This is a genomic window from Streptomyces sp. NPDC048600, from assembly GCF_055587025.1.
Map to the genome: position 1 here is coordinate 79,473 of NZ_JBVJGZ010000024.1, position 56,702 is coordinate 136,174.

The following is a 56,702-nucleotide window of genomic DNA, read 5'->3' on the forward strand; positions in this document are numbered from 1 at the left end:
CCGTCGAGATCAGCCTCAGCCCCCTCGAAACGACCGACGGACTCCTCGTCTCCGCCGCCGTCCGCGACGTCAGCGACCGCAAAGCCGCCGAACAGCACATCAACCACCTGGCCGCCCTGGTCGAGTCCTCCCAGGATGCGATCCTCGCGAAGACCCTCGACGGCCGCATCACGTACTGGAACGCGGCCGCGCAGCGGCTGTACGGCTACAGCGCCGAGGAAGCCATCGGCCGAAGTGTGTCCATGCTCGCCCTGCCGGACCGCGGGCACGAGATCACCGTGCTCCTGGACCGCCTCGCCCGCGGCGAGAAGATCGAGCACTTCGAGACCCTCAGGGTGACCCGCAGCGGCCGCCTGCTGGACGTGGACGTCACCCTGTGGCCCACCAGGGCCGCCGACGGCACGGTCGAGGGCGCCTGTGCCATCGTGCGCGACATCAGCGACCGCAAACGCGCGGAAGCCGAACTCCAGGCCCTCTACGAGCAGCAGCGCCACATAGCCCTGACCCTGCAGCGCAGCCTCATGGGCACCCCGCCGGCGATTCCGGGCCTGGCCACCGCGAGCCGCTATCTGCCGGCCACCCAGGGCGCGGGCGTGGGAGGTGACTGGTTCGACCTCATCCCGCTGGGGGCGGGCCGGGTCGGCATCCTCATCGGGGACGTGATGGGGCGCGGCCTGGACGCCGCCGCCGTGATGGGCCAGTTGCGGGCCGCCGCGCACGCCCTGGCCAAGACCGGCATGGAGCCACGGCAGTTGATGCAGGCCCTCGACGCGATCGTCGCCGATCTGGACCTGCCCGACCAGCTGGTCACCTGCTGCTACCTCGTCCTCGCCCCGGACACGGGCGAGGTGACCTTCTGCTCGGCCGGTCATCTGCCGGCTCTGCTGGCGGACCGGGACGGCGCGGTGCGGGCGCTCCAGGCCCCGGTCAGCGCTCCGCTCGGCGTCGGCGGCATCCTCCATCAGCAGGCCCGTGTGGCCGTCCCGCCCGGGGCGACGCTCGTGCTCTACACGGACGGCCTGATCGAGACACCGGGCAGCGACATCGAGCACCGTCTCGCCGCGCTGGTCGGCACCCTCGACGACTCGTTCGCCGCCACCGACAGCCTGGAGGACACCGCCGACCACGTCCTCGCCGCGCTGCTGCCCGACGCCGACGGCCACAACGACGACGTCACCCTGCTCCTGGCCCGCCTCCCCTCGGCTCCGCTGGCCGCCGCGACGACGCATCTCCCGGCCGTCGCCGCCGCCGTCGGCGAGGCCCGCGCCTTCCTGACGAAGACCCTCACCGACTGGGACTGCGCCCACCTCGTCGACGACGCCCGGCTCCTGGTCTCCGAGGTCCTCACCAACGCCATCCAGCACGCACAGGGCCCCCTCAACCTTCATCTGCGCCGCAACGCCACGGAGTTCACCGTCGAGATCAGCGACCGCAGCCCCCAGCTCCCCCAGCCCCGCCCCGCCTCCCTCGACGACGAGTCCGGACGCGGCCTGCTCCTCGTCGACGCCCTCGCCGACGGCTGGGGGGTACGGCCCAACGACGACGGGAAGACGACCTGGTTCACCTTCCAGGTAGGCGACGGGGAGATCTGACGGAACTCGACTGCCCACTGGAACAGGCGTCCGGGTGCCCGCCATTGACGTCACGTCACCCTGCTGGTTGAGTGGCTCATCCACTGAGCCACTGGAGGGACGACGTGGAGACACTGCCCCGCGCCACGCTGGTCGACGCCCTGGAGGGCCGCCTTCGCGAGGACATCCTCAACGGGAGCCATCCGACAGGGACCTACCTCCCACCGGAGCGTGAGCTCGCCGACGGCTACGGCGTCACCCGCACCACCCTGAAGCACGCGTTCGGCCGTCTCGTCCAGGCCGGGCTGCTGGAGACCCGGCACGGCGTGGGCACCCGGGTGCGGGACTATCTGCGGCTGGGCGGGGCGGATCTGCTGCCCATGCTGGTGCGGCACAGTTCCGACTGGGTCGGCGAGATCTTCGAAGTACGGCGTGGGATAGGCGCGTTGATAGCCGAGCGCGCCGCCACGCGAGTGTCGGACGGCCGGCAGGTCGAGCTGAGGGCCCTGTTGGCCGCCGTGGGCGAGGCGGCCGGCAGCGACGCCGTGCAGCTGGCGGACGTGGAGGTGCACCGCGCCCTGGCCCGGGCCACCGGCAACCGGGTCTATGTACTGCTGACCAACACCCTGTTCAACGCCTATCTGCCGGTCCGCGCCTCGCTGGCGGGCCCGTTCACCGACGCCGGGGCCGCCCGTGACCGTCTCGCACCCGTCGTCGAGTCGGTCTGCGCAGGGAACGCGGCCGGGGCGCGCGAGGCCGCCGAGAAGTACCTGACGGACACCGAGAGGATCATGCTGGACGGCCTGCGATGAGCGGCCCCGGCACCCGCACCCGAGCCGCGGCCACCACCCGGGGCACCTCTTTCCGGGAGACCATGTCGGGCACGCTGTGCCTGCACGAGGACAGGGGCCGCACCCGTGGAGTACGTCTGCAACTGACCGTGACGGCACGACAGATGCTGCGCGCCACCCGTACGACCGAGGCTCGGGCCGTGGGCCGCGTCCGGATCGCCGGACTCACCGGCGGCGCGGCGGTCGAGGGGGAGCTGGAGATCTCCCCGCTGGCCCGGCGGCGGATCCGCTACCGGCTCGCCTTCACCGTCGACGGCCGACGCCTCACCCTGGACGGCTGGAAGTCCGTGACCCCGCGGCGGCCCGTGGCGTCGATGACCGTACTGCCGTACACGCTGTACGAGGACGGAAGTCCGGTCGGCAGTGGTGTGCTGCGCTTCCGTCTCGCCACGCAGGGGCTGCCGTTCCTGGCGAGCTGGCGCTTCCCGCGGCAGGAGAACTCGGCCGGTCTGCTCGCGCCGCGCTGGCGGGGCGAAGCGGGCCGTACCGAGGTCTGGTACACGACACTCACCGACCAAGCGACCGGCACCGGGGTGTGGCTCCATCACGAACTCGTCGCGCCGGCCGACGGATCCGAGCCGTACGCGCACGGCTGGGCCGCCGTGTTCCCCGAGGACGGCCCCGTACGCCATGTCCGCTTCGGCCCCGCCCCGTGGACCGGCGACCGCGACGGTTTCCGCGCGGACGGTGTCACGGCCGCCCCTGGCCGCCTCACCGGCTCGGCGGAGGACGGCGCCTGGCAGTGGAAGCTCGACGAACGGCCCCTGGACGAACCGCTGTTCACGTTCCCGCGCTGGTCCTGGACCCGGCCCTGGCTGCCCGCAGCGCAGATCCTGCCCGCCGCCTCGGCCCGCTACGACGGCACGTTCACGCACGACGGCACGACCCTCCCGCTCGATGCCGCTCCCGGCGCGTCCGCCCGGATCTACGGTCACGGCAACGCCCGCCGCTGGGCATGGCTGCACGCCGACCTCGGGGACGGCGAGGTGCTGGAGATCGTCGCCGCCGTCTCCCGGCGACCCGGCCTGCGCAGGCTCCCCCCGCTGGTCTTCCTGCGGCTGCGCCGCCACGGCCGCACCTGGCCGCGCCGCCCGGAGCGGACCGCGGTCGGCTGGGCGGGCTGCGGACGCTTCCGCGCCGAACTGGGCCTGCCCGTCTGGACGGTCACCGGCCGCAGCGGACTGCGCCGGATCACCGTGACGGTCACCCAGCCCGAGGACCGCACCCTCGCGCTCGACTACCGCGACCCGGACGGCGACCCCGCCGTGTGCCGCAACAGCGAACGCGCCGACGCACAGGTGCTCCTGGAACGGTGGTGGCCGGGTGGCTGGCGCACCGAGGCACGGTGGACTCTCGACGGCACCGCCCACGCGGAAGTGGGCACCCGGTGAGCGCCGCCGTAACCGGTCTGGTGGCCGCCCTGATCGGCGACGACGGCTCCACCGAGTGGGCCGCGCGCGTCCCCGGCCGCCTGGAGACGGTACTCGCCTCGCTGCCGGCCGGGCCCCGGTCGGCGTTCCGGGCGGCGGCGCACGCAGTGGACGCCTACGCACGGGCCCGCACCGGACGCGGCATGGCCGCACTCACCCCCGCCGAACGCGCGGCGGTGCTCGCCCGGCTGGCGGCCCGGCCAGCCCTGCTGCCGCTGCTGGAGACGGTGAAGGTGCCGGTGCTGCTCGCGGCCGGAACCGAGCGGATGCTCGGGGGCAGTCCCCCGGCTCCCGCCCCCGTCCGCCCGGACCCGCCGCTCGACTGCACCCCCGCCGAGGCCTGGCCCGCGCGCACGACCGCCGACGCCGTCGTGATCGGCTCGGGCGCCGGTGGTGCCATGGCCGCCCGGACCCTGGCGCGGGCCGGACTCGACGTCGTCGTCCTCGAGGAGGGCCACCACCACGGCACCGACAGCTTCCGCCGTCGCGCACCGCTGGAGCGGTTCACCGAGCTGTACCGGGACGGCGGGGCGACCGTGGCCCTCGGCCGGGTGCCCGTGCTGCTGCCGACCGGCCGGGCCGTCGGCGGCACTACACTGGTCAACTCCGGTACCTGCTACCGCACTCCGGAGCGTGTCCTGGCCCGCTGGAGCGCCGAGTTCGGCTTCGCGCCCGCCGACGGCCTCGCCGTCCACCTCGACGAGGCCGAACGCACGCTCGGCGTGGCCCGTCAGCCCCTGGACGTGCTCGGCGCCAACGGCAGGCTCGCGCTGGCCGGTGCCCGCGCCCTCGGCTGGACCGCCGCGCCGCTGCGCCGCAACGCCCCCGGTTGCCGGGGCTCCTGCGCGTGCGTGGTCGGCTGCCCCACCGGCGCCAAGCAGAGCGTCCAGCTGTCCGTCCTGCCCGACGCCTGCGCGGCGGGGGCCCGGATCGTCACCGGGGCGAGGGTGGAACGCGTGCTCGTCGACGGCGACCGCCCGGGTGGCCCACGCGCGGCGGGGGTGCGGGTGCGCCGCGACGGCGGTCACCTCGAGATCCTCGCGCCGCTGGTCGTCGTGGCCGCCGGTGCCCTTCAGTCGCCGCCGCTGCTGCGCCGCTCCGGCCTGGGCGGCCATCCCCGGCTCGGCCGCAATCTCAGCGTCCATCCCGCCACGACCCTCGCCGGCCGCTTCGCCGAGCCGGTCACCGCCTGGGAGGGGGTACTCCAGAGCGTGGGCGTGGAGGAGCACCACGAACGCGACGGAGTGCTCATCGAGGCCACCGCCACGCCGCCCGGCATGGGCACGTTCGTCCTGCCGGGTCTGGGCGCGGGCCTGCGCCGTGAACTGGACGACGCCCACCGGCTCGCCACGCTCGGCGCGATGATCGCCGACCGTCCCTCCGGCCGCGTACTCGGCGGCGGTCGCACGCTGATCCGCTACGACCTCCACCGCCGCGACGCCGGACGGCTGCTGCACGCCGTGCGCGCGATGGGCGAACTGCTCCTCGCCGCCGGAGCCGAGGAGGTGCTGACGGGCATCCCCGCCACACCCCGGGTACGCACGCTCGGGGAGCTCGACGACCTGCTCGCCCGCACCGAGGCGCACCAGCTTCATGTCTCGGCGTACCACCCCACGGGGACCGTCGCGGCGGGCGCGGACCCGCGGCGCTGTCCGGCGGACGCCCGTGGCCGCCTGCGTGGTGTGCACGGAGTCCTGATCGCCGACGCCTCGGTGCTGCCGTCCTGCCCCGAGGTCAACCCGCAACTGAGCATCATGGCCGCCGCGCTGGCCGTCACGGACCTGCACCTCGGCGACTGAGGCACCGCCCCGGCCGCCGAAGGACGGCCGGGGCGGGCAACGCACGCGGACCTCAGCAGATCCGCGGCAGTTGCTCCCCGATCGGCAGGTCGACCACCCGGGTTCCACCGAGCCCGGTCCTGGCCACGACCATGCCCGGGTGCGCCTCGACGGCCTCGCCGACGACCGCGGCGTCCCGGCCCAGCGGGTGGGCGCGCATCGCGTCGAGGACGGCGTCGGCGTGCTCGCGCGGAACGAAGGCGACCAGCTTGCCCTCGTTGGCGATGTACAGGGGGTCCAGGCCGAGGATGGCGCAGGCGTTGGCCACCTCCGGCGGCACGGGCACCTCCCGTTCCCGGACGACGACCCCCGTGCCGGAGGCGGCCGCGATCTCGTTGAGCGAGGCCGCGAGGCCGCCGCGGGTGGGATCGCGCAGCACGTGCAGGTCCGGCGTGACCGCGAGCATGGTCTCGACGAGGCCGCCGAGCGGCGCGCAGTCGCTCTCGATCTCCACGCCGAACTCCAGGCCCTCGCGGACGCTCATGACCGCCACGCCGTGGACGCCGACGGCGCCGCTGACGATCACGACGTCGCCGGGGACGACCCGCTGCGGGCGCAGGTCCACGCCCGCGGGAACGACCCCGATGCCGGCCGTGTTGATGTAGACGCCGTCCCCGTGTCCGGACTCGACGACCTTGGTGTCGCCGGTCGCCACCTCCACCCCGGCGTTGCGCGCGGCCGCGCCCAGCGCCTCGGCGACCCGGGTGACGGTCTCCAGCTCGACGCCCTCCTCCAGGATGAATCCGCAGGAGAGATAGGCCGCTCGGGCGCCGCTCATGGCGAGGTCGTTCACGGTGCCGTTGACCGCCAGGTCACCGATGCTGCCGCCGGGGAAGAACAGCGGCCGTACGACGTAGGAGTCCGTGGAGAACGCGAGCCGGGCGCCGCCCAGGGAGAGGACCGCGGCGTCGCCCATCTGGGAGAGCGTCTCGCCGCCGTAGGCGGGGGCGAAGATCTGCTGGACCAGTTCGGCGGAGAGTGCGCCGCCGCCGCCGTGGCCCATGACGACCCGGGGCCGGTCGCGCACCGGCGCCGGGCAGGACCACGCCTCGATGTCCAGGGAGGCGAGGGGGAGTTCGCTGCGGTCAGACAACGGGGCTCGCCTCCCGGGCCGTGGTGGGCAGGTCCAGCCGCCGGTAGAGGTAGTACGCCGCGCAGGCGCCCTCGCTGGAGACCATCGTGGCGCCCAGCGGGGTACGCGGGGTGCACAGGGTGCCGAAGGCAGCGCACTCGTGCGGCTTGAGCAGTCCCTGGAGGACCTCGCCGCTGCGGCAGTCGGCGGGTTCCTCGGTCCGGATGCCGTCGACTCGGAAGCGGTGCTCGGCGTCGTGGTCGCGGTACTTCGGCGCCAGTCGCCAGCCACTGTCGGGGATCACTCCGATGCCCCGCCAGGCGCGGTCGGTGACCTCGAAGACGTCCTCCAGCATGGCGCGGGCGGCGGGGTTGCCGTCGGGGCGGACGGCTCGGGCGTAGGCGTTGTCGACGGAGTGCTCGCCGCGTTCCAGCTGCCGTACGGTGCGGCGTACGCCTTCGAGGATGTCCAGGGGTTCGAAGCCGGTGACGACGATGGGCACCCGGAAGCGTTCGGCCAGTTCGGGGTACTCCCCCATGCCCATCACGCTGCACACGTGCCCGGCGGCGAGGAAGCCCTGGACCCGGCAGGTGGGCGAGGACATGATCGCCTCGATGGCGGGCGGCACCCTGACGTGGGACACCAGCATGCTGAAGTTCCTGATGCCCTCCTTGCGTGCCTGATGGACCGTCATGGCGTTGGGCGGAGCGGTGGTCTCGAAGCCGATGCCGAAGAACACCACTTCGCGGTGCGGGTTCTGGCGGGCGATCCGCAGGGCGTCGAGCGGCGAGTACACGACCCGGACGTCGCCGCCCTCGCTACGCACCTGGAACAGGTCCCGGCCGGTGCCGGGAACGCGCAGCATGTCACCGAAGGAGCAGAAGATCACCCCGGGCCGGGAGGCGATCTCCAGGGCCTTGTCGATGACCTCCAGCGGGGTCACGCACACCGGGCAGCCGGGTCCGTGGATCAACTCGATCTGGTCCGGCAGGAGTTGGTCGAGGCCGTGCCGGATGATGCTGTGCGTCTGCCCTCCGCACACCTCCATCAGCGCCCAGGGCCGGGTGACGGTGGCATGGATGTCGTCGAGCAGCCGCCGGGCCAGCTCCGGGTCCTGGAACTCGTCGAGGTACTTCACTTGCCCTGCACCTCCTCCACCGGCTCGACGCCCGCCTCGGCCGCCGCCATCTCCCAGGCGTCGCCGAACTCCTCCTGCAGCATGCCGAGTTCGGCGAAGAGTTCGAGTGTCTGCTTCGCCGACTCCTCGTCCAGCCGCTGCAGGGCGAACCCGACGTGCACGATGGCGTACTCGCCGACCTGGAGGTCCGGCAGATACTCCAGGCACACCTCCTTGACGACTCCGCCGAAGTCGACGGTGGCCATCCGGGTGCCGTCCCGTTCCTCGATGTCCAGCACTCTGCCGGGTACCGCCAGGCACATGGGCCTCTCCTCTCTGTGGTCGCGGGTTGCTCAGTCGTCGGTCGTCGTGCGGGCGGCCACCATCAGCTGGCCGAGCGCGAGGCCGCCGTCGCCCGGCGGCACCAGGCGGTGCCGCAGGACCGTGAAGCCGTCCTCGCGCAGGGCGGCCGAACAGGCGCAGGACAGCACGGTGTTGGCGAACACCCCGCCGGTCAGGGCCACGGTGTCCAGCCCGTGCCGCTCCCGCGCCAGCCGGCACATCCGGTGCACCAGCGCGGCGACCCCCCGGTGGAAGCGGGCGGCGATCACGTCCGCTCCGGCACCCGCCCGCAGGTCGGCGACGACCGCCGCCATCAGGGGCGCCGGGTCGGCCCGCAGCGGCTCGCCCTCCCGGACGTCGAAGGGGTACGCGGTGGTGTCGGCGTCCGGTGCGCGCAGTGCCGCCGCCTCCAGTTCGACGGCGGCCTGCGCCTCGTAGCCCGCCAGGTGGCACACCCCGGCGAGCGAGGACACGGCGTCGAACAGACGGCCCATGCTGGAGGTGGGGACGCAGTTCAGGTCACGCTCCAACTGCCGCTCCAGAAGCCGCAGTTCGTCGGGCCGGCAGGCCGTCGTGCACGCGAGGTCGCCGGACCAGGGCAGACCTGCCGCGCGCAGATGGGCCAGGGCGATCCGGTACGGCCTGCGCACCGCGCTGTCGCCGCCGGGCAGGGGAACGTAGCCGAGATGCCCGAACCGCCGGAAGCCGTCGTAGTCCGCGAGCAGGAACTCCCCGCCCCACACGGCCCCGTCGTCGCCGTGCCCGGTGCCGTCGAAGGCGACACCGATCACCGGCCGGGTGCCGTCGAGCCCGTGCTCGGCCATCGCGGAGGCGATGTGGGCGTGGTGGTGCTGGACGCGTGCGACGGTCCGCCCGGCCGCGTTGCGCTCGGCCCACCGCGCGGAGCGGTACCCGGGATGCCGGTCGGCGACCAGGCCCGTCGGCCGTACGCCGGTGATGAACTCCATTTGCTGCACGGCGCCTTCGAAGGCCTGCTGGGTCTCCAGGCCGTCCATGTCGCCGATGTGCGCCGACAGCCAGGCCATGCGCCCGTCCCCCAGGCAGAAGGTGTTCTTCAGATCGCCGCCGACGGCGAGGGCGGGACGCACGGGCAGCGGGAGCGCCACGGGCAGCGGGGCGTAGCCGCGCGAGCGGCGGAGCACCAGGGGCTGTCCGTCGCAGACCCGGACCACGGAGTCGTCGCACGGGACATGGATCGGCCGGTCGTGCGTCAGCCAGGCGTCGGCCAGGTGCGCCAGTCGCTCCAGGGCGTCGGCGTCGTCGGTGACGATCGGCTCGCCGGAGAGGTTTCCGCTGGTCATGACGAGCAGCCGGGGGCCGTCCGGGTCCCCGGGCAGACCGAGCAGCAGATGGTGGACCGGGGTGTACGGCAGCATCACGCCGAGATCGGGGCTGCCGGGCGCGACGGCCCCCGCGGGCCTCACCGCCCCATCCGGGCCCGGAGGTTCGGTGCGGTGCCTCAGCAGCACGACGGGGCGGGCGGCGCCTTCGAGCAGGGCGCGCTCCTCGGGGCCCAGCCGGACGAGGTGGCCGATCTCGGCGGCGCTCCTGGCCATGACGGCGAACGGTTTGTCGCCCCGGGCCTTGCGCCGCCGCAGGAGGGTGACGGCGGCCTCGTCCGTGGCGTCGCAGGCGAGGTGGTAGCCGCCGAGCCCCTTCACGGCGAGGATCGCACCGCGCGCGAGCAGGGCACGAGCCTCGGTGATCACGTCCGCCCCGTGCTGCTCGCCGTCGGCGGTGACCAGCCTGAGCCGGGGCCCGCAGGCCGGGCAGGCCACCGGCTGGGCGTGGAAGCGCCGGTCGGCCGGGTCGCCGTACTCGCGGGCGCAGTCGGGGCACATCGGGAAGCGGGCCATCGTGGTGCTGGCCCGGTCGTAGGGCACCCCGGTCACGATCGTGAAGCGCGGCCCGCAGTGGGTGCAGTTGACGAACGGGTGGCGATGGCGCCGGTCGGCCGGGTCGGCCAGCTCGGCGAGACAGTCGGCGCAGGTCGCCGTGTCGGGCGAGACCAGGGTGCGGGCCGGGCCACCGGCGCGGGAGGCGAGGATGGTGAAGGCTCCCGAGCCGGTGGCGGGCATCTCCTGGTGCCGGACGGACTCCACCCGGGCGAGCGGCGGTGCCTGGAGCACGATCCGGTCGCAGAAGCGGGCCACGGCCTCGGCGCTGCCCTCGACCTCGGCGACGACGCCCTCGGGTGTGTTGGTGACATGCCCGGTCAGGGCGAGTTCGGTGGCCAGTCCGTAGACGTACGGCCGGAAGCCCACGCCCTGCACCACACCCCGTACGACGACCCGGCGGCGGTGCGGCTGGTCCTGCGGGCCCGCGGCCGGCCGGGCCGGTGCGCTCACGAGCGGGCCGGAGCGGGGGCGAGCGCGTCGGCCGCGCCGGGGTGCGTATGGGTGTGCGTGTGACCGTGCTGCGGGCTTCGGGCCATGACCGGGGTGTGCGGGGGGCCGTCCTGTGCGGCGGCGAGCGCCCGGTCGAGCAGTACGCCGCCGCCCCGGCCCCGGCGCGCCGAGGTGAGGACGATCTCCACGCCCGGGTTGACCTGCTCCACGTTCGCGCGGAAGGCGTCCTCGTCGAACTCGACGGCCTCGGCGATGTCGGTCTTCGTCACCACCACCAGATGGGCGAGGCCGAACGCGGTGGGGTACTTGAGGGGCTTGTCCTCGCCCTCGGTCACGGAGGCGAGGACGACGCGGAGGGTCTCGCCCAGGTCGTAGGAGGCGGGGCAGACCAGGTTGCCGACGTTCTCCACGAACAGCAGCCGGGTGCCGAGGGGCAGCCAGCCGTCCAGGTGCCCGGCGAGCATGGCCGCCTCCAGATGGCACAGTCCGTCGGTGAGGACCTGCTTGACCGGGACGCCGGAACGGGCGAGCCGTGCCGCGTCGTTCTCGGTGGCGAGGTCGGCGGTGAGCGCGGCGACGGCGACGGCGCGCTCCCGGGCCAGGACCAACTCGCGTTCCAGCAGGGCGGTCTTGCCGCTGCCGGGGCTGGAGAGCAGGTTGACGACCGTGGTGCCCCGGTCGGCGAGATGGGAGCGCAGGAGTCCGGCGCTGGCGTCGTTCTTGGCGAGCACGGCCTGTTGCAGGTCGAGGACACGGCACATGGTTCAGCACTCCTCGGGGATCGGTTCGCGCGCGGGCGCGGGGTCGCCGCTCTCCCATCGCACGTCGGTGATCTGGAGCTCCCGGCCCGCGAGCAGTTCGACGGCCGACCCGTCGCAGCCCGGGCAGTTCAGCCGGGGCGGCATGCCGACGGCCCACTCGCGCGCGCAGGGCGTGCAGCGGGCCCGGCCGGGCACCTCCTCGGTGACCAGTTCGGCGCCCTCCAGCAGGGTTCCGGCGCAGGCGAGTTCGAAGCAGAAGGTGAGGGAGTCGGGCACGACACCGGCGAGTTCGCCCACCTTCAGCCGTACCGATCGCACGGCGGTGACTTCGGTGTGCTGTGCGGCGGCCGTCTCCACCTGGTCGATCACGGCCAGCGCGATGGACATCTCGTGCATAGGGTCTCGTCCTCCCAGGGCCGGCCCTCATTCAAGGCGAGGGCCCCTGGCGCGACGGCCCGGCACGCCGTGCCCGCGGCGGCGGGTACGCCGTTCGCCGCAAGGGCGGCGGCGTACCGGGCTGCGCGTCACATGCGCTGGATGCGGAGGTAGCGCCGGATGTCGGGAACGAACTGCGAGACGACGGCGGCGACGGCGGCCAGGGCCGCACCGGCGGCGATGATCTTCTTCATGCCTTGTCTCCTCCTGTGGAAGTGTCGGCGGCGGGGACGCGTGCCAGGCCGGCGGGGTCGTCCCGGAGCAGTTCCCCGACGAGCCGGGCGGCCTCGGGGACGGCGTCGGAGACCGGCTTGCTCAGGCCGATGCCCTCCTCGACCGTGGCCGGTTCGCATCCGACGATCAGGACGCGCCGGGGGCGCTGTCCCCCGGTACCGGCGCAGAGCGTGTCCAGCAGTGCCAGTACCGCGTCGGGGGTCATGCGGTGGCCGTCGATCGCGGGGGCGGTGTCGCCGCCGTCCGGGCCGTCGTACTCGATGACGTAGAGGGTGCCGGGGGTCCCGCCGCGCTCGGTGGCGTCGAGCAGGACGAGGGTGTCGTAGCCGTCCAGCAGCTGGTAGGCGAGGTGCACCCCTCGTACGCCGACGTCGACGACCTCGACGTGGTCCGGCAGGTCGCGGGCGGCGAGGAGACGCGCGGTCTCCACTCCGAAGCCGTCGTCGCCGAGGAAGGTGTTGCCGATGCCGGCGACGAGGGTTCTGGGTCGGTTCATGCGTCGCCCTCCAGCGGAACGAGTTCGTCGGGCTGGAAGTACAGGTAGCGGCCCTGCTCGCGCCGGATGTCGACGCCGGGGTCGCCGTCGACGGTGACCGCGAGGTGCACCGCGCCGTCGACGTCGTGCAGCACCGCCTCCACGGTGGCGGCGCGGCCCTGGAGGAACAGGTCCTGGGCGTCCGTGTGCCGCAGGCCCGGCCGCAGTTCGACGCGGCTGCCCGCCCCGAGGGACCGGCCGCCGACGACGACCCGGTCCCGCGCCGGGTCGAACCCGGCGTCGCTCGCCGGGTCCCACCAGGGGGTGTCGGGGCGCTGGACGCCGTGCTCGTCGGGGAACCCGTCCCCGGTCTCGCCGGTGATCTCCCGCAGTCCGCGTACCGCGCCGTGCAGGCGTTCCAGTACCTCCGCGGGCATCGAGTCCGCGAGGTCGATGACCGCGGCCGCGCGGGCGTCCGTGCCGCGGGCCTCGCGTTTCTCCTCGTCGGTGAGGGCGGCGGTGCGCAGCGCGAGGATCTCGTCGATCTCGGTGGCGTCGTAGAGCGCGCCGGGGCTCTCCGGGGCGATGGCGGGGTGGTCCTCCAGGATGATCGGCGAGGAGAGCACCAGGTCGCCGCGTCCGGGCTCGCCCGCGAGGACGGGCCAGGTGTGCAGGTTGCGGCATGCGGCGACCGCGCCCCTGGCCCACTCGGGCGGGTCGGTCATCGACAGGAACGAACCGGCGCTGAGGGCCATGAGGAGGTGGGTGGCGACCAGGGAGTGCGGCAGGGCGGCCTCCCGGCCGTCGCCCCGCTCCCCGCTCGGGGTCCAGTCGCTGGTGTTCTCGACGACCGCGGTCAGCCGCACCGTGCGGTAGGGGCCGTCGAGTTCGCGTGCGGACAGTGTGAGCCTGCCGCTGACCGCCTCGCTCCGGCGCAGCAGTCGGCCGACGGTGTGCCCGGCGGCGTCCAGCACCGGTTCGGTGTCCTCCCGCGCGGGGAGCGTGAAGGGGCGGGTGACACCGTCGCCGGGCAGTCCGGCGACGGGCACGACGACCTCGACGCGTTCCTCGGCTCCCTCGTCCCAGGGCATCAGCACCCGGTCGTCCAGACGGAGTTCGGGAACGGTGGCGAAACCGCCGTCGGGGAGGGCCTGTTGGACGGTGCGCCGGCGGGCGCGCAGGAAGCGGACCTCGACGGAGAGGGTCGCGCCCTGCTTCGGTTCCATCAGGCACTCGGTGTGCTGGAAGTCGTGTTCGTCGTGCTCGGCGCCCCAGGCGGGCGGTACGAGCACCCCGAACTGCCAGCGCAGCCGGTTCTTCGCGGCCGAGGCGCGGTAGGGGTAGAGGACATAGCCCTCGAAGAGGACGGCGTCGGCCACCTGCCGGGCGAGGGCGAGGCGTTCCTCGGTCTCGGGTGCGAAGGCGGGCGCGGTCACGGGTGGGTCCTTCCGGTGGTGCCGGTGAGGGCGCGCAGCGGGTCGTTCGCGGGTACGCCCGCGGCGGCGCCGTCGTCGAGGAGGGCCCGCAGGGTGGCGTCCCAGGAGGGCAGCGCGTGCCGGGAGCGGTAGGCGAGCAGGGCGTCCATGGTGGCGCGCGGCAGCCGGATCCAGCCGCAGCCGGGGAAGTGCTGCTCGACCATCTCCCGCCAGGTCGCGACGGGCATCCGGCAGGTCGCCTCGCGGTCCCAGGGGACGGGTTCCACCCGGAAGCCGCCGGTGCCGGTGAACGCCGTGCCGGAGAACAGCATCAGCAGCGGGACCTCGCCGTCGGAGAGGGCGTCCAGGTAGCGGGTCGCGGCGATGTCCAGGTCGTAGGTGCAGGGGACGACGAGGTCGGCCTCGGTCTCCCCGGTGAACGCGGTCACCATCAGGGGGACTTGGGCGAACTGCACCGGCTGGAGCGTGCTGCCCCAGCGGGAGCGCTCGCCGAACAGGTCGGTGAGTCCTTCGGCCTCGTCGGCGGCGTAGCCGCGGCGGGCGGGTTCGATGCGCAGCTGGCAGCGCAGCGCGAGGGCGTGCACGGGGGTGTCGCCGGAGGCGGTGACGCGCAGCCGGAAGACGAGGGTGGGTCCGGCGGCGTACCGGTCGGCGCGGACGCCGGTGCAGGCGAAGGAGAACTCGGTCATGCCCGCTCCGCCTCCTTCAGGGGCCGTGCCCGGCGCCGGACCTCGGTGAAGCAGGCGTCCAGCGCGGCCCGCGCCTCCGCGCCGCCGTCGAAGCCCTGCCACAGCAGGCGCATCCGGCCGACGAGTTCGTAGCAGACGTCGATGGGGACGAGGTGGCACTCGCAGCTGTCGCCGGTCCGGCGCAGCAGGAGTGCCTCCACGTCGGGTTCGAGGAGCGCGGCGAGCCGGGTGCCGCCGAGGACCTCGTCGAAGGCGGCGGGTTCAAGTTCGCTCTCGGTGGCGCCCGCGGGGCTCGGGTAGAGCGCGACGAGCCGGTCGAGGGCGGCGTTGCGGAAGAAGAAGGCCACGCCGACCGGGATCTGCAGGGTCTCCCAGGCCCGGGGGTCGAGGCGGTGGCCGGGGTCGGTGAGGTAGCGGGCCGGGACCGCGCGGAAGCGGCCCGCGGCGGAGCCCGGCTGTTCCATGAGCACCGCGCAGGGCGCGCAGGCGCAGGCGAGCGCGCGCTGTTCGGTGTCGACCAGGTGGCGGTGGTCCTCGGGCACCTCGGTGGCGCAGAGTTCGCACACCTCGGGGCGTGGCGGGCGTTCGGTGACGAATCTGCGCAGCCCTGCGGCGGGCGCGCTCATCGGGCCACCGTGGGTGCCACGCCGATCTGGAGGAGCGTGGGCCCGGCGGGCGCGGTCTCGATGTCGACGACCGTGACCTCCGGGGCGAAGCAGGCGAGGGCCGCCTCGGCGGCCTCCCGGGCACCGTCCCCGCCGGAGCCGCAGCCACAGCCGCCGCCCGCCTCGGCCCGCAGCGTCAGCCGGCCGGTGTCCTGGTCGAACCCCAGCACCTCCAGGTCCTGGCCCCGCAGGCTGTCCAGGGCGCGGCGGATACGGGTGTCGCGGTCCTCGGGGTGCAGATCGTGCAGGACGAGAAGGCTCGCGACGAGTTCGTCCCCGAGGAGCCGTGCGGCCGGGTCGCCGGGGCTCGCGGCCAGCAGCTGGAGGATGCGGGCGAGTCCGGAGCCGTAGAAGTCCATGAGGGACCGGACGAGTTCCTCGGCGGCGGTGGCGCCGGCCGGGTCGCCGTCGTCGGTGAGCCGGTCGAGGATCTCCTCGACGCGGCGGCCGGTCTCCTGCGCGGTCACGGCCCGCGGTACCGTCGGCGCGCTCATCCGCCCAGTCCGCTCAGGCCGGTGGGCACGTGCAGGGTCTTCACGGTCTTCCCGCCGCCGACGTACATGTGGACTCCGCAGGGCAGACAGGGGTCGAAGCTGCGGACGGCGCGCATGATGTCGATGCCCTTGAAGTTCTCCGGGGAGTTCTCCTCGAAGATCGGGGTGTTCTGCACCGCGTCCTCGTACGGTCCGGGGGTGCCGTAGCTGTCGCGGACGCTGGCGTTCCACGGAGTGGGCGGGTACGGGTGGTAGTTGGCGATCTTTCCGTCGCGGATCACCATGTGGTGGGAGAGGACGCCGCGGACGGCCTCGGTGAAGCCGCAGCCGATGCTCTCGTCCGGGACCTCGAACTTCTCCCAGGTCTGGGTGCGTCCGGCGCGGACCTCCTCGAGTCCCTTCTCCGCGCAGTGCAGGGCGACGGCGGCGGCGTACGCCTGGAAGTAGGTGCGGGCGCGGTTGCGTTCCAGCGCGTTGGACCACTGCGGGATCTTCCACTCGAAGGTGGTCTCCGGCTTGGTCATCGTGCGGGGCAGGTTGATGACCACGCTGTGGCCGGTGGCCTTGACGTAGCCGATGTCGACGAGTCCCGACAGGGCGGTGGACCACAGCCGGGCGATGGGGCCGCCGCCGGTGTCCAGGGCGAGGTGGTCCTTGCCGTCGAACCAGCGCGGGGACATCACCCAGCTGTACTTGTCGTCGAAGTTCCGCTTCTGCGGGGCGGGGATGGTGTGCTGGTTCCACGGGTGGCGCGGGTCGACGGGGTTGCCGAGCGGGTCGTGGGTGACGAACTGCTCCTGGCCCTCCCAGTCCTCGTAGTAGGAGCTGCCCAGCAGGATGCGGATGCCGAGGTTGATCTGGGTGAGGTCGTTCGTCACCAGCTTGCCGTCGACGACGACACCGGGCGTGACGAACATGCGCCGGCCCCAGTCCGTCATGTTGGCGTAGGTGAAGTCGCAGTACTCGGGGTCGTTGAGCGCTCCCCAGCAGCCGAGCATGACGCGGCGGCGGCCGACCTCCTCGTAACCGGGCAGGGCCTCGTAGAAGAAGTCGAACAGGTCGTCGTGCAGGGGCACGACCCGCTTCATGAACTCCACGTACCGCATCAGGCGGCTCATGTAGTCGGTGAACAGCTGCACGGAGGCGACCGTGCCGACACCGCCCGGGTAGAGCGTGGAGGGGTGCACATGGCGCCCCTCCATCAGGCAGAACATCTCCCGTGTGTAGCGGCTGACTTGGAGCGCCTCGCGGTAGAACTCGCCTTCCAGCGGGTTCAGCGAGCGCATGATGTCGGCGATCGTGCGGTAGCCGTGCTCGGCGGCGTGCGGAGCCTCGGTGCGCTCGGCGAGTTCGAGGACGCCGGGGTTGGTCTCCTTGACCATCTTCTCGCAGTAGTCGACCCCGACCAGGTTCTCCTGGAAGATGTTGTGGTCGAACATGTACTCCGCGGACTCGCCGAGGTTGAGGATCCACTCACCGAGGTGCGGGGGCTTCACGCCGTACGCCATGTTCTGCGCGTACACCGAGCAGGTGGCGTGGTTGTCGCCGCAGATGCCGCAGATGCGGCTGGTGATGAAGTGGGCGTCGCGAGGGTCCTTGCCGCGCATGAAGACGCTGTAGCCACGGAAGACCGACGAGGTGCTGTAGCACTCGGCGACCTTCTTCTGCTTGAAGTCGATCTTCGTGTGGATGCCCAGGCTGCCGACGATCCGGGTGATCGGATCCCAGGACATCTCCACCAGACCGGTACCGTCTCCGGCCGCCTTCGTCCTTGCCATGGTCGTTGCCGTGCCCTTCGTTGCGCGGGGGGTGCGGGTGTGGGGGTGCACGAAGCAGAGCGGGTCACTCGTGGCCGGCCGCGTGGGTCACGCGGCCGTCAGCCGTGGGAGGTCGTCACCAGGGCGGCCGGTAGCCGGTGCTGATCTTCTCCCCGGTGCGGCGCCACTTGGGCTCCTTGTCCACCGTCCGTGCCGTGATGGTCCGCAGCCTGCGGATCACGGAGCCGTAGACGGAGCTGCCGGTGCTGGACAGCTTGGCGCCGGGGGGCTCGTCCATGAACGGCATGAACTTGTCGGGGAAGCCGGGCATGGTGCAGGCGATGCAGATGCCGCCGACGTTGGGGCAGCCGCCGATGCCGTTCATCCAGCCGCGCTTGGGCACGTTGCACTTCACCACCGGGCCCCAGCAGCCGATCTTCACCAGGCACTTCGGCGAGTCGTACGTCTCCGCAAACTGGCCCTGCTCGTAGTAGCCGGCCCGGTCGCAGCCCTCGTGCACCGTGGCCCCGAACAGCCAGGCCGGGCGCAGCTTGTCGTCCAGCGGGATCATCGGGGCGGCGCCGGTCGCCTGGTAGAGCAGGTAGGTGAGGGTCTCGGCGAAGTTGTCGGGCTGGATCGGGCAGCCGGGCACGCAGACGATCGGGATGCCCGCCTTGGACTTCCAGTCCCAGCCGAGGTAGTCGGGGACGCCCATCGCGCCGGTCGGGTTGCCGGCCATCGCGTGGATGCCGCCGTACGTGGCGCAGGTGCCGATGGCCACGACGGCCAGGGCCTTGGGGGCGAGGCGGTCGATCCACTCGCTGGTCGTGATGGGCTGGCCGGTCTCGGGGTTGTCGCCGAAGCCGCACCAGTAGCCCTCGGGCTTGATCGCCTCGTTGGGGATGGACCCCTCGACGACCAGTACGAACGGGTCGATCTCGCCCCGTTCGCCCTTGAAGAACCACTCGATGAACGTGTCCGCGCCACCGACCGGACCGCACTCGAAGTCGATGAGCGGCCAGTGCACCTGGATCTTCGGCAGTCCGGGCAGCACACCGAGGACGATCTCCTCGATGCTCGGCTGCATGGCCGCCGTCAGCGCGACCGAGTCGCCGTCGCAGCTCAGGCCCGCGTTGATCCAGAGGATGTGGATCGTGGGCGTCTCGTCGGCGGGCGCGCCGGTGGTGTCCGTTGCGGATGCCGTGCCCTGCGTCGCCTCAGTCATGGGACCGCCTCCTGGGGAGGTAAGGGATGAAGGCCTTCTTTTCGGGCCTTCGCCTCTCTTCGTATCAGCCGTTCGGCTGCTCTGAGACATCGGAGAGCGCCGTTCCAGTGACGGGGGTCACACAGGGGACGGAGCCGTTCGGCGCAACCGGAGGACCGGCCGGATGTCCGGGAGGGTCCGCGAGATGCGCGGGGGTGGCCCGGGGCCGTTCCTTGCGGACGAACGCCCGGCGCAGCGCGTGGTACGGCGCGGCGGGGTCCTCGAAGGTGCGTCGCATCCGGTCCAGCTCCCGCTCACGGAACACCGCCAGCGGGGTGGCCGACTCCTGCCGGTCGAGTGCCGCCTTCTTCGCCAGGACGCGGGCCGCCGTCGCCGGGTGGGAGGCGAGCCGCGCCGCCAGGGTGCCGGCCTCCGGCGCGAAGTCGCCGGGCCCGCAGTCGAGCACCCGGTCCGCGAGACCGAGGTCCAGGGCACCGGCCGCGCTCACGGGCAGCGCCTCCCGCATCAGCCGTTCGGCCGCGGCGGCACCGACCCTGCGGGGCAGGGTGTACGTCCAGTACTCGGAGCCGTACAGCCCCATCAGGCGGTAGTGGGGGTTCAGCACGGCCCCGGCGCGGCACCACACCTCGTCGGCCGCCAGGGCGAGCATCACCCCGCCCGCCGCCGCGTTGCCCCCGACGGCGGCGACCACCAGCCGGTCCGTGGTGGTCAGGACCGCTTCGACGAGGTCGTCGATGGCGTTGATGTTCGCCCAGGACTCGGCGGCGGGATCGGCGGCGGCCTCGATGACGCCGAGGTGGATGCCGTTGGAGAAGAAGTCCCGCTCCCCGCCCAGCACCAGCACGGAGGTGGGGCGGGCGCGGGCCGCGCGGTAGGCGGCCAGGAGCCGTCGGCACTGATCGGTGCTCATCGCCCCGCCCGGGAAGGCGAAGGACAGGAAGCCCGCGTCGCCCTCCTCCCGGTAGCGGATGTCGCTCCAGGTGCCGTCGCGTCCGTCGGGCAGCGGCGGCAGGGGTAGGTCGGGCAGGGGCGGGAGCCGGTCGCCGAGGGCCCGCGCGGCGGGGAGTCTGAAGGTGGGCGGCCCGCCGGGCAGCCGTCGCGGGCGCAGTTCGGGGATCCATACGGCGCCGTCGGCGGTGGCGCGGCACACCGCCCCCGTCCGGGTGGCCAGCAGCTCGCCCGGCCGGCCGCGCAGCGCCCGCTCGGGATGGCCGCCGTGGAGGTACCACTCGCCGCCGAGCAGTTCGTCCAGCACGCCCGGCTGCGAATCGGCCGCGCGCAGTTTACGGACGACGGCCTCGGTGGAGTCCGCGTCCCAGTCGATGCGCCGGACGCTCTGGTCGAGATACGGCCTGACCCGCGGGGCCGCGCCCGCCAGGCCCTCGTGGTCCTGCCGGACCGGGACATGGGTGCCGCCCGCGAAGCGCTCCACGGCGAACAGCACGGCGGCGAGCGCCGCGTCGGCGACCTCACCGCGGTACAGGTCGCTCTTGGCCACGGGCGGGACCGGGCACGCCACCGAGGCCCACACGTCACCCGCGTCCATCTCGGCCTCGGCCTGGAGAACCGTCACCCCCCAGTGCCCGGCGCCCTCGTGGATCGCCCAGTCCAGGGAGGACGGGCCCCGGTCGCCCACCGGCCCCGGATGCACCACGAGGCAGGTGTACGCCGACCACACCTCCTCCGGGATCACCGTCTTCAGCATCGGCGCGACGACGAGCTCGGGGTCGTGCCGCCGCACGGTGTCCGTCAGTGGGACGTCGGGAAGGGCGAGTTCCACGGCCACCCTGTGGCCGCGGTCGCGCAGTTCGGCGTGGACACGCTGGGTGAGGCTGTTGAACGCGCTGGCCACGAGCAGGATGCGCACGGCTGCCTCCGGGCTGGTGGACGGCGGCCGGGCTTCGACCGCCGACCGCGATCCTGGGGCAGAACGGCCGTTCGCGCCCGGAACCGGACGGCAGGGTCATCCGAAAGCGGGGCCGGATCCGCCGACCGGCCTCACGGAGCGCCCGTGATGCGCTTCCATAGGGAGCGGGTGGCGCCGAAACCGGTCTCGTGCGTCCAGACATGCGTGCACCCGCTGCACTGGAGGTGCAGCAGACTGCCCGTGTTGGAGAGCAGATAACGCCAGTGCCGGGAGCAGCTGCGCCGCTGGGCGCAGTCCCCGCAGCCCTGGTGGTCGTCGCAGTTCGGGCAGGCGACCCAGGCCCGGCGGCCGATGTCCGCCTGCGGGTCAAGGGGCAGCATGGCCGCCCCCTCGGCGGGGCAGCACTCCGGCCTCGACGAGTTCGTCGTACACACGCTGCTGGTCCGCGTCGAGCCCGGAGTACAGCAGGGCGTACGCCTCTTCCTCACCGCGCAGCGCGGCGCCCGGGTCCCACTCGGGGCCGAGGGCGTCCAGGACGTGCGCGCGCCGGTGCATTTCGTGGGCCGTGAGGTCTACGGCGAACTCGACGGCAGCGGGGTCATGGGAGGACATGCCGTCGAAATTAGGTAACCCTTTCTCGCCGGGGCAAGAGCGGGTGGGAGAAGTCACAGCGGAGCGGCGGGCGGGCGAGGGGCGTCGCGGGCCTCAGGCGCCGGGCGGGCGAGGGGCGTCGTGGCGGTCAGGCGCCGGGCGGGCGAAGGGCGGAAATGACCAGGTCGACGGCCTGTCCGGCCCAGCCGTGGTGGCCGCCGCGGCCACCCAGGTAGTCGGCGTAGAAGGGGCCGAGCAGGGCGGAGACGGCCGCCTCCAGGTCGGCGTCCGCGCGGATCTCGCCACGGTCCCGGGCGCCCTCGAGGATCTCCCGCAGCAGGGCCCTGCGGGGCAGGACCGTGCGCTCGCGCAGCAGGGCGAGCAGGTCGGGGGTGTGGGCCTCCTCGGCCAGGCAGGTGCCGATCAGGGCCATGCCGCGCACCCGGCGGACCGTCTCGGCGAAGTCCTCCAGAACGGCCACCAGGTCGGTGCGCGTGTCGCCGCTCGCGGGCGGGGCGTGCACCATGCGCATGGCTTCCAGGGCGGCGGTGACCAGGTCCGCCTTGGTCTTCCAGCGCAGATGGATGGTCGACTTGCTGACCTGCGCGGCCGCGGCCACCTGGCTCAGGCTCATCCGGGTGTATCCGTGGGAGGCCAGGAGTTCGAGCGCGGCCTGGAGGATCGCCGCGTCCTTCTCCGCGGAACGGGGGCGTCCCGCGCTCCTGGCGGTGTTCGTCTCGCGCATTGCTGAAGGATAGAGCGATGCCGCACCGAGCGGTTCGGTACGGGTTCACGGTCCGGTACGGGCTCGCCGGTCCGGCGCACCCCACCGGTCGTGCCCCCGCCCGGTGCGGGCTCAGGCGTCCGTGCGGGCGCCCTGGATGTGGAAGTTGAACTGGTCGTGGCCGAGCGCGCCGTAGAGGCGCAGCCAGACCGGCAGCAGCATCTCGGTGCCGCGCGCGGTGCTGATGTCACCGAGGTCGATGATGTCGGCCTCGGGCCAGCCGAACTCGGCCAGCAGTTCGGTGACGTGCTTCTTGGCGCCCGCGTCGTCGCCGGAGACGAAGACGTTGTGCGGGCCGGCCACCCGGGACGGCTCCACCATGATCGCGGCGTTCATGGTGTTGAGCGTTTTGACGACCTTCGTCCCGGGGAGGGCGCGCTGGATCTGCTCGCCGAGACTGTCGGTGTTCACCGGGTCGAGGAACGGCGGAAAGCCCTGGGAGAAGTCCAGCGGGTTGGCGAGGTCCAGCAGGACCTTGCCCGCCAGGTTGTCACTGCCCGCGGCTTCGAGCGCCCGGAGCGAGCCGGTGCCGGAAGTGGTGTTGAGCACCGCCTCGCCGAAGGCCGCCGCCTGCGCGAAGTCCAGCAGCCGCACCCGCTCGTGCTCGGTCAGCCACTGGGCGAAGGGCGGGTTGCCGAAGGCGTCGGAGTCGGTCCGGGCGAGGGTGGCCCCGGTGTCCCGGGTGCCGACGACCACCTCGTGCCCCAGCGAGTCGAGCTTGGCGGCGAGGGTCCGGCCGACGCTTCCGGTGCCGAGTACTGCGTAACGCATGGGAATCCCTTTCGGAGAGTGGGGCGCCCGCGCGGGTCCGGGCGGGGCGCCTTCACTTGAGTAAAACTAAACCGAGTGGTTCGGTATTTCAAGAAGGCCGTGCGAGTTCACCGGGACGGCAGGCGGGCCCTGGCGTCCGTCGGCGCCGGCGGTCAGCCGTGGGCCGGCGCGCCCTCGGCCGACATCCGCTCCAGCCGGTGACGGCCGGCGGCGACCTGGGTCAGGGCCTCGCGCAGGCGGCCGAGCTCGGACTCGCGCTGGGCGCGTTCGGCCGCGCTGTCCTCCGCGGCCCGGCTGATCAGCTGTTCCTCCTCGTCGATCAGCGCGCTCACCGAGGCCAGCACCACGGCCCGTACGTCGTCGAACGCCGCGTTCACCTGGTCGGTCAGCCGTGGCAACGCGTCGGCGGGGAGGTCTCGCGGAGGGCTTCTCGCAGCAGATCGACGTGAGCCGGGTGCCGTACACCGCCCCTCCTGCTGACCCTGGGGTCGCCGCCGGCGCTACCGCACGCCGTGTTCCCCCGGCCGACGCCCCGTCCCGAGGCGGGGACGCCCGGGCCGCGCGGGCAGCGTCCGCCGGGGGTGAAGCGCTGGGTGAACATCGCCGACCCCGGCGACCCGGTCGCCATCCCGCCGGGCCTCGATCGCGCGTTCCACGACGTCGACCTCGACATCACCACGACGATCCACGGGGCGTTCGGCTTCCACCACGCCGAGAACTACATCCGGTGCGCTGCGACGGCCGAGCAGCTCGCGCCGCTCCTCACCCGGGCGGCGATCCCCGGCCGCCGCGCGGTGAGAAACGAACCTGTGGAGCTCGCACCGGGTGCCGCGTCTACGGCGGACTGACGGGACCGGCTTCGCACCCTCCCACCCCCTTGACACACGCGTGTCCGAATTCCACACTCTCTCCAACCGCTCGATGTTAACGCAAACACACAGTCGGCTCATGAGCACGACACGGCGGTCACCGTCGTTCCGGCCCACCGGCGCAGGGGGACGGTGGGCCGGAACGCGACGGCTCCGCGCTCCCGGCCGACCGGCGGAACCGCTCGTCACCTCCCCGTAAACAGGAGTCCGTACGCGCCCCGCCCGCACGGGTACGTCCGGGCTGCCGCGAGCGCATGGCCTCGTCAGCCATGTCCGAACAGCAAGAGGTAATCGATCATGTCTCGCAGAAGAACGCGGGCGTCAGCGGTTCTCGCCGCAATGACCGCCCTCCTCCTGACCCTGGCCGCTGCCCTCGGCACGGCGCACGCGGCCCCCGCGAGCATCACCAACGCCGCCCCGTTCACGGACACCGCGGGCGATCCCGTGCACGCGCATGGCGGCGGGGTCGTGAAGGTCGGCCAGTACTACTACTGGTTCGGCGAGAACCGCAACGCCGACAACACCTTCCGCTACGTCTCCGCATACCGGTCGACGGACCTCAAGAACTGGGAGTTCCGCAACCACGTCCTCACCCAGGCCACCGACCCCGAACTCCAGTCGGCCAACATCGAGCGGCCCAAGGTCATGTACAACGCCGCCACCGGCAAGTTCGTCATGTGGATGCACAAGGAGAACGCCAGTGACTACGGCGAGGCCCGTGCCGCCGTCGCTGTGTCGGACACAGTCGACGGCGACTACACCTGGCGCGGCAGCTTCCGCCCGCTCGGCCACATGTCCCGGGACATCACCACGTTCGTCGACACCGACGGCACCGGCTACATGATCTCCGCGGCCAACGAGAACGCCGACCTGCACGTCTACCGCCTCACCGCCGACCACACCGGCATCGACGTCCAGGTGCAGAAGCTGTGGTCCGGACAGTGGCGCGAGGCCCCGGCCCTGTTCAAGCGGGGCGGCGTCTACTTCCTGCTGACGTCCGGCGCCACCGGCTGGGCCCCCAACCAGCAGAAGTACGCCACCGCCACCAGCATCACCGGCACCTGGAGCGACCTGAAGAACGTCGGCGACTCCACCGCGTACCGCAGCCAGACCGCCTACGTCCTGCCGGTCCAGGGCACCAAGGGCACCGGCTATCTGTACATGGGCGACCGCTGGGGCAACTCCATGGGCCGCATGGTCAACGACTCGCAGTACGTGTGGCTGCCGCTGCAGTTCCCTTCCAGGACGACGCTGTCGATGGAGTACTCGCCGCAGATCACCATCGACACGGCCACCGGCTCGGTGACCGGCATGAATGCGGCCTGGGAGACACTCACGGCCCGCAACAGCGGCAAGTGCGCCGATGTGGCCGACTTCGACGCGGGCGACGGCGCCGGGCTGGTCCAGTGGGGCTGCGGCACCGGGGTGAACCAGCACTACTGGTTCAAGGAGGTGGGCACCACGGGCTACTTCCAGATCATGGCGCGACACAGCGGCAAGTGCCTCACCGTGGCCGACGCGTCCACCGCGGACGGCGCCCGGGTCGTCCAGCAGACCTGCAGCAGCGCGACCTCGCAGCAGTGGAAGCCCGAGGCGTCCGAGGCCACGGGCCATGTGAAGCTCGTCGCCCGGCACAGCGGCAAGTGCCTGGACGTGGCGAACTGGGCGGTGACCGACGGGGCGGTCGTGGACCAGTGGACCTGCGACGGCGGTCAGAACCAGCAGTGGCGGCGCACAGCCGTCTGACAGCGGGCGGCCCCGCCCGATCGCCCCTCCACCGGTGTGGTGGAGGGGCGATCCCCTGTGCGGCTTCGGAGGCGTCCACCGCGGTCGATGTCGGCGGTCAGCCCGGGATGCCGGCGGCGGGCCAGTTCTCCCGCACCGTGCGCACGGCCTTGGCCAGCTGTGTCTCGGCCGGGAAGGTGGGCGTGCCCTCGACCGTGGGCAGGCGCGAGGCCATCGCCGTGTCGAGCGTGCCGTTCTCCGCCATCACGTCCATCAGCACCGGCCGGGCGTAGTCCGCGAGCCGGAGGTTCTGGCCCTCGGGGCTCGCCAGGTACTCCTCCCACAGCCGGGCCGCGGCGGGGTGCGGTGCGTGTTTGTTGATGGCCTGGGCGTAGTACTGGGAGAAGCTGCCGTCGAAGGGGATGGACACCCGCCAGTCCACCTTGGTCCCGCGCAGCTGGTCGACGTGCTCCAGGTTGAGGAAGTCCCATTCGATGCTGATGGGTGTCTCGCCCGCGGCGATCGCCTTCGGGTTGGGGTTGTTCGGGTTGAAGTTGCCCACCTCGCGCAGTCGGGCGAAGAAGTCGATGCCCGGCTGGATGTCGTCGAAGGAACCGCCGTTCGCGAGCGCGGCCGCGTACACGGCGGCGAAGGCCGAACCGGCCGTGTCCGGCCTGCCGTTGAGCGCCACCATGCCCCGGTACTCGGGTTCCAGGAGGTCACGGAAGGACACCGGGCACGTCCGCACGCGGTTGGCGTCGCAGCCGATGGCCACATAGCCGCCGTAGCTGTTCGTCCAGCGGGCCTCCGGGTCCTTCTGGTTGTCGGCGATCTGGCCGAAGCCGCTGACCCGGTAGGGCGCCAGCAGGTCCTGGCGGGCGGCCGACTGCGCGAAGGAGTCGCCGAGGTCGAGCACATCGGGCGCGGACTCCTTGCCGCGCAGCCGCTTGATGTCGTCGATCTCCTGCTGGCTCGACCCGTAGGGATTGGAGTTGCGGACCTCGATGCCGTACTTCCTGGAGAAGCCGTCCATCAGCGCGCCGTAGTTGGCCCAGTGCCGCAGCAGGGTCGTGGTGTTCAGCCGGCCCTCCGCCTTGGCCGCCTTGATCAGTGCCTCCATGCCTCCGGCGTCCGCCGCGGAGGTGGCGGAGGACGGCGGAGCCGGTTCGTCGGAGCCGTCCGAGGAGCAGGAGAGCGCTGTGAGGGCGAGGCAGCCGGCGATCGCGGCTGCGCGGAGCCGACGGAAAGCGGTCACAACGCCTCCAGAAGGCCGCCGTCCTCGGGGTGTGGTCGGGGTGGATCTCAGGGTACTCGCGGACCCTGCGTTCCGCCGGGGAGAGCGGGGCCGCGGCGGACGGGCCCGGCCGGCCGCTCCCCGGGCGGGCCGGGCCCGGCTCACAGTTCGGCGTCGTCCCACTGACTCAGCAGCAGCTCGCCGAGATCCTCCCCGGGATCGGCGGGGCCGTGCAGAGCCTGCGAGGTCCAGAGCGTCTTGCCCCGGCCCGTGTAGCGCGTGCCCCACTGCTCGGCGTAGCGGGCGACGAGGAACAGCCCGCGGCCGCCCTCGTCGGTGTCCTTGGCCCGGCGGATGTGCGGCGAGGTGCTGCTGCCGTCGGACACCTCGCAGATGAGGGTGCGGCCGCGGAGCATGCGCACATGGATCGGGTCGCCGCCGTAGCGCACCGCGTTGGTGATCAGCTCGCTCAGCATCAGCTCGGTGGCGAAGGAGATCTCGTCGAGGCCCCACTCGGACAGCTTGCGCGCACAGGCGTTGCGGACCGGTCCCACGGCCGCGGGGTCCCGGGCCACGTCCCACTCGGCGACATCGGCCGCGTCCATGCGCCGGGCCCGCGCGACCAGGAGCGCCACGTCGTCGGAGGGCTTGGCGGGCAGCAGTGACTTCATCACCGTCGCACAGACGTCGTCGGGGTCGCGGGGCGGTCCGGACAGGGCCGCGCGCAGGGCGTCCAGGCCCTCGTCCAGGTCACGGTCGCGGTCCTCGATCAGGCCGTCGGTGTAGAGGGTGAGGGAGGTGCCTTCGGGCAGGGTCAGCTCGGCGGTCTCGACGGGCATCGAGCCGCCGAGGCCGAGCGGCGGCGAGGCGGGCACGTCGAGGAACTCCACGGTGCCGTCCGGGTGGGTCACGGCGGGCGGCGGGTGGCCCGCGGTCGCCGCGGTGAGCCGCCCGGAGACGGCGTCGTAGACGACGTAGAGGCAGGTGGCGCCGGTGATGGCCGGGTCGTCGCCCTCGGCGTCCTCGTCCGGTACGTCGATGCGGGTGACCAGTTCGTCGAGGTGCCCGAGGAGTTCGTCGGGGGCCAGGTCCAGGGAGGAGAAGTTGTGCACGGCGATCCGCAGCCGCCCCATGGTGGCGGCCGCGTGCAGGCCGTGCCCCACGACGTCGCCCATGACCAGGGCCACCCGCGCCCCGGGCAGCGGGATCACGTCGAACCAGTCGCCGCCCACCCCGGCCTGGGCCGGGAGATAGCGGTGCGCCACGTCGAGTGCGTCCTGCTCGGGCAGCGTCCGGGGCATCAGACTGCGCTGAAGCGTCACCGCCAGTCCGTGCTCGCGGGTGAAGCGCCGGGCGTTGTCGATGCTCACCGCGGCGCGGCCCGCCAGTTCCTCGGCGAAGTGCAGGTCCTCCTCGTCGAACGGCAGGGAGGCGCCGGACCGCCAGAAGTCCACCGCGCCCAGCACCACTCCGCGTGCCCGCAGCGGGACGACCGCGAGGGAGTGGATGCCGTAGCGCAGGATGCGTTCGGCGCGCTCGGGGTCCTGGTCGCGCCAGCCCGGCGAGCCGGCCAGGTCGGGCTCCAGCACGGACCGGCCGTGCCGCACGCTGGCGGCCATAGGCGTGCTCGGGGCGAAGCGGATCAGCTCGCCCACGCCGTAGAGGGGATGGTCCTCGGGCAGTCCCGCGACGGCGACCCGGCGCAGGACGGTGCTCGCCTCGGGCGGCTCCTCACCGGCCAGCACCGGATCGAGCAGTTCCACGGTGACGACGTCGGCGAACCGCGGCACCGCCGCCTCGGCGAGCTCCTCGGCGGTGCGTACGACGTCCAGGCTGGAGCCGATCCGGGTGCCGGCGTCGTAGAGGAGCCGCAGCCGGCCTCGGGCCACCTCGGCGCGCCCCGACACGGCCTGGAGTTCAGTGGTGTCGCGCAGGGTCACCACGCTGCCGTGGTGACTTCCGAACCGGGCCGTGAACCGCTTGTTGAACGCCAGCAGCCGGTCCGCCGCCAGGTGCACCTGGTCGGTGACGGTCCGTTCGGAGGCCAGCAGTTCGACGGTGCGCGCGTCCAGGCCGAGGTCGCTCACCTGGCGCCCTTCTACGCCGCCGGGCAGTTCCAGCAGCTGGCGTGCCTCGTCGTTGGCGAGGATCAGCCGGCCGTCGGAGTCGATGATCAGCACTCCCTCGCGCACCGCGTGCAGGACGGCGTCGTGGTGCTCGTACATCCTGGTCATCTCGGCCGGGCCGAGACCGTGTGTCTGGCGGCGCAGCCGACGGCTGACCAGGGCCGCTCCCGCCGCGGCCAGTGCGAGGGCACCGGCCGCGCTCGCCGTGAACATCGGCAGCTGGCGGTTGACGGAGTCCTGCACCCGCTCCACCGTCACGGGGGCGGACACGACCGCGACGACCTTGCCGCTGGGGTCCTTCACGGGTGCCGCCGAGATGACCGAGAGGCCCAGCGCGCCCTCGAAGGTGCGGGTGAAGGGCTTGCCCTCGGCCGCCTGGGCGTAAGGGCCGATGACGTGCTTGCCGAGCTGGCCGGGGTCGCTGTGGGTGAGGGTGACGCCGTCGAGCCGGTAGACGATGAGGGCGTCGACCCCGGCGGCCTTGCGGGCCTCCTCGGCCAGCGGCTGGAGCACGGCGGTCGGATTGCCGCTGTTCAGGGCCTCGCGCAGCCCCGGCGCGTGCGCGAAGGACTCCGCGGCGGCACGCGTACGGTGCCGGGCGTCGGCCATGGTGTCGCGCCGGGCCTGTACGACGAGGGCAGCGAGGGCGGCGGCGACGAGCAGGGCCACCAGCACCAGCTGGAGCAGGAACACCTCGCGGGCGACGCTGCGCCGGTGCGGCCAGTCCCACCACCGCCGAGCGCCCGGCCGCCCGCCCCTGTCCGGGCCGGGCCGCTCCCCGTCACCGCTCTCGGCGGCGCCGGGCGAGCCCGGTCCCGCGGAGCGGCCCGGAGATCCGGTGGCCCGTCGTCGCCAGGGACGACGGGCCCAGTGCGCGCTCATGAACCTCATTTATCCCGCTTTATCCGTACGGTGGCAAGAAGCGCCCGGCGGGGCCCGGAAAGAGGTGCTCAGAACTGGGGGTGCCGGCCGGGAAGGCCGGGGACGACGGATGCGGAGTCGGCCCCGGCCTCTTCGCGACGTCACTCGGTGACGGTGAAGCCCTGGTCCTTGCCGTACTTCGCGCTGGTCCGCTGCCAGTTCTTCAGGCCGTCGGTGAGCTGCGTCGAGGAGACGTACGCCTTGCCGACGGTGTCGTTGAAGACGGAGTTGGCGTACACCTGGAAGGGCAGGTACGACCAGTCGGGTCCGACGTTGCGCGCGGACTCGGCGAAGATCTCGTTGGCCTTCTGACCGCCGAAGTAGGGGAACTCGGTCTTCAGGAAGGTGTCCGACTCGAGGTCCGCGCGGGTGGCGGGGAAGGCGCCCTCGGCGACGCGGCCGCTCGCGCCGGCGCCGGTGGTGGCGTACTCCATGAAGGCGTAGGCGAGTTCCTTGTTCTCGGCCGCCTTCGGCATCGCCAGCGAGCTGCCGCCGTTCTCGGCGGTCGCGGTGTCGCCCTTCGACCACTGCGGGAGCGGGGCGACCCGCCAGTCACCGGACGCGGACGGAACGCCCGAGGTGAAGTTGGCCGGCATCCACGCCCCGATGGAGAGGGTGGCTATCGAGCCGTCCGAGAGGCCCTTGTACCAGGCGTCGCTCCAGGAGGAGATCGGCGCGACGAGCTTGTCGTCGAGCAACTTCTGCCAGGTGTCGGTGTACTTGGCGGTCCCGGCGTCACCGAAGTCGATGGTGACGTTCGTGCCCTCGGTCTTGTAGGGGCGGCCGCCCGCCTGCCAGATCAGGCTCGTGGTGGCGCCCGCGTCACCGGTGTCGTTGGTGATGAACACCTTGGGATCCGCCTTGTGCAGCTCGCGTGCCGCCTCGACGTACTCGTCCCAGGTCGTCGGCACCTTCACGCCGTGCTTGTCGAAGACCTTCTTGTTGAAGAACAGCGCCATCGGGCCGGAGTCCATGGGCAGCGCGTACACCGACTTGTCCGTGGTGACGGCGTTCCACGGGCCCGGCGTGAAGGTCTTGTCGTACTTGCCCGCCCCGTAGCCGGACAGGTCCTCGACCGACTCGGCGATGGAGAACTGGCCGAGGGCGTAGTACTCGACCTGCGCGACGTCGGGCACTCCGGAACCGGCCGCGATGGCGTTCTGGAGCGCGGTGTACTGCTTGTCACCGGTGCCCGCGTTGACCAGCTCCACATCGACCTGGGGGTACTTCTTCTCGAAGTCCGCGGCCGCCTTCTTCAACGTGGGCTCCCAGGCCCACACGGTGATCTTTCCGCCCTCGCTCAGGGCGGACTTCACATCGCCGGGTCCGGCCGCGGAGTCACCGTCGGACGAGGACCCGCACGCCGTGGCGCCGAGGGAGAGGGCTGACACCACGGCGAGGGCGCCGAGCAGTCTGCGGGTGAGGTTCGTTCTCATGGGACTGTGCTCCTGGTCGGATGTGCGGGTGGGACGGACGCGGGGGGACGGGTGGTGAACCGGGGGGCGTGGGGGACGGCGGGGATCTACGTGGGGGTTGAGGGGCGCCGAGTGGCGGACGTGCGCGGCGCGGTCACTCCTTGACGCTGCCCGCGGCCAGTCCGGACTGCCAGTACCGCTGGAGCAGCAGGAACGCCGCGACGATCGGCACGATGGTGAGCAGCGAGCCGGTGATGATCAGGTCGAACACGGCCTCGCCGCCGGCGGTCTGCGCCTGGGCGTTCCATGCGTTCAGGCCCAGGGTCAGCGGGTACCAGTCGGGGTCCTTCAGCATGATCAGCGGCAGGAAGTAGTTGTTCCAGGTCGCCACCATGGAGAAGAGGAGCACGGTGACGGTGCCGGGCATGAGCAGCGGCATCACGATCCGGACGAAGGTCCGCACCTCGCCGGAGCCGTCGATACGGGCCGCCTCCAACAGCTCGGTGGGTACGGCCTCCGCCGCGAACACCCACATCAGATACAGCCCGAACGGCGAGATCAGCGACGGGACGATCACCGCCCAGGGGGTGTTGGTGAGGCCCATCTCGCTGAACATCAGGAAGGTGGGGACCGCCAGGGCCGTGCCGGGGACCGCCACGGCGCCGATGACCACCGCGAACACCGCGCGGCGCCCGGGGAAGTCGAACTTCGCCAGCGCGTAACCGCCGAGCACGGCCAGGACCGTGGAACCGCCCGCGCCGAGGACGACGTACAGCATGGTGTTGAGCAGCCAGCGCAGGAACACGCCGTCGTCGTAGGTGAGGGTGCGGCTGATGTTGTCCCACAGGTTGAAGTCGTCGGCGAACCACAGCCCGAAGGAGTCCTGGAGGCCGGTCTGGGTCTTGGTCGCGTTGATCACCAGCCAGGCCAGCGGGAGCAGGGTGTAGAGCAGGACCAGACCGGTCAGCAGGGTCAGGGGCAGGCTGCGGCGCGGGGCCGACGCGATGTGCGGGCGGCGTCGGCGGCGGGACGCTCCGGCGGCGCGGGTGGGTGGGGCCGCGCGCCGGTGGGTGGTGGGCGGGGTGGCGGGGTGGGCGGAGTCCGCCGACGTGGACACCGCGGGCCCGGCGTCCGTGAGGTCGGGGGTGGAGGAGGTCATCGCTCAGCCTTCCGCATGCCGCGCAGCTGGACCGCGTAGGCGATGATCGCCGTGATGACACCCATCACGATCGCCACGGTGGCCGCGTAGTTGTGCTGCTGCCCCGAGAAGGACAGCGAGTAGGTGTAGAGGTTCGGGGTGAAGTCGCTGGTGATCGCGTTGGGGGCGAGCTTCTGGAGGATGCTCGGTTCGTTGAACAGCTGGAAGCTGCCGATGATCGAGAAGATGGTGGCGATGACCAGCGCGCCGCGGATGGCGGGGAGCTTCACCGAGGTGATGATCCGCCACTCGCCGGCGCCGTCGATGGCCGCCGCCTCGTACAGCGACTTGGGCACGACCTTCAGCGCCGAGTAGAAGATCAGCATGTTGTAGCCGACGAACTCCCAGGTCACGATGTTGCCGATCGAGGCGAGCACGAGTGACGGGGAGAGCGGGTCGGGCAGCGACACCGCGAAGGCGTCGTTGATGTTGCCGACCAGACCGAAGCGCGTGCCGTACATGAAGCCCCAGATCAGGCTGGCGACCACGGCGGGCACGGCGTACGGCAGGAAGATCGCCACCCGGAAGAAGCCCTTGCCCCAGAGGCGGCCGCTGTCGATGGCGAGGGCCACCAGCAGCGCGATGCCCAGCATCACCGGCACCTGGATCAGCAGGAACAGTCCCACCCTGGCGAATCCGTCCCAGAACCGGGTGTCGGTCAGCGCCTCGCGGTAGTTCTCCAGGCCCACGAACGAGGTGCCGCCGATCAGCCGGTCCTGGAACAGGCTGAGGTAGACGGCGTACGCGATCGGGGCGAGGAAGACCAGGGCGAAGACGGCGACGAACGGGCCGGCGAAGCCCCAGCCCACCAGGGCCTCCTTTCGGAGGCGGATGCGGGTGCGACCACGGGACGGTGGTGTCGCCGTCACGGGTGTCGACTGGATCGTCATGGAGGGTCCTTGCGTCGTGTGACCGTCCGGACCGGGCCGGAGAGAGCGGCGTCCGGAGGCTGGGTAACGGCCCTGCCGAAGGGCTGACCGATGATCGATGTTTACGTAATCATCGGTAGCGTGATGGTGGCACTACCGATGGTGGGCGTCAAGCGTGAAGTCAGCCCGAGCAAGGGGATTCTGGTGCCGAAGGGGCCGCGAGGGGGCCGGCCCTGGGAGACCGGTGGGCACCCAAGAGGGGCGTCACCGACAAAAGCGGCTTCCGGAGGCGCTTCTTCCGTTGTGAGCGTAAACGGGGTTCTGTGCTACGTGAACCGGTCGGACCGGGCGAATTGCCTCCGGCGGGTGGGGGGTGGGGTGACGGCGGCCGTCGGCGGGGTGCGGCTTCGTCGCGCCCGCTCGCGCAGTTCCCCGCGCCCCTTCGAGGCACCTCGGGCGCCACCCACCGTCCCCAAGGCGCGCCCGGTCCGTGGCCGCTCGCGCAGTTCCCCGCGCCCCTCAAAACTGCGTCGGCCCCCGCCCCCTCAGAGACACGAGGACCTACGCGAACAATCAAGACGGACCGGCACCCGAAAACCGCCCCGCACACCCACCCCCCCAGGGGCGCGAGGAACCGCGCGAACAACCACGACGGACCCGCACCGTCAAAGCACGCAGCCCGCCCCAACCCCCCTCAGGGGCGCGGGGAACTGCGCGAACCACCACGACGGACCCGCGGCCAGGGCAGGCGTCCACGCACCCGCCGCGCGGAGACACACAGGTCAGGACATGCCGGGCCGCGGCGCCGCCGTACTCTCGCGCACGATCAGCTCCGGCTCCACCGCCAACCGCCGAGGCCCTTCCGTCCGCCCCTCGATCTGATCGAGCAGCAGCGTCACACAGTGCCGGCCGACGACCTCGAAGTCCTGCCGGACGGTGGTGAGCGGCGGCAGGAAGTACGCCGCCTCGGCCACGTCGTCGAAACCCACGACGCTGACGTCCTCGGGGATACGGCGCCCGGCCCGGTGCAGGGCGAGCATCACCCCGAGCGCCATCTGGTCGTTCGCCGCGAACACGGCGGTGACCTCGGGCCGCCGGGCCAGCTCCTGCCCGATGCGGTAGCCGGACTCCGCGGTCCAGTCGCCGTAGGAGACGGGCGGCATGGGGATGCGGGCGGCGGTGAGCGTGCGGTGCCAGGTCTCGGCGCGACGGCGTGCGGCGAACGAGTCGTGCGGCCCGGCGACGTGCCAGACCGTGCGATGCCCCAGGTCGAGGAGGTGCTTCACCGCGCTGCGGGCGCCGTACGCCTGGTCGAAGTCGACGTTGGGGTAGCGGTGACCGGTTTCGCCGTCGGCGACGACGATCGGCATGGTCGGGGGCAGCTGGAGCGACGGCGTGTCCAGGATCTGGGACTCGACGAGGACGATGCCGTCCACGGACTGGAGCATCAGATGCCGGAACGCCTTGCGGACGGCGGCCTCCGTCTGCGCGCGGACCCCCATGAAGTTGATGGAGAAGTCGGCCTCGCGGGCGGCGTCGGCGACGGCGGCGAGGGTGCGCGCGTTGCCGTGCGCGCCCACGTCGAAGCTGACCACGCCGATCGCGCCGAAACGGCCCGTGACCAGGGCACGGGCGGCACTGTTCGGCCGGTAGCCCAGGACCTGCATGGCGGCCAGCACCTTCTCGCGCGTGGCCTCGTCGACGTTGTCCCGGTTGTTGGCGACCCGGGAGACGGTCTGCGAGGACACGCCGGCCATCGCCGCGACGTCGGCCATGGAGGGCCATTGCCGGGCAGGCCGTGATCGCGCCGAACGCGTCTTCTTCTCTGTCGCCATCTCGCGGACCTTCTGCCGGTGTTCTCAGGTGCTGGCGGCGGCCTGACAGACGTATGCCAGCAATACCCCAGCGATGTTGGCGCAAACATGATCAAAGGTCAAACGTGACCCAGTCCTGCGCGACTCCTTGACAGCCCGAACCGTCACTCCCAGACTCTCCCCCCGAACCGCTCGTGTTTACGTGAACATCGGAAGGCACCTCTTCGACGACACACGACCGGTCGGCCTTTCCATGGCATGCCGAGAGCCGCTTCGGCATGCCCTCCTCCACCACGCGCCGTCCTCATCGGCCGCGTGCTCCCCGGCACGTCCCGGCCTGTCACGGGCCCGGTCCTGCCCTTGAGCCCCACGAGGTACGCGATCATGCGACGCACACCCCTCGGGACGACCACGGTGCTCACCGCGCTGTGCGCTCTCCTTCTCTCGCTCCTCGGCGCCATGGGAACCGCCCATGCCGCGCCCGTCACCCTCACCAACGCGACCCAGTTCACCGACCCCAACGGCAACCCCGTGCACGCCCATGGCGGCGGGGTCGTCAGGGTCGGCCAGTACTACTACTGGTTCGGCGAGAACCGCAACGCCGACAACACCTTCCGCTACGTCTCCGCGTACCGGTCGACGGACCTCAAGAACTGGGAGTTCCGCAACCACGTCCTCACCCAGGCCACCGACCCCGAACTCCAGTCGGCCAACATCGAGCGGCCCAAGGTCATGTACAACGCCGCCACCGGCAAGTTCGTCATGTGGATGCACAAGGAGAACGCCAGCGACTACTGGGAGGCCCGAGCCGCCGTCGCCGTCTCCGACACCGTCGACGGCGACTACAGCTGGCGCGGCAGCTTCCGGCCCCTCGGTGAGATGTCCCGGGACATCACCACATTCGTCGACACCGACGGCACCGGCTACATGATCTCCGCCGCGCGAGACAACGCCGACCTGCACATCTACCGCCTCACCGCCGACTACACCGGCATCGACGCCCAGGTACAGAAGCTGTGGGCCAACGCGTACCGCGAGGCCCCCGCCCTGTTCAAGCGGAACGGCGTCTACTTCCTGCTGACCTCGCACGCCACCGGCTGGGCCCCCAACCAGCAGAAGTACGCCACCGCCACCAGCATCACCGGCACCTGGAGCGACCTGCAGGACGTCGGCGACTACCGCACGTACGACTCGCAGACCGCGTACGTCCTGACCGTCCAGGGCACCGCGGGCACCTCGTACCTGTACATGGGCGACCGCTGGGGCAACTCCATGGGCGGCATGGTCAACGACTCGCAGTACGTCTGGGCGCCGCTGCGCTTCCCGACGGCGACCACCATGATGATGGACTACTACCCCGAGCTCACCGTCGACGCCGTCGCCGGCACGATCCAGGGCTCCGGGACCTGGGAGACCCTGTCGGCCGTGCACAGCGGCAAGTGCGCCGACGTGGCCGACCGCTCGACGGCCGACGGTGCCGCGCTCATCCAGTGGTCCTGCCAGGGCAGCGTCAACCAGCAGTTCTGGCTGAAGAGCGTCGCCAGCGGCCGGGTGCAGATCATCAGCCGGTTCACCGGCAAGTGCCTCGACGTCGATGCCGCCTCGACCGCCGACGGGGCCCGTGTCGTCCAGAACCGCTGCGACGGCTCCACCCACCAGCAGTGGACCGTGAAGTCGAGCGCCGGCCGCGTCGAACTGGCCGCCCGCCACAGCGGCAAGTGCCTCGACGTGACCGGCTGGTCCCAGGGCGACGGCGCCGTGCTGGAGCAGTGGACCTGCAACGGCGGCGACAACCAGAAGTGGCGCCGCACGGCCGCCTGACCGGCCGGCACCCCGAGGACACCGCCGGAGCCCCGCCGTCCACCCTGACCCGGCGGCGGCGCTCCGGCGGGCCAACGCATCCCGTCCGCCGGGCCCACCCTCACCACCGGGCCCGGCGGGCGGGGCACGCACTATCCCTCACCACCCTCCCCGAAAGGAGACAGACGTGTCGCACACGTCCCCGAGCCCACGGCCCGGCACTCGACGACGCCTCACGCGCGCGCTGCGCGCCGCCGCGCTCGCCGGCACCGCCGCCGCCCTGGCCCTGCCCGCTCTCACCGCTCCCCCGGCCGCCGCGGCCGAGGCCGGGCAGGCGCTGACCGTCCGCCTCGACCCCAGTTACCAGCAGCCCGCGTTCGAGGGCTGGGGCACGGCGCTCGCCTGGTTCGCCAATGTCACCGGAGGCTGGCCCGACGCCCGGCGCAACGCGCTCGCCGACGCGCTCTACGGCGCCGACGGACTCGGCTTCACCGTCGCCCGCTACAACATCGGCGGCGGCGACAGTCCCGAGACCACCCCCTACATGCGCGCAGGAGGCGCGGTGCCCGGCTACTGGAACCGGCCCGGCCCGGAGAGCCCCGACTGGTGGGACCCGGACAACCCCACGCACTGGAAGTCCGACGCCGACGCCAACCAGCAGTGGTGGCTGAGCGCGGCCGAGGCCCGTGGCGCCGACACCTTCGAGGCATTCTCCAACTCGGCCCCCTACTTCATGACCAACAGCGGCCTGGTCTCCGGCAACTGGGACGGCAACCAGGACAACCTCCGGTCCGACCAGTACGACCGCTTCGCCGCCTACCTCACCGGCTCGCTGCGCCGCGCCGAGCAGTCCACCGGCGTCACCTTCGACTCGATCTCGCCGATCAACGAGCCGAACACCGACTACTGGCACGCCGGCGGCCGCCAGGAGGGCTCGCACTGGGAGCCCTCCTCCCAGGCCCGCATGTACACGACCCTGCGCACCGCTCTGAACGCCCAGGGCATCACCACGCCCATCGCGGCGATGGACGAGACCAACCCCGACCGCTTCCGCACGAACTGGGACTCCTATACCGCCTCGGCCCGCGGCGCGGTCGGGCAGCTGAACACCCATACCTACGGCACCAACGGACGCACCGGTGTCCGGGACATCGCCAAGGGCGAGAAGCGGCCGCTGTGGATGTCCGAGGTGGACCTCGGCGGCAGCATCGGGCAGAGCTTCACCGACATGAGCCCCGCGCTGGACCTGGCCGGGCGCATCAACGCGGACATCCGCGAGCTGGAGCCGCGGGCCTGGGTGCTGTGGCAGGCCGTCGAGGACTACGAGAACATGACCCCGGGCCGGGAGAACTCCAACTGGGGCCTGATCCAGACCGACTTCACCCCCGAGGACGCGGCCACCGAGCCGCTGCGCAAGAACAAGAAGTACTGGGCGATGGCCCAGTACAGCCGCTTCGTCCGTCCCGGCGCCAAGGTCATCGCGACGGACGACCCGGACACCTTCGCCGCGTTGCGTCCCGACGGTGGTGCGGTCGTCGTCCACACCAACTCCTCCGGCTCCGACCGTGAGGTCACGCTCGACCTCGACGGGTTCGCCACCACCGCGGGGGCCGTCGAGCGCTACACCACCGACGCCACGCGCAACGTGGAACGCGGCAGCGACCTCCAGGCCGGCGGCACCCTGCGGGCCACCGTCGGCACGGGCTCGGTCACCACGTTCGTGCTGCCGGGTGTCACCGGCGTCGACACCACCGCCGCCTCCGCCCCGGTCGGCGGGCCCCGGCAGCTGCTGAACGACCGCAGTGGCCTGGCCCTCAGCACCTACACCACGGGAGGCAAGACCGTTCCCGTGCAGCGCGCGAGCAACCCGGCCGACCAGGCCCAGCAGTGGACGTTCACCAAGCTGTCCGCGTCCGACTGGGGCAACACCGCCGCCTACCGCATCACGAGCGTCAAGACCGGCAAGGCGCTCTCGGTCTCCCAGGGGGCACTCGGTTTTGCCTCCCCCGGCACCTCCACGGCACAGCAGTGGATCCGCTCCACCACCGGTGACGGGCACGCCACCCTCGTCAACGCGGCGTCCGGTCTGCTGCTGGAGGTCGTCGCGGAGTCGACCGCCGAGGGCGCACCGGTGGGTGTCTACCGGCCCACGACCGGCTCCCACCAGTCGTGGACGTTCCGCGCCACGGCCCCCGACAGCTGGCGCAAGGCCACCTTCCAGCACAGCGGCAAGTGCCTCGGTGTGACCGGTGCCTCCACCGCCGACGGCGCCTCGGGCGCGCAGTTCGCCTGCACCGGTGCCACCAGCCAGCAGTGGGCGCTGCGCCCGTCCGGCTTCGGCTACGTCACTCTGGTCGCCCGGCACAGCGGCAAGTGCCTGGACGTGACCGGGGAGTCCCTCGCGGACGGCGCGGCCGTGTTCCAGTACGGCTGCAACGGCGGCCGCAACCAGGAGTGGGCGGTCCGTGACGCCGGGGACGGCACGTTCACCCTCCGGGCCCGGCACAGCGGCAAGTGCCTCGGGGTGCAGAACGCCTCGACGGGCGAGGGGGCGTTCACGGTCCAGCAGACCTGCTCCGGCTCGGCGGCGCAGCGGCTGACGCTGGGCTGACGGTCCGCGGGGCACGAGGGGGGCCGGGCACCGACGACCATGTCGGTGCCCGGCCTCGTGCCGTGCTCCGGGGGCCGGGGTCACTCCTCCGTGGGGCCGAGGTCCGCGGTCTCCCGGAGGGAGACGGTGCGTGCGCGGGGGGCGGCGTGCAGCTCCAGCACCACGATCTCGTTGGTGCCGGCGCGCAGGACGGGCGCGGGGACGTAGAGGGACCGCTGCGGGCCGCGTGACCAGTAGCGGCCCAGGGGGAAGCCGTTGATCCAGGCGTTGCCCTTGGTCCAGCCGTCGAGGTGGAGGAAGGTGTCGGCCGCTTCGGCGAGGTCGAAGGTGCCGCGGTGCAGGACCGGCCCGGTCGGGGTGACGGTGGTCGGTGCGAAGGGCACCTCGGCCAGGGAGGCGAGGGGCAGCGGACGGCAGGTCCAGCCGGTGAGTCCGGTGCCGTCCAGGAGCACCTGTCCGGGCAGGCCCTTGCGGTCGTGGATGCCCTGGCCGTAGTTCACCCGGCCCTGGTTCTCCACCAGCAGGGTCAGCCGTGCGCCGCCCGGCGGCACGGTGAAGGCGAGGGCGTGCTCATGGCTCTCGCGTTCCAGCACGCCCACCGGCTGCCCGTCCAGGAAGACCTGGGCGCGGTCGCGGACGTGCTCGACCTCCAGCAGGGCCGCTCCGGCGCGCTCCAGTCGCGTCTCGTAGAGGACGAACCCGAAGTCCTGGCCGAGCTGTTCCATCGTCAGCGGCCGCTCCGACTCGACGGCGTCGCCGAACACCTCGGCGCATCCCAGCAGTTCGGCGCTGTCGGTGAGGCGGACGGAGCCGAGGGCGAGTTTGGGGCCGGGTGCCGGAACGGGTTCGGCGGGCACGGGCGCGTACTTGGCGATGATCTCGCGGAACGCGGTGTACTTGTCGGTGGGGTCGCCGGCCTCGTCGAGCGGGGCGTCGTAGTCGTAGGAGGTGACGGTGGGCCGGTAGGTGCCCTTGTCGTTGGCTCCGTTGGTGAAGCCGAAGTTGGTGCCGCCGTGGAACATGTAGAAGTTCACCGAGGCGCCGGTGGCGAGGAGCTCGTCGAGTTCGCGGGCCGCCTGGTCGGGGTCGCGGACCACGTGGTGGCCGCCCCAGCGGTCGAACCAGCCGATCCAGAACTCCGTCGTGAGCAGGGGCGATTCGGGCCGCCCGGCGCGAAGTCCGGCGAGGTGGTGGGCCGAGCGGCTGCCGAAGTTGGCGGTGGCGAGGACTCCGGGCAGGGCACCGCGTTCGAGGTCGGCGGGCTGGTCGCAGGTGAACAGCGGGACGTCGACGCCGGTGCGCCGGAGGGTGGCGGCGAGGTGTTCCAGATAGGCGGTGTCGTCGCCGTAGGCGCCGTACTCGTTCTCCACCTGCACGGCGAGCACGGGGCCGCCCCGGGTGGCGAGACGGCCGTGCAGCGGGGTGAGCAGGCGGGTGAGGTAGTCGTCGACGGCGGCGAGGAACCGCGGGTCGCGTGAGCGCAGCCGGATGTCGGGCTCGGCGAGGAGCCAGGAGGGCAGTCCGCCGCCCTCCCACTCGGCGCAGATGTACGGGCCGGGCCGCAGCAGCACGTGCAGGCCCTCGGCGGCGGCCAGGTCCAGGAAGTGCGGCAGGTCGAGCGGGCCGGTGAGCTCGAAGCGGTCCGGGCGCGGCTGGTGCAGGTTCCAGGGGACGTACGTCTCCACGGTGTTCAGGCCCATCAGGCGTGCCTTGCGCAGCCGGTCGGCCCACTGGCCGGGATGGACACGGAAGTAGTGCAGCCCGCCGGACAGCAGACGGAACGGCTTTCCGTCGAGCAGGAAACCGGTGCGGTCTATCTCAAGTTCGGCCATGGACTGCGTGCTCCTGAAGCGTCAAGGGAGTGCGTGCGGTATCACCGCTCACCAGTATGTTTACGTAAACATCTACGCATGACAAGCCCCGTCGCCCCGCACCCCGCGCAAGGACGGAGAAAGCGCATTCCTCCGCACTTGCCTCATTCACCCACGTCAAACCCCTTGACGGAGCCCCGCACTGCCTGTGTGATGTGTCGCGTCGCGTTCGAACATGTTGAGTTTTGAGACACGCACCCTTCAGAAGGGTGCAGTTTCGCGCCAAATGCACTGTTGGTTCACTCACACCGAACCTTTTCGAACAGCGCCCGTCCCAGCACAGCGCCCGTCCCCGCACCACGCCCGTCCCCGCACCACGCCCGTCCCCGTACAGGCCCACGGCCAGGCGTCCCGGCGGCGCCCGAGCGCGCCGGCTTCCAAGGAGAACCCGCACATGAACCGATCCCACCGCGCCCGCGCCGCCGCGGCCGCCGGCCTGCTCCTCACGCTCGGCCTCACCACCGCGTGCTCCTCCGGCAAGGAGACCACCACCGACGCCGCCGCCCCCGTGCGCGCCGACGGAGAGATCTCCCTGACGTACCTTCAGAAGCAGGGCGACCAGGAGTACTTCGTCGGTGAGGCGGCCGGGGCCAAGGCCAAGGCCGAGGAGCTGGGCATCGACCTGAAGGTCGTCAACCTCGGCAACGACGCCAACAAGACCATCAGCGAGGTGCAGGCCGCCATCGCGCAGAAGTCCGACGGCCTGATCGTCGTCGTGCCGGACCCGGCCGTGGGTCCGCAGGTCGTCCAGACCGCCCGTGACGCCGGTGTCGCCCTGCTGACCTCCGACGACCAGATCTGCAGCACGGGTCCCGACCCGTCCGTCTGCGGCAAGGGCGACCTGGTCCCCCGGATCGGGTTCAGCGGCCGGCAGATGGGCGGCGAGGTCGGCAAGCGGGCCGCCGAGGAGTTCGAGAAGGCCGGCTGGAAGGCCTCCGAGACCCGGGTGCTCTCGGCGTGGAAGCAGGACGTCACGGTGTGCGGCGACCGGGTGAAGGCGGCCGGGGCGGCGTTCGACTCCGCGGTGCCCGGGGTCAGGACCATCGACGTGGCCACCGACAACACCCCGACCGGCGCCCAGGACAAGGTGGCCGCCACGATCACCGCCAACCCGTCCGTGAAGAACTGGGTGATCTGGGGCTGCAACGACGAGAACGTCAGCGGCGGCGTCACCGCGCTCCAGAACGCCGGCATCGCGCCCGACCGCATCATCGGTGTAGGTCTCGGCGCCTATCTGGCGTGCAAGGAGTGGCAGTCCGGCAAGCCCAGTGGCATGAAGGCCGCCCTGTTCATCAACGGCAAGGACGTGGGCGCGCTGGCCGTGCAGACCATGTACGACCGGCTGAGGAACGGCAAGGAGTTCCCGGCCGAGGGCTTCGCCCCGACGACCATGGTCGACGCCGGGACGTGGAAGTCCAGCGGGCTGACCTGCGGGTGACGGCGGGCGGCCGGGGGCCGTCGTCCGGGTCGGGCCGACCGCGGACGTCACAGCGTCCTTCGCCGTCGACGTGGTCCGGCCGCCACGCCCCCTGAACACCGCCCGCACCTGAACCGCGCCCCGGCCGCCCCCTGTTGCCCCCTCCGCCGGCCGGGGCGCACCTCCCCAGCACATCTCGACCGAGGTGATCCATGACTCTCCCCCACAGCCCCGGCCCGCCCGCCGCGGACCCCGTCCGGCCCGTCGTCGGCGTACGCGGTGTCGGCAAGCGCTTCGGCGCCGTCCAGGCACTCGCCGATGTGACGCTCGGCTTCCCCGCAGGTCAGGTCACCGCCCTGATGGGTGAGAACGGGGCCGGCAAGTCCACCCTGCTGCGCATCCTCACCGGTGACCATCCGCCCACCGAGGGCGAGTTGCTGCTCGACGGGCGGCCCGTGACCTTCGGCTCCCCCGCCGAGGCCCGGGCGGCGGGCATCCGGATCATCCCGCAGGAACCGGAGATCGTCCCGCACGTCAGCGTCGCCGAGAACGTCTTCGTCGGGGCACTGCCCCGACGGGCCGGCCGGTTCCTCGACCGGGCCGCACTGCACCGGCGGACGGCCGAGGACCTGCGCCGGCTGGGCTTCGCCGACGTCCTCGACCCCCGGCTGCTCGGTTCCGAACTGACGCCCGCACAGCGCCAGTTGGTGGAGATCCTGCGTGCTCTGACCGGTGACACCCCGCCGCGGCTGATCGCCTTCGACGAGCCGACCTCCTCCCTGTCCGACCACGAGGTCGAGTCGTTGTTCGCGCTGATCCAGCGGCTGCGGGACCAGGGCATCGCCGTCGTCTACGTCTCCCACCGTATGCAGGAGATCTTCCGGCTGGCCGACCGCGTCGCCGTACTGCGCGACGGCACCTCCGTCGGGGTCGTGGACGCCGGTGACATCGACGAGCGCGGACTCGTCCGCATGATGGTCGGCCGCGATCTGTCGGCCATGTTCGTCCGCGAGCACCACACGCCGGGTCAGGTCGTGCTGGACGTGGCGGACGTGACCACCGACGACGTCACCGGGATCACCTTCCAGGTGCGGGCCGGTGAGGTCGTGGGCCTGGCCGGACTGGTCGGCGCGGGGCGTTCCGAACTGGCCCTCGCCCTCGCCGGTGACCGTCCCGTACACGCCGGCACGGTCACCGTCGACGGCAGCCGGCTGCACGGCGGCCGCCCCCGCGAGGCGATCCGGGCCGGACTCGGCCTCGCGCCCGAGGAACGCAAGGCACAGGCGCTGTTCCTGCAGCGGTCCATCCGCGACAACACCTCCGTCGTCGTCCTCGACCGGCTGCGCCGCTTCCGGTTCGTACGGCGCCGGGCCGAACGGTCGCTGGCCGAGGAGTACGCGCGCCGGCTCAGGGTCCGCGCCCCTTCGGTCGAGTCCGAGGCGCGCACCCTGTCGGGCGGGAACCAGCAGAAGGTCGTCCTGGCCCGCTGGCTGGCCCGCAGGCCGAAGGTGCTGATCCTCGACGAGCCGACCCGCGGCATCGACATCGGTGCCAAGGCGGAGATCTACCAGATCGTCGCCGACCTGGCCGCCGACGGGGTCGCCGTCCTCGTGATCTCCTCCGAGCTGCCCGAACTCCTCGGCCTGTCCGACCGGGTGATCGTCATGCAGGGCGGCCGCGTCACCGGCGAGCTCGACCGTTCCGCGGCCACCGAAGAAGCCGTCCTCTCCCTGGCCATGGCGGACGACCTGGCCGACACCGCATCCGGAGCCACCTCATGACCGTCACCGCCACCTCCGACCCGGCCCTCGAGGGCACACCCGACGGGGAGCGCCCGCCGCGCCGCTCCGGGCTTCTCGCCAGGGTCGGCGGTCAGAACCTCAGCCTGATCGGCGCCCTGATCGCCGTCCTCGCCCTGTTCGGCCTCCTCGACGACAACTACCTGAGCCTGACCAACCTCCAGGTCATCGCCGAGGCTGCGACCATCACCGGCCTGCTCGCCGTCGTCCAGACGGTGGTGATCATCGCGGGCGGCCTGGACATCTCGGTCGGCTCCCAGGTCGGTGTGGCCTCCGTGGTCAGCGCCATGGTGTTCACCAGTACCGGCTCCGACGCCCTCATCGGCATGATCGCCGCGATCGGCGTCGGCGTCCTCGTCGGCGTGCTCAACGGCCTGGTCATCGTCTACGGCCGGGTCAACCCCACCATCGCCACGCTGGCCGGACTCGCCGCCTACAAGGGCCTCGCCCAGCTGCTCTCCGACGGCCGCGCGCAGGGGTACGTCCTCAACGACGACTTCTTCGTGTTCCTCGGCCGGGGCAAGATCGCCGGGGTGCCGGCGATGGTGTGGATCCTGGTGCTCGTCGCGGTGGCGGTGCACGTCCTGCTCACCTACACCGACATCGGCCGCAACCTCTACGCCCTCGGCGGCAACGACACCGCAGCCCGGCTCGCCGGCATCCGGATCAACAAGTACCTGGTGTTCGTGTACGCCCTGATCGGGGTCGTCGCGGCCGTCGCCGGCATCCTGCTGACCGCCCGCACCGGCTCGGGCCAGCCCACCTCGGGCAGCGAGGGCCTGGAACTGAAGGCCATCACCGCGGCGGCCCTCGGCGGCTGTGCGCTGAAGGGCGGCCGGGGCGGCATCGGCGGCACCCTGCTCGCCGTCGCCCTCCTCGGCTGCCTGGAGAACGGCCTCACCGTCCAGGGCATCAACTCCTTCTGGCAGAACGTCGCCCAGGGCGCGCTGCTCGTGGTGGCTGTCGTCATCCAGCAACGCCGCAGCGGCGAACGGGCGGTGGGGTTGCCGGACTGACCCGGGCCTGCGAGGCGCCCGCGACATCCGCCGACATCCGCCCCGAAGGGCCGGGAGGTCCGGTTGCGCGCCACCCGGCGTGACCGGCCCTCCCGGCCCCCCCGGCGTCCCGGCAGGGCCGGCGGTCCACGGCCCGCGGCCCGTCCCGGCGCGGGGAGCCGTGGAAGGTCGGCCCTGCGGTGGGCGCACTCCCCCGTCGCGGGATGTTCACGCTCCCACGACCCGACGCCCCCTTGCCTGATTGTCATGGCATCGTCATGCTTTTCCTGCGGAGGAATCTACCCGCATAGACCCACTCCCCGGCTCCATCTGACAGGGCGACACCGACCACTCTCCCCCAGGAGGACCGATCCCCGTGAGACCTCGTTTCCCCCGCCGTCGCGGGCTCGGCGCCGTCGCGGCCTGTGTCGTCGCGCTGAGCGTCGGCCAGACCCTCACCGCGCTGCCGGCCACGGCCGCCCCCACGCCCGTCTCCGCCGTCGACGCGGCTCAGGACCGTGCCGCCCGGGCCGTCGCCGGCTCGCTCACGGACACCGCGTGGCGCGCCCGTGTACGTACGGCGGCGCTCAACTCGCCCGAGATAGCCATCACTTCGCTCGCCGGACAGGCGCGCGGCACGCTGCGGTCGACGCTGGCCGACGCCGACCGGCGGATCGCCGCCGCCAAGGGCCTCGACTCCAAGGCCGGTTCGCTGCTGCGGCTGCGCCTCGGGGACGACTCGATGCGCGCGGCCCTGGCCTCCGGGACCGTCCCGTGGGTGGCCGCGGCGACCACCGACGACGACCCCACCGTCACCGCCTACGACAGCCGCGGCCGGGCCCACGCGATCGACGCGCGCAGGCCGCCCTCCCACCCGGTGTACGTCGTGGACATCGACGCCTCCAAGGCCCTGGCCGCCGGACTCGACGTACTGAACGAGGAACTCGGCCGCCACGGCGTCGCGTCCACCGCACAGACTTCCCGGCGGACCCTGGGCGCGGCCGCGGCCGCCGGCTTCTGGACCACCCGCATCACTTCGGTCAGGCTGTCGAACGACGAGGAGCCCTGGATCAAGGGCGACGCCGAGATCTACACCCTCGTCACCGGCTTCGGCCTGGACGGCAAGGTCCGCGTCGACCCGGTCGACATGCCGTACCTCGACAACGACGGGACCGTCTACCGGCCGAACCAGATCCTCGTCAACTGGTCGAACTACAAGTACAACCTCGCCGACGCCGTGATGATGGAGGAGGACGGCAGCACCAACTACCGTGACCTCGCCAAGGCCATAGCCACCGTCCTGCTCACCATCGCCGACCAGGGCGCCTACGTCCCGCTCGTCAACGCCGTCCTGGACGCCATCCCCGACGACTGGTGGACGGACGACCCCGACTACGTCGACTCCTGGTACACCCTGGCCCGGGCCGACAACGGCACCCGCAACGGCGCCCGGGGCAACGGCTGGATGACCGTGGAACCGTACTTCGTGCAGGCGTTCTGACACCGCCGTAAGCGCGCGCGTCATGACGGCCGGCGGGTTCCCGGGTCCGCCGGCCCTCTCGGGTCTCCGCTCCGCACGGCATGGGGCGGGCCCGAGGGGGTGGGCCCGCCGCCGGATCGTGCGGGTCGGAAGTACCGGTTGCGTACCGGTCTCAGGAGCGGGCGCGGTTCACAGGCCGTACTCCCGGACGACCCGCCTGACCTGCGCGAACAGCATGCCCACGTTCACCGTCTTGCGGCACACCACCACCGCGACCACGTCCTGCTGATCGGTCATCCGCACGAACAGGTGCGTGAGGTTCTCACTGTTGACCAGGATCTCCTGGAAGAAGTGGTTGTCGCTGCTGATCCCGCGGCGCTCCTTGAAGACGTCCTCGATCATCACGACCGTGCGGCCCTGGAAGAGGTCGAGGGTCGCGCCGGCGAGCAGGTCGAGCACCTCGGGCGGGTGGTTGTCGACGGTCTCGTAGGACAGCAGCATGCCGGTCGACATGTCGACGACACCGGACGCGACGCAGTCGGGCGCGTCCGCGCGCAGTGACTTGACCAGACCCAGGATCTGGTCCGAGAATCCGGCGCCCATACGCTTGGTGGCCATCGGTCACACTCCCTCGGGGGCTTTGGCGGTGAGAATGTCGTCGATCCGGTCGAGGGTCGGCTGCGAGGCCCGGTGCAACCGGTCCACGTCCATGCCCTCGTCACCGAGGACGATCATCAGTGCGGTGTCGCCGACCGCGTACACCGCGGCGCAGCCGTGGCTGCCGTAGGTCACCGTCTGGCGCAGAGTGCCGCGGGCGCTCGCCTGTGTGGTGCGGCGCGCGAGTCCGAGCCCGGCCGCGGCGAGGGCGGCGAGGCCCTCCGGGTCGATGGCGTCGGCGGTGTCGGCCGCGATCAACAGCCCGTCGGCGGCGGCGACGGCGGTGTCGGTGATGCCGGTCACCCGTTCGCGCAGCCCGCGCATCTCCAGCGCGAGTGCTTCGTGGTTCATGTACTCAACTCTCCATTTGCTGATCGCGGTGCTCCGGCTGTTTCGGCACGCGGCGATCCGCGGTCCACAGGCGGAGGAACCCTTTCCAACTCGCCCCGTTCTGCTGCGGGGTGAGAGCTTCGGTGATGCCGCTCGCGCCGGGGGTGCGGCGGGGCAGGCTGACGGCTGCGGGCTCGGGCGGGGCCGACGGGCGTGGCGGGGGTGGCGGGGTTGGCGGGGGGTGCCGTACGGCGGTGTCCTCGGCGGCGGGCGGAGGCGGGGCCTGGAGCGGGATCGCGAGCGGGAGCGGGGTGAGGCCCGGGAGCGGCGTCGGGGCCGTGTTCAGGAGGGGGGCCCGGGTCGTGTTCACGTCCGGGAACGTTGCCGTGTTCAGGTCCCGGTCACGGTCCGGGAGGGGTGCCGTCCGTGGGCGCAGGTGGTGTACGGGCCGGTCGGCGGCCGGCAGCCGGAGCGGGACCGGGGAGTCCCCGTCGGCGCACTCCAGAAAGCCCTCGCCGAGCATGCGGGCCGTCTCGACGGTGACGGTGTAGACCCCACGGCCGGTACGGAAGGCGAGGTCACGGGTGGTCCGACGGCCGTCGGCGTGCAGCAGCAGCTCCTGCTGGAGGGAGCTGAGGCGGCGGCCCGGCGGGACGGCTCCGGGGAGGGGGCGTTCGCGGTCGGGGCGTACGGGGCACGGCAGGGCGTCGAGGGCGGTGACCTTGCGGGCGGCCTCCTGGAGCAGCCGGGCGGGAGGCTCGCCCCCGGCGACCGCGGCGGGCGGCGGACCGGCGGCCGGGGCGCGTTCGCAGCCGTCGACCCAGCCGGCGCTGATCGCGAACGCGGCGTCCTGCAAGGCCATCACGCACAGCACGCGCAGTTCGGCGGCTCCGGCGCAGCCCCGGGCGACCAGCCCGGCGGCCGGCCAGCGGGAGCCGCCCGCCTCGCGGACCAGTTCGGCCCACTGTTCGCCGTCGACCCGTCCGGTGCGCAGCAGCAGGGCCTCGGGGCCGGGTGCCCCGGGGCTCTCCGCCGCGACGACGAGCCCGTCGCGCAGATGGAAGGTGCCGCCGGGCGTTCCGGCGACCCGCAGCTCCCCGGTGAAGCCCTCGGTCCCGCAGGAGCCGAGTGCCTGCGTGAGCAGGTCGTGGCCGACCCTGCCGAGGGAATCCCGAACGCCCGCCATCGCTCCCCTTGGCATGTCGCACAAACGCCTGATGCGTCGCACTCAGGGGGGTAGGTGTATCAGCGCTTCGGCATATTCCGGAGCGTTCTGTCCCTAGCTGCCTGTTCCTGGCGGAAGTTGCCATGTCGCGTCGGTCAACTTCATTTGTTCGACGGCCATTTGAACGAACGATGTCGGGACGGGAGCGTCGGCCGGGCCGGTCGTGACCGGGCGGGGCAACGGCTATGCGCGGCCCGCGCGTTCCACCAGGACCCAGCCCGCCAGGACCATCGCCACGGCCGCCGGTGCGGTGACCTAGACCGCGACGAGGGTGGCCGTGTGGCCTTCCAGGAGACCGCCGAAGCCGGTCATCGACAGGCCGAGGACGCCGAGGAGCGCGAGGGTGATGCCCAGTGCGGCCAGGGGACCGCCGGTGTCGGCGGTCGGTCCGAGGGGCGCGGGCCGCTCGAAGCGGCGGAAGACCGACACCAGCAGCGCGGTGAGGGCGGCCGCGGCGGCCAGCCGCACCGGGGTCTGCGCCCACCAGGCGAGGCCGGCGGGCTCGGGCAGCCGTACGCCGAGCGCGAGGAGGGCCCCGTACACGCCCAGCATCGCCGTGAGATGCCACAGGAACGCGGTCATCGCGACCCCGTTCGCGGCGACCACCGCGCGCCAGACCCGGGCCCGCGCGGTGAACCTGGCGCCCGGCCCCTTCAGCAGCTCGACCGCGCCCACCAGCCACAGGCCGTGGCAGAGCAGGGCGAGCGTGGGCGGGGCCATGTTGGAGACCTTCTCGCCGGGCATGCCGACCATGGAGAGGGGATACGGGCCGAGGGCGACGAGCAGGGCGGCGCCCGCGAGGCCGGTCACGGCGAGGGCGAGGGGGCGGCGTATGCGGCCGTCGGCGCGCAGGAAGCCGAGCTGATGGACGGCGAGCCAGACGAGGGCGAAGTTGAGGAACTCGACGTACGGCACTCCCGCCGCGAACCGCAGGACGTCCACCAGTGCGGCGCCGGCGAACAGCGCGGCGAAGGCGCCCCAGCCCCATCGGCCGTGCAGACGCAGCAGCGGCGGGGTGAAGGCGACCATCGCCAGGTAGATGCCTATGAACCACAGCGGCTGGGTGACCAGGCGCAGCGCCGTGCCCGTCAATCCGCCGTCGGCGCCGAGCAGTTGGAGAAGCAGCGCGAGAAGGCCCCATACGCCGATGAAGACCGCCGTGGGGCGCAGCAGCCGCTGGAGCCGGGCCCGCAGGAAGGCCGCGTACTGCGGGCGCGACCGGTGGGCGAGGGCGTGCGAGAAGCCGCCGACGAAGAAGAAGACCGGCATGACCTGGAGGGCCCAGGTGAGGATCTGGAGGCCGGGCACGACGGCGAGGAGGTTGCCGACCTTCCCGTCGTCGGTGACGGCGGCCATCAGCCAGTGCCCCAGGACGACGACCGCGAGCGAGGCGACCCGCAGCAGGTCGACGTAACGGTCCCGGGACGCGGGGGTGGCGGCCGCGAGCTCCGCGGCGCTGGGGCGGCCGCTCGCGCGGCTTCCGATGGTGTGCATACCGGCACGGTGCCGTGGAGCGGGCGTCCGGCGTCAGCGCGCACGTACTCAACTCGCGTATGAGTACGTGCGGTCGGCCTCGGAGCGACGGCTCGGGCGCCTGGCGGGCCTCACGGCGGTGCAAGCGGTGGACGCGCCGCCCCCGCGCCGGTGCCCCCGAGCCGCCCGACCGCCCGCGCAGTCGGCCGAGCGCCGCCCGGCCGCACTTCCGTCCGAACGAGCGCCCGCGACCGACGCCCCGCCCGCAATCCGCGCTTGCGCATATCGCGCGTCTGCAATTATTGTTTAAGCACACTACGGGCTCACTCAACCAACACCGGACGAACCGAGCCCATGCCAATCACCTCTAGGAAAGGCGCCATGAGCACCACCGCTGTCGCCCCGCTGACCACCACGGACGCCGAGATCCTGGTCGCCGCCGCCCGCCGCGCCGCCGAGGTCGCCGGAGTGCCGGTCAGCATCACCGTCCTCGACGCCGGGGGACACCTGCTCGCCTTCCGCCGCGACGACCGGGCCGTCCTGATCTCCGGCGAGACCAGCACCCGCAAGGCCTACACCGCCCTCCAGCTCGACGCCGCGACCGCCGACCTCGTCGACGCCGTCCAGCCCGGCGCCCCGTTCCATACCCTGCCCACCGCGCTCGACCGGCCCCTGCTGTTCATCGCCGGCGGCGTCCCCGTCCACCGCGAGGGCCGCCTCGTCGGCGCGATCGGCGTGGGCGGCGGGGCCCCCGAGCAGGACCACGTCTTCGCCACCACCGCGCTCAAGGAACTCGCCTGATGCCCCGCTCACCGCAACAGGTCTTCACCGAACACGGCGCGCTGCACGGCACCGGAGACCTCGACCTGATCAGCCAGAACTACACCGAGGACGCCGTGTTCGTCACCCCCGAGGGCGTTCTCACCGGACGCCGGGGCGTACGGGAGGGCATCGGCCGCCTGCTGACCGACCTGCCCGGCGCCGAGTGGCGGCTGACGCGGCAGTTCGCCGGTGACGTGCTGTTCCTCCGGTGGTCCGCCAGGACCGCGACGCACGAGGTCACCGACGGAGTCGACACCTTCGTCTTCCGGGACGGCCTGATCGGCGCCCAGACCGTCCGCTACACCCTCACCCCGCGCACCAAGTGATCCACGAGAAGGAGCACCCGCACACCATGGCCCCCGCCACCGTCCCCACCGTCACCCTGAACAACGGCGTCGAGATCCCCCAACTCGGCTTCGGCGTCTTCCAGGTCCCCGACCCCCGGACCGCCGCCGCGGTCTCCACCGCGCTGGAGACCGGCTACCGCAGCATCGACACCGCCGCGATCTACGGCAACGAGGCCGGGGTCGGCCGTGCCCTCGCCGAGTCCGGGCTCCCCCGCGAGGACCTGTTCGTCACCACCAAGCTGTGGAACTCCGACCAGGGCTACGACGCCGCTCTCCGGGCCTTCGACACGAGCCTCGCCAAGCTGGGCCTGGACTACGTCGACCTCTACCTGATCCACTGGCCTGCCCCGGCCCGTGACCTCTACCGCGAGTCCTGGCGGGCCCTGGAGCGCCTCGCCCGGGAGGGCCGGATCCGCGCGGCCGGTGTCTCCAACTTCCAGCCCGCCCATCTGGAGCGGCTGCTGAAGGACGCCGAGCTGACCCCGGCCGTCAACCAGGTCGAACTGCACCCGGGGCTCCAGCAGGCCGAACTGCGCGCGTTCCACGCCGAGCGCGAGATCGCCACGGAGGCGTGGAGCCCGCTCGCGCAGGGCGCGGTCCTGGACCACCCCGTGGTCGACGGCCTCGCCGCCCGGTACGGCAGGTCACCGGCCCAGATCGTCCTGCGCTGGCACCTCCAGCTGGGCAACGTGGTCATCCCCAAGTCGGTCACCCCGGCCCGCATCCGTGAGAACTTCGACGTCTTCGGCTTCGAGCTCACCGACGAGGAGATGCGGGCGCTCGCGGGTCTCGACGGAGGCCGGCGCACGGGCCCGCACCCCGACGAGCTCAACTGACGGGCACCGCCCGCCCCGTCACTCCCCGGGGGCCCGCCCCGGCCGTGCGGGGTGACCGGCGGTCGGACGGACCGTACGACCGGTCACCTCCGGTGTACGCCGCCCGGCCGGTCACCCCGGGGCCGGAGAGGTCAGCGGCGGCGCCGCCAGAACGAGCCGTTGCCGATCTCGCGGGGTTCGATCGACCAGGCGCCGGGCGCGGTGACGACCAGCAGGCGAGGGCCCGCGGTCAGCGGAGCCGAGCCGCGGCCCTTGTCCCACCGGCTGAAGACGTCGTCGCGCTTGCCGTTGGGCCGTACGGCCTCGATCTCGAAGAAGCCGTCGCCGTCCTCGTCGCCCCGGGTCCGGATCGCCAGATCGACCGCGTCTCCCGTGTGCGCGACGACGTCGGGGCCGTGGCCCTCGATCCGGCCCTCGCTCAGCGTGCGGAGCGTGGAGACGGGGCGCACGGAGAGGGTCCAGTCGTCCTGGGTGAGGACGTGGAGACGCAGCGGGCCGTGGCCGTCGTGGTCCACCAGCGCGCGGGCGCGGAGATTCTCGATCCAGCTGAAGAGGACTTCCTTGTCCTTCTGGTTGCGGTGGTCCAGCGTGACGATCTCCGTGGCGCTGTCTCCCTCCTTCACCAGCTCGACCACCACGTACCCGGCCGTGATCGGCACGTCGACCCGGACGACCTCGTCGCCGCTGCCGCTCTGCTCGAAGTGCGGGAAGTCGGGCCCGAATTCGGCGGGGAGTCCGTTGCGCGGGGCTGCGGCACCGGCGGCCGCGGCGGGCGGGACCGGAGCGGCAAACGGCGACTGCGCGGCCGCGTCGGGCAGCGGCGCGAGCGCCGGGGCGGGCTGCGCGGCCGGGTACGGCGTTCCCGCTGCCGCGTCGGGCAGTGGCGCGAGCACCGGCTCCGGGAGCGGAGCCGGGACCGGCGCGGCCTGCGGAGCGGCGAACGCGGGTGGCTGCGGTGCCGGATACGGCGGCTGCACGGCCGCGTCGGGAACGGGTACGGGCGGTGTCACCGTGTCCGGCAGCGGTGGCGCCGGAGGCAGATGGCCGGGCACCGTGGGCGCGGTGCCCGGCGCCGCCGCAGGTTCCTCCGCCACGGTGAAGCCGAAGTCCCCCGCCAGTCCGGGCAGTCCGGACGCGTAGCCCTGTCCGACCGCGCGGAACTTCCAGCCTCCGTTGCGCCGGTAGAACTCGCCCAGCAGGATCGCCGTCTCGGTCGTCGCGTCCTCGACCTCGTACAGCGCCAGTTGGGCGCCGGTGGTGGCGCTCACGGCCTGCATGTACAGGTCCGAGACGTCCGCGAAGGTCCCGCCCTCGCACGACGCCGCCACCACGATCCGCTCCACGGACGCCTCGACGCTGCCGGGATCGATCTCCAGCCAGTCGGCGACGACACCGCCCTCGCCCTGTGCGTTGCCCAGCAGCTTCACGCCGCTCCCCTGGTGCACGGGCTGGTTGTAGAACACCAGGTCGTGCTGTCCCCGAACTCTGCCACTCGTGTCGACCAGCAGCGCGGCCGCGTCGACCTCCAACTGCCCCGGCCCCCCGGAGCGTCGGACGACGGCGACGCGCATCGGCTCGCCGCTGAGTGGAAGGTTCCCCCCTTTGATGATCTGCATGGAGGCATCCTGACATCCGTGTCCGGTGATCGACAGGGGCGTTCGCGAGGATGACGCCTGAGATGATCGTCGTCCGTGTCCGCCCGGCGAGGGAGTCCGCGCATGGCCGTCATCCACCACACCGTTCTGAAGCCGTCGAAGCTGGAGCTGCTCGAGACCTGGCTGCCGACCCGTTCCTGGTATCGAGGCGGTGCGCGGCCGCAGTTGGCGAAGGCCGGGGGCTTTCGGCTGGACGATCCCGAGGGCGAGGTGGGGATCGAGTTCATGGTGGTCACCGACGTGTCGGGACCGGAGCCGGCCGCCCTGCTGGTGCCGCTCACCTATCGCGGCGCACCGCTGGAGGGGGCCGAGCAGGCCTTGGTCGGCACCATGGAGCACGGCGTACTGGGGCGGCGATGGGCCTACGACGCCTGTCAGGACCCCGTGGCGGTCGCCCAGTTGACGGCGCTGATCGAGGGACGCGCACAGGCCCAGGACCAGAACGTCACCGACGCCCCCGACCGAGAGGTCACCGTCTCCTACACGGGCGAGCGGCACCTCCCCGCGGAGTTCACCGCGCTGGACGACGAGGAAGGCACCCGCCTGGTCGCTCCGGACGGCACGTCCCTACGTCTCCACCGGGTTCTGCGGCCCGTCGGGGACGGCCCCGATCTCGCATCCCTGGGCGCGATCGGACACATCGACGGCCTCTGGCAGACCCCGGACGGCACCCGGGTCCGAGGCTTGTTCGCCGTGCTGCACTCAGCCTGAACGCACGGCGCCAGGCTCACTCGTTGCACACGAATTCAGGGTCGCGCAGCGTGGACGACGCTCAACTCTGTTTTCTGGAGGAATCGTTGAACAACCACATCTCTTGGTGGAGGAGCCGCGTGCGGCGCCTGCGGGCGTAGTGGCTCCCCCCATTGCCGGAACTCTCTCACCGAGCCGAACCCTCGCTCAGGTGTGCCCTCTTTCCGGCAAGTGGTCGTTCAACGGAGGTTCCTGTCATGTCGACGTCCGTCGTCGGCGGCATGCCGCTGCTCTCGGCAGCGGGCGCCGGCGCTTCTGCCCTCGTGCTGAGTTTCGGTGCCGGTATCGGCGCCGTGACCTACGTCAGGCACGGCGGCCAGGCCGGGGTCGAGGGCGGTCCCGGTCGGGCCGCCCTCGTGCTCCCCCGGTCCGGCTGGGCTCAGCAGCCGCCGCAGTTGTAGTAGGTGACGTCCCAGTGGTTGCCTTCGTCGGCGTAGATGTTGCCGGAGCCGGAGCGCCATTGCGGGGCACCGTCGCCGCGCACGCCGATGTAGGTGAACGTGTTCTTGATGTAGTTGCCGACGCAGGTGTACTTGGCGTAGTCGAGCTTGTAGCCGTTCCAGTGCGAGTACGTCCCGGAGGCGTGGCCGGTCTCGGTGCCGCCGGTGATGTTCAGGGCACAGCCGCTGGCGCGCTTGAGGGTCTGCGCGCCCTGGGCGGTGGCCAGGTTGAGCTGGTCGAAGGACGTACAGGTGGCGATGTTGCGGTTGGAGCAGTTGCCCGACGACGACCAGGTGATGCCGACCTGGCTGAACATCGAGGTCGCGGTGGCGTGCGAGATCTTGGTGACGGCGAAGGCCTCGCCCGCCGTGCCGACGACGGCGGCACCCGGGGCGATGACGAGGGCGAGGGCGGTCAGGACCGAGCGGAGCTTCAGGGCCTTGATGGCCTTCATGTGGGGACCTTCCTGCGGTGGGCCTTGCTTCCGGTAGGGCGGCTGTGCAGGCGGTGCAGGATGATGGTGCCGGGGTCTACGCGCGTTGGCCAGAGGACAGAACGGAAACCCGGATTCCCGATGCACACGGGCGTCCCGGCCACCGCGGTGCGGGGCCGGGACGCCTGCTCCCTGCTCGGTTCCGTCAGCCGCCCGTCCCGCCGCCGAAGAAGCCGCTGTCGTCGCCGGGATCGCCGCCGGGATCGCCGACGGCCTCCGTCTCCTCGGGCGGGACCTCGGGGTCGACGGCCTCCTCGGTGGGCTCGACGATCACGGAAGGATCGTCCGTCGGGACGAGCACGTCCGTGGCCGCCACCACGAGGGTCACCACCGAGTCCGGTGGGGCCGGTTCGCCGGGCTGCGGGCTCTGACCGACGACCGTGCCGGGCTCGGCCCCCTCGGACACCTCCTCGGTCGTCTCGACCACCAGGCCCTGAGCCTCCAGGAGTTGGCGCGCCTCGTCGGCCGGCATGCCGGTGAGGTCGGGGAGCACGGCGGGTTCCGTGGTCTCCCCGGGCGACGGCTCACCGCTCGGCACGTCGATATCCGGATCCGGTACGACCTCGTCCTCGGTGCCGTCGGAGCCGGCCTCGCGGGCCAGCCCGGCGTCCGGGTCCTCGACGTCGACCAGTTCGTAGACCTCCACCGGCTTCTCCTCCGGCGCGGGCTTCACCTTGGTCATCTTCTTGTCGTCGTAGGACGCCCACCGCTTGTTGTCGCCGTCGAACTCCACCTTCGCCTCGTCGATGTCCTTG

General features: G+C 72.2%; 50 protein-coding genes and 1 pseudogene (1 of these 51 only partly in view). 17 read left to right on the forward strand and 34 right to left on the reverse strand.

Annotated features, from left to right (window positions below):
- The 4 genes from ACZ6SQ_RS28240 to ACZ6SQ_RS28255 form a co-directional block, all read left to right on the forward strand.
- Positions 1–1,592, forward strand: a 1,592-nt coding sequence (locus tag ACZ6SQ_RS28240; RefSeq protein ID WP_469566859.1) for an ATP-binding SpoIIE family protein phosphatase, incomplete at its 5' end; no start/stop codon positions are given.
- Between the two features lie 104 nt (positions 1,593–1,696).
- Complete coding sequence (locus ACZ6SQ_RS28245) at positions 1,697–2,383, forward strand: FadR/GntR family transcriptional regulator (RefSeq protein ID WP_469566861.1); 687 nt, start codon at positions 1,697–1,699, stop codon at positions 2,381–2,383.
- Entirely contained in the window at positions 2,380–3,813 is a 1,434-nt protein-coding gene (locus tag ACZ6SQ_RS28250) for a hypothetical protein (RefSeq protein ID WP_469566864.1), read from the forward strand. The genes ACZ6SQ_RS28245 and ACZ6SQ_RS28250 overlap by 4 nt, the downstream gene beginning before the upstream one ends.
- The gene (locus ACZ6SQ_RS28255) at positions 3,810–5,651 is read left to right on the forward strand and encodes a GMC family oxidoreductase (protein WP_469566866.1); all 1,842 of its coding nucleotides are present in this window, start codon (positions 3,810–3,812) and stop codon (positions 5,649–5,651) included. The genes ACZ6SQ_RS28250 and ACZ6SQ_RS28255 overlap by 4 nt, the downstream gene beginning before the upstream one ends.
- A gap of 52 nt (positions 5,652–5,703) precedes the next feature.
- Here ACZ6SQ_RS28255 and hypE read toward each other — a convergent pair whose 3' ends face one another.
- The 20 genes from hypE to ACZ6SQ_RS28355 all read right to left on the reverse strand — a co-directional run bounded on the left by hypE (position 5,704) and on the right by ACZ6SQ_RS28355 (position 23,172).
- Positions 5,704–6,783, reverse strand: coding sequence for a hydrogenase expression/formation protein HypE (gene hypE, locus ACZ6SQ_RS28260; RefSeq protein WP_469566868.1), 1,080 nt, complete (start codon positions 6,781–6,783; stop codon positions 5,704–5,706).
- Positions 6,776–7,900 carry a hydrogenase formation protein HypD gene (gene hypD, locus ACZ6SQ_RS28265; protein ID WP_469566871.1) on the reverse strand — a complete coding sequence of 375 codons (1,125 nt, stop codon included), beginning with the start codon at positions 7,898–7,900 and terminating at the stop codon, positions 6,776–6,778. Before hypD ends, hypE begins: the two co-directional genes overlap by 8 nt.
- Positions 7,897–8,202 (reverse strand): HypC/HybG/HupF family hydrogenase formation chaperone, encoded by a 306-nt coding sequence (locus tag ACZ6SQ_RS28270; protein WP_469566873.1) that lies wholly within the window; start codon positions 8,200–8,202, stop codon positions 7,897–7,899. The genes hypD and ACZ6SQ_RS28270 overlap by 4 nt, the downstream gene beginning before the upstream one ends.
- A 30-nt stretch (positions 8,203–8,232) precedes the next feature.
- Positions 8,233–10,590, reverse strand: coding sequence for a carbamoyltransferase HypF (gene hypF, locus ACZ6SQ_RS28275; protein WP_469566875.1), 2,358 nt, complete (start codon positions 10,588–10,590; stop codon positions 8,233–8,235).
- Positions 10,587–11,351: a hydrogenase nickel incorporation protein HypB gene (gene hypB, locus ACZ6SQ_RS28280; protein ID WP_469566878.1), complete on the reverse strand. Its 765-nt coding sequence runs from the start codon at positions 11,349–11,351 to the stop codon at positions 10,587–10,589. The genes hypF and hypB overlap by 4 nt, the downstream gene beginning before the upstream one ends.
- A gap of 3 nt (positions 11,352–11,354) precedes the next feature.
- Positions 11,355–11,747, reverse strand: coding sequence for a hydrogenase maturation nickel metallochaperone HypA (hypA, locus tag ACZ6SQ_RS28285; protein ID WP_469566880.1), 393 nt, complete (start codon positions 11,745–11,747; stop codon positions 11,355–11,357).
- 128 nt (positions 11,748–11,875) lie between these two features.
- The gene (locus ACZ6SQ_RS28290) at positions 11,876–11,980 is read right to left on the reverse strand and encodes a DUF6893 family small protein (protein WP_469566882.1); all 105 of its coding nucleotides are present in this window, start codon (positions 11,978–11,980) and stop codon (positions 11,876–11,878) included.
- Complete coding sequence (locus ACZ6SQ_RS28295; protein WP_469566885.1) at positions 11,977–12,516, reverse strand: hydrogenase maturation protease; 540 nt, start codon at positions 12,514–12,516, stop codon at positions 11,977–11,979. The genes ACZ6SQ_RS28290 and ACZ6SQ_RS28295 overlap by 4 nt, the downstream gene beginning before the upstream one ends.
- Positions 12,513–13,931 (reverse strand): hypothetical protein, encoded by a 1,419-nt coding sequence (locus tag ACZ6SQ_RS28300; RefSeq protein ID WP_469566887.1) that lies wholly within the window; start codon positions 13,929–13,931, stop codon positions 12,513–12,515. The genes ACZ6SQ_RS28295 and ACZ6SQ_RS28300 overlap by 4 nt, the downstream gene beginning before the upstream one ends.
- The gene (locus ACZ6SQ_RS28305) at positions 13,928–14,620 is read right to left on the reverse strand and encodes a DUF6084 family protein (RefSeq protein ID WP_469566889.1); all 693 of its coding nucleotides are present in this window, start codon (positions 14,618–14,620) and stop codon (positions 13,928–13,930) included. Before ACZ6SQ_RS28305 ends, ACZ6SQ_RS28300 begins: the two co-directional genes overlap by 4 nt.
- A complete protein-coding gene (locus ACZ6SQ_RS28310) occupies positions 14,617–15,246 on the reverse strand; it encodes a DUF5947 family protein (protein ID WP_469566892.1) in 630 nt (209 codons plus the stop codon). Before ACZ6SQ_RS28310 ends, ACZ6SQ_RS28305 begins: the two co-directional genes overlap by 4 nt.
- Entirely contained in the window at positions 15,243–15,779 is a 537-nt protein-coding gene (locus tag ACZ6SQ_RS28315) for a hypothetical protein (RefSeq protein ID WP_469566895.1), read from the reverse strand. Before ACZ6SQ_RS28315 ends, ACZ6SQ_RS28310 begins: the two co-directional genes overlap by 4 nt.
- Positions 15,776–17,557 (reverse strand): nickel-dependent hydrogenase large subunit, encoded by a 1,782-nt coding sequence (locus ACZ6SQ_RS28320; RefSeq protein WP_469566897.1) that lies wholly within the window; start codon positions 17,555–17,557, stop codon positions 15,776–15,778. Before ACZ6SQ_RS28320 ends, ACZ6SQ_RS28315 begins: the two co-directional genes overlap by 4 nt.
- Positions 17,558–17,672: 115 nt before the next feature.
- A complete protein-coding gene (locus ACZ6SQ_RS28325; RefSeq protein ID WP_469566899.1) occupies positions 17,673–18,761 on the reverse strand; it encodes an NADH-quinone oxidoreductase subunit B family protein in 1,089 nt (362 codons plus the stop codon).
- Between the two features lie 64 nt (positions 18,762–18,825).
- Entirely contained in the window at positions 18,826–20,628 is a 1,803-nt protein-coding gene (locus tag ACZ6SQ_RS28330; protein ID WP_469566901.1) for an enoyl-CoA hydratase-related protein, read from the reverse strand.
- Positions 20,629–20,759: 131 nt separating this feature from the next.
- Positions 20,760–21,008, reverse strand: a complete 249-nt coding sequence (locus tag ACZ6SQ_RS28335) for a hypothetical protein (protein WP_469566903.1) — start codon at positions 21,006–21,008, stop codon at positions 20,760–20,762.
- The gene (locus tag ACZ6SQ_RS28340) at positions 20,995–21,240 is read right to left on the reverse strand and encodes a DUF6400 family protein (protein WP_469566905.1); all 246 of its coding nucleotides are present in this window, start codon (positions 21,238–21,240) and stop codon (positions 20,995–20,997) included. The genes ACZ6SQ_RS28335 and ACZ6SQ_RS28340 overlap by 14 nt, the downstream gene beginning before the upstream one ends.
- 127 nt (positions 21,241–21,367) lie before the next feature.
- Complete coding sequence (locus tag ACZ6SQ_RS28345) at positions 21,368–21,964, reverse strand: TetR/AcrR family transcriptional regulator (protein ID WP_386385283.1); 597 nt, start codon at positions 21,962–21,964, stop codon at positions 21,368–21,370.
- 111 nt (positions 21,965–22,075) lie between these two features.
- Complete coding sequence (locus tag ACZ6SQ_RS28350) at positions 22,076–22,774, reverse strand: NADPH-dependent F420 reductase (RefSeq protein WP_469566908.1); 699 nt, start codon at positions 22,772–22,774, stop codon at positions 22,076–22,078.
- 152 nt (positions 22,775–22,926) lie between these two features.
- Entirely contained in the window at positions 22,927–23,172 is a 246-nt protein-coding gene (locus tag ACZ6SQ_RS28355) for a hypothetical protein (protein ID WP_469566911.1), read from the reverse strand.
- A 183-nt stretch (positions 23,173–23,355) separates the two neighbouring features.
- Here ACZ6SQ_RS28355 and ACZ6SQ_RS28360 point away from each other — a divergent pair, with 183 nt between their 5' ends.
- Complete coding sequence (locus tag ACZ6SQ_RS28360) at positions 23,356–23,622, forward strand: hypothetical protein (RefSeq protein WP_469566913.1); 267 nt, start codon at positions 23,356–23,358, stop codon at positions 23,620–23,622.
- A 360-nt stretch (positions 23,623–23,982) separates the two neighbouring features.
- Positions 23,983–25,389 carry an RICIN domain-containing protein gene (locus ACZ6SQ_RS28365; RefSeq protein ID WP_469566915.1) on the forward strand — a complete coding sequence of 469 codons (1,407 nt, stop codon included), beginning with the start codon at positions 23,983–23,985 and terminating at the stop codon, positions 25,387–25,389.
- 97 nt (positions 25,390–25,486) lie between these two features.
- On the opposite strand, the gene ACZ6SQ_RS28370 is transcribed toward ACZ6SQ_RS28365, so the two are convergent.
- The 6 genes from ACZ6SQ_RS28370 to ACZ6SQ_RS28395 all read right to left on the reverse strand — a co-directional run bounded on the left by ACZ6SQ_RS28370 (position 25,487) and on the right by ACZ6SQ_RS28395 (position 34,906).
- Entirely contained in the window at positions 25,487–26,623 is a 1,137-nt protein-coding gene (locus ACZ6SQ_RS28370; RefSeq protein ID WP_469566917.1) for an ABC transporter substrate-binding protein, read from the reverse strand.
- A 140-nt stretch (positions 26,624–26,763) separates the two neighbouring features.
- The gene (locus tag ACZ6SQ_RS28375; RefSeq protein WP_469566919.1) at positions 26,764–29,610 is read right to left on the reverse strand and encodes a SpoIIE family protein phosphatase; all 2,847 of its coding nucleotides are present in this window, start codon (positions 29,608–29,610) and stop codon (positions 26,764–26,766) included.
- Positions 29,611–29,750: 140 nt separating this feature from the next.
- On the reverse strand, positions 29,751–31,085 hold the full coding sequence (locus tag ACZ6SQ_RS28380; protein WP_469566920.1) for an ABC transporter substrate-binding protein: 1,335 nt from the start codon (positions 31,083–31,085) through the stop codon (positions 29,751–29,753).
- 133 nt (positions 31,086–31,218) lie between these two features.
- Positions 31,219–32,223 carry a carbohydrate ABC transporter permease gene (locus tag ACZ6SQ_RS28385; protein WP_469566923.1) on the reverse strand — a complete coding sequence of 335 codons (1,005 nt, stop codon included), beginning with the start codon at positions 32,221–32,223 and terminating at the stop codon, positions 31,219–31,221.
- Positions 32,220–33,152, reverse strand: coding sequence for a carbohydrate ABC transporter permease (locus ACZ6SQ_RS28390; protein ID WP_469566925.1), 933 nt, complete (start codon positions 33,150–33,152; stop codon positions 32,220–32,222). The genes ACZ6SQ_RS28385 and ACZ6SQ_RS28390 overlap by 4 nt, the downstream gene beginning before the upstream one ends.
- 761 nt (positions 33,153–33,913) lie before the next feature.
- Positions 33,914–34,906 carry a LacI family DNA-binding transcriptional regulator gene (locus ACZ6SQ_RS28395; RefSeq protein ID WP_469566928.1) on the reverse strand — a complete coding sequence of 331 codons (993 nt, stop codon included), beginning with the start codon at positions 34,904–34,906 and terminating at the stop codon, positions 33,914–33,916.
- A gap of 423 nt (positions 34,907–35,329) precedes the next feature.
- Between ACZ6SQ_RS28395 and ACZ6SQ_RS28400 the strand changes: the two genes are divergently transcribed.
- Positions 35,330–36,766, forward strand: coding sequence for an RICIN domain-containing protein (locus ACZ6SQ_RS28400; protein ID WP_469566930.1), 1,437 nt, complete (start codon positions 35,330–35,332; stop codon positions 36,764–36,766).
- Positions 36,767–36,932: 166 nt separating this feature from the next.
- Positions 36,933–39,356 (forward strand): RICIN domain-containing protein, encoded by a 2,424-nt coding sequence (locus ACZ6SQ_RS28405; protein WP_469566933.1) that lies wholly within the window; start codon positions 36,933–36,935, stop codon positions 39,354–39,356.
- A gap of 80 nt (positions 39,357–39,436) precedes the next feature.
- On the opposite strand, the gene ACZ6SQ_RS28410 is transcribed toward ACZ6SQ_RS28405, so the two are convergent.
- A complete protein-coding gene (locus ACZ6SQ_RS28410) occupies positions 39,437–41,188 on the reverse strand; it encodes a glycoside hydrolase family 35 protein (protein ID WP_469566935.1) in 1,752 nt (583 codons plus the stop codon).
- A gap of 433 nt (positions 41,189–41,621) precedes the next feature.
- On the opposite strand from ACZ6SQ_RS28410, the gene ACZ6SQ_RS28415 reads away from it, so the two are divergent.
- The 4 genes from ACZ6SQ_RS28415 to ACZ6SQ_RS28430 all read left to right on the forward strand — a co-directional run bounded on the left by ACZ6SQ_RS28415 (position 41,622) and on the right by ACZ6SQ_RS28430 (position 46,939).
- Positions 41,622–42,665 carry a substrate-binding domain-containing protein gene (locus ACZ6SQ_RS28415; RefSeq protein ID WP_469566938.1) on the forward strand — a complete coding sequence of 348 codons (1,044 nt, stop codon included), beginning with the start codon at positions 41,622–41,624 and terminating at the stop codon, positions 42,663–42,665.
- Positions 42,666–42,856: 191 nt separating this feature from the next.
- A complete protein-coding gene (locus tag ACZ6SQ_RS28420; protein ID WP_469566940.1) occupies positions 42,857–44,425 on the forward strand; it encodes a sugar ABC transporter ATP-binding protein in 1,569 nt (522 codons plus the stop codon).
- Positions 44,422–45,459 (forward strand): ABC transporter permease, encoded by a 1,038-nt coding sequence (locus ACZ6SQ_RS28425; RefSeq protein WP_469566943.1) that lies wholly within the window; start codon positions 44,422–44,424, stop codon positions 45,457–45,459. Before ACZ6SQ_RS28420 ends, ACZ6SQ_RS28425 begins: the two co-directional genes overlap by 4 nt.
- A gap of 355 nt (positions 45,460–45,814) precedes the next feature.
- Positions 45,815–46,939, forward strand: a complete 1,125-nt coding sequence (locus tag ACZ6SQ_RS28430; protein ID WP_469566945.1) for a DUF3103 family protein — start codon at positions 45,815–45,817, stop codon at positions 46,937–46,939.
- Positions 46,940–47,107: 168 nt separating this feature from the next.
- Here the strand turns inward: ACZ6SQ_RS28430 and ACZ6SQ_RS28435 are convergent, their stop codons facing one another.
- The 4 genes and pseudogenes from ACZ6SQ_RS28435 to ACZ6SQ_RS28450 form a co-directional block, all read right to left on the reverse strand.
- The gene (locus ACZ6SQ_RS28435) at positions 47,108–47,536 is read right to left on the reverse strand and encodes a hypothetical protein (RefSeq protein WP_469566947.1); all 429 of its coding nucleotides are present in this window, start codon (positions 47,534–47,536) and stop codon (positions 47,108–47,110) included.
- Positions 47,537–47,539: 3 nt separating this feature from the next.
- The gene (locus ACZ6SQ_RS28440) at positions 47,540–47,926 is read right to left on the reverse strand and encodes a roadblock/LC7 domain-containing protein (RefSeq protein ID WP_469566949.1); all 387 of its coding nucleotides are present in this window, start codon (positions 47,924–47,926) and stop codon (positions 47,540–47,542) included.
- Between the two features lie 4 nt (positions 47,927–47,930).
- Positions 47,931–49,091, reverse strand: a complete 1,161-nt coding sequence (locus tag ACZ6SQ_RS28445; protein ID WP_469566951.1) for a MarR family transcriptional regulator — start codon at positions 49,089–49,091, stop codon at positions 47,931–47,933.
- 222 nt (positions 49,092–49,313) lie between these two features.
- Positions 49,314–50,624, reverse strand: a pseudogene (locus tag ACZ6SQ_RS28450) (acyltransferase family protein).
- A gap of 360 nt (positions 50,625–50,984) precedes the next feature.
- Here ACZ6SQ_RS28450 and ACZ6SQ_RS28455 point away from each other — a divergent pair.
- From ACZ6SQ_RS28455 to ACZ6SQ_RS28465, 3 genes are read left to right on the forward strand one after another with little or no spacing between them, the layout of a single operon-like run.
- The gene (locus ACZ6SQ_RS28455; RefSeq protein ID WP_469566952.1) at positions 50,985–51,404 is read left to right on the forward strand and encodes a GlcG/HbpS family heme-binding protein; all 420 of its coding nucleotides are present in this window, start codon (positions 50,985–50,987) and stop codon (positions 51,402–51,404) included.
- The gene (locus ACZ6SQ_RS28460) at positions 51,404–51,751 is read left to right on the forward strand and encodes a nuclear transport factor 2 family protein (RefSeq protein WP_469566955.1); all 348 of its coding nucleotides are present in this window, start codon (positions 51,404–51,406) and stop codon (positions 51,749–51,751) included. The genes ACZ6SQ_RS28455 and ACZ6SQ_RS28460 overlap by 1 nt, the downstream gene beginning before the upstream one ends.
- Before the next feature lie 26 nt (positions 51,752–51,777).
- On the forward strand, positions 51,778–52,608 hold the full coding sequence (locus ACZ6SQ_RS28465) for an aldo/keto reductase (protein ID WP_469566957.1): 831 nt from the start codon (positions 51,778–51,780) through the stop codon (positions 52,606–52,608).
- Between the two features lie 131 nt (positions 52,609–52,739).
- On the opposite strand, the gene ACZ6SQ_RS28470 is transcribed toward ACZ6SQ_RS28465, so the two are convergent.
- A complete protein-coding gene (locus tag ACZ6SQ_RS28470; protein WP_469566959.1) occupies positions 52,740–54,224 on the reverse strand; it encodes a TerD family protein in 1,485 nt (494 codons plus the stop codon).
- Positions 54,225–54,326: 102 nt separating this feature from the next.
- Between ACZ6SQ_RS28470 and ACZ6SQ_RS28475 the strand changes: the two genes are divergently transcribed.
- Together ACZ6SQ_RS28475 and ACZ6SQ_RS28480 are read left to right on the forward strand one after the other, a co-directional pair.
- Entirely contained in the window at positions 54,327–54,974 is a 648-nt protein-coding gene (locus ACZ6SQ_RS28475) for a maltokinase N-terminal cap-like domain-containing protein (protein ID WP_469566962.1), read from the forward strand.
- Positions 54,975–55,210: 236 nt separating this feature from the next.
- A complete protein-coding gene (locus ACZ6SQ_RS28480; RefSeq protein ID WP_469566964.1) occupies positions 55,211–55,414 on the forward strand; it encodes a hypothetical protein in 204 nt (67 codons plus the stop codon).
- Here the strand turns inward: ACZ6SQ_RS28480 and ACZ6SQ_RS28485 are convergent.
- Both ACZ6SQ_RS28485 and ACZ6SQ_RS28490 read right to left on the reverse strand, forming a co-directional pair.
- Positions 55,393–55,908 (reverse strand): hypothetical protein, encoded by a 516-nt coding sequence (locus ACZ6SQ_RS28485; RefSeq protein ID WP_469566965.1) that lies wholly within the window; start codon positions 55,906–55,908, stop codon positions 55,393–55,395. The two genes, ACZ6SQ_RS28480 and ACZ6SQ_RS28485, sit on opposite strands and share 22 nt — an antisense overlap.
- A gap of 184 nt (positions 55,909–56,092) precedes the next feature.
- Positions 56,093–56,702 carry the 3' portion of a DUF6777 domain-containing protein gene (locus ACZ6SQ_RS28490; RefSeq protein WP_469566967.1) on the reverse strand. It continues 557 nt past the right edge of the window, so 610 of the gene's 1,167 nt are visible here — the last part of the coding sequence; its start codon lies off the right edge, out of view; the stop codon is at positions 56,093–56,095.

Coding starts and splice junctions, on each gene's coding strand:
- ACZ6SQ_RS28250 (WP_469566864.1), top strand. CDS start 2,380: ATGAGCGGCCCCGGCACCCGCACCCGAGCCGCGGCCACCACCCGGGGC.
- ACZ6SQ_RS28270 (WP_469566873.1), bottom strand. CDS start 8,202: ATGTGCCTGGCGGTACCCGGCAGAGTGCTGGACATCGAGGAACGGGAC.
- hypB (WP_469566878.1), bottom strand. CDS start 11,351: ATGTGCCGTGTCCTCGACCTGCAACAGGCCGTGCTCGCCAAGAACGAC.
- hypA (WP_469566880.1), bottom strand. CDS start 11,747: ATGCACGAGATGTCCATCGCGCTGGCCGTGATCGACCAGGTGGAGACG.
- ACZ6SQ_RS28290 (WP_469566882.1), bottom strand. CDS start 11,980: ATGAAGAAGATCATCGCCGCCGGTGCGGCCCTGGCCGCCGTCGCCGCC.
- ACZ6SQ_RS28295 (WP_469566885.1), bottom strand. CDS start 12,516: ATGAACCGACCCAGAACCCTCGTCGCCGGCATCGGCAACACCTTCCTC.
- ACZ6SQ_RS28305 (WP_469566889.1), bottom strand. CDS start 14,620: ATGACCGAGTTCTCCTTCGCCTGCACCGGCGTCCGCGCCGACCGGTAC.
- ACZ6SQ_RS28310 (WP_469566892.1), bottom strand. CDS start 15,246: ATGAGCGCGCCCGCCGCAGGGCTGCGCAGATTCGTCACCGAACGCCCG.
- ACZ6SQ_RS28315 (WP_469566895.1), bottom strand. CDS start 15,779: ATGAGCGCGCCGACGGTACCGCGGGCCGTGACCGCGCAGGAGACCGGC.
- ACZ6SQ_RS28320 (WP_469566897.1), bottom strand. CDS start 17,557: ATGGCAAGGACGAAGGCGGCCGGAGACGGTACCGGTCTGGTGGAGATG.
- ACZ6SQ_RS28325 (WP_469566899.1), bottom strand. CDS start 18,761: ATGACTGAGGCGACGCAGGGCACGGCATCCGCAACGGACACCACCGGC.
- ACZ6SQ_RS28335 (WP_469566903.1), bottom strand. CDS start 21,008: ATGCTGCCCCTTGACCCGCAGGCGGACATCGGCCGCCGGGCCTGGGTC.
- ACZ6SQ_RS28340 (WP_469566905.1), bottom strand. CDS start 21,240: ATGTCCTCCCATGACCCCGCTGCCGTCGAGTTCGCCGTAGACCTCACG.
- ACZ6SQ_RS28345 (WP_386385283.1), bottom strand. CDS start 21,964: ATGCGCGAGACGAACACCGCCAGGAGCGCGGGACGCCCCCGTTCCGCG.
- ACZ6SQ_RS28350 (WP_469566908.1), bottom strand. CDS start 22,774: ATGCGTTACGCAGTACTCGGCACCGGAAGCGTCGGCCGGACCCTCGCC.
- ACZ6SQ_RS28365 (WP_469566915.1), top strand. CDS start 23,983: ATGACCGCCCTCCTCCTGACCCTGGCCGCTGCCCTCGGCACGGCGCAC.
- ACZ6SQ_RS28375 (WP_469566919.1), bottom strand. CDS start 29,610: ATGAGCGCGCACTGGGCCCGTCGTCCCTGGCGACGACGGGCCACCGGA.
- ACZ6SQ_RS28380 (WP_469566920.1), bottom strand. CDS start 31,085: ATGAGAACGAACCTCACCCGCAGACTGCTCGGCGCCCTCGCCGTGGTG.
- ACZ6SQ_RS28385 (WP_469566923.1), bottom strand. CDS start 32,223: ATGACCTCCTCCACCCCCGACCTCACGGACGCCGGGCCCGCGGTGTCC.
- ACZ6SQ_RS28390 (WP_469566925.1), bottom strand. CDS start 33,152: ATGACGATCCAGTCGACACCCGTGACGGCGACACCACCGTCCCGTGGT.
- ACZ6SQ_RS28395 (WP_469566928.1), bottom strand. CDS start 34,906: ATGGCCGACGTCGCGGCGATGGCCGGCGTGTCCTCGCAGACCGTCTCC.
- ACZ6SQ_RS28400 (WP_469566930.1), top strand. CDS start 35,330: ATGCGACGCACACCCCTCGGGACGACCACGGTGCTCACCGCGCTGTGC.
- ACZ6SQ_RS28410 (WP_469566935.1), bottom strand. CDS start 41,188: ATGGCCGAACTTGAGATAGACCGCACCGGTTTCCTGCTCGACGGAAAG.
- ACZ6SQ_RS28415 (WP_469566938.1), top strand. CDS start 41,622: ATGAACCGATCCCACCGCGCCCGCGCCGCCGCGGCCGCCGGCCTGCTC.
- ACZ6SQ_RS28420 (WP_469566940.1), top strand. CDS start 42,857: ATGACTCTCCCCCACAGCCCCGGCCCGCCCGCCGCGGACCCCGTCCGG.
- ACZ6SQ_RS28425 (WP_469566943.1), top strand. CDS start 44,422: ATGACCGTCACCGCCACCTCCGACCCGGCCCTCGAGGGCACACCCGAC.
- ACZ6SQ_RS28435 (WP_469566947.1), bottom strand. CDS start 47,536: ATGGCCACCAAGCGTATGGGCGCCGGATTCTCGGACCAGATCCTGGGT.
- ACZ6SQ_RS28440 (WP_469566949.1), bottom strand. CDS start 47,926: ATGAACCACGAAGCACTCGCGCTGGAGATGCGCGGGCTGCGCGAACGG.
- ACZ6SQ_RS28445 (WP_469566951.1), bottom strand. CDS start 49,091: ATGGCGGGCGTTCGGGATTCCCTCGGCAGGGTCGGCCACGACCTGCTC.
- ACZ6SQ_RS28455 (WP_469566952.1), top strand. CDS start 50,985: ATGAGCACCACCGCTGTCGCCCCGCTGACCACCACGGACGCCGAGATC.
- ACZ6SQ_RS28460 (WP_469566955.1), top strand. CDS start 51,404: ATGCCCCGCTCACCGCAACAGGTCTTCACCGAACACGGCGCGCTGCAC.
- ACZ6SQ_RS28465 (WP_469566957.1), top strand. CDS start 51,778: ATGGCCCCCGCCACCGTCCCCACCGTCACCCTGAACAACGGCGTCGAG.
- ACZ6SQ_RS28470 (WP_469566959.1), bottom strand. CDS start 54,224: ATGCAGATCATCAAAGGGGGGAACCTTCCACTCAGCGGCGAGCCGATG.
- ACZ6SQ_RS28475 (WP_469566962.1), top strand. CDS start 54,327: ATGGCCGTCATCCACCACACCGTTCTGAAGCCGTCGAAGCTGGAGCTG.
- ACZ6SQ_RS28480 (WP_469566964.1), top strand. CDS start 55,211: ATGTCGACGTCCGTCGTCGGCGGCATGCCGCTGCTCTCGGCAGCGGGC.
- ACZ6SQ_RS28485 (WP_469566965.1), bottom strand. CDS start 55,908: ATGAAGGCCATCAAGGCCCTGAAGCTCCGCTCGGTCCTGACCGCCCTC.